Origin of the sequence: Pseudomonas sp. B392_1p (assembly GCF_052245235.1) — a bacterium.
Taxonomy (GTDB): Bacteria; Pseudomonadota; Gammaproteobacteria; order Pseudomonadales; family Pseudomonadaceae; genus Serpens; species Serpens gallinarum.
Genome location: NZ_JBQPXM010000002.1, coordinates 57,432 through 113,233, shown reverse-complemented (window position 1 = coordinate 113,233; position 55,802 = coordinate 57,432). Strand labels below are relative to the sequence as shown.

Below are 55,802 nucleotides of genomic sequence, written 5' to 3'. Positions count from 1 at the left end.
CGACAGCTGAAATCGATAACAGGTTAGGCTGTCACAGCTGTCATGAACGTCCACTGGCTAACGTTTTATAGTCCGAGCCGTTAGCTTTCAACGGAGGCACAACATGAACCAGTTCACCGGGGGCTGCCTGTGCGGCAATGTTCGACTGGTGGCGTCGGGACGCCCTTACCGGGTTGGCCTTTGTCACTGTCTCGACTGCCGCAAGCACCATGGCGCGCTGTTCAACGCGTGCGCGGTATTTCCTCAGGATGCGGTGACGGTCGAGGGCGAAACGCGCGATTACGGCGGACGGTTTTTCTGTCCCCGCTGCGGCTCGTCCGTGTTCGCCCGCACCGCAGACGAAATCGAAGTGCAACTAGGTGCTTTGGATGCCCCTGACCAACTGACGCCCACCTACGAATGCTGGACCCTCCGCCGCGAGTCCTGGTTACCGGCGTTTCCGCTCGCCAGACGTTACGAGCGTGATCGTGATGACGCGAGTAGGTTTGAGGGGTAAGGCGCCGGACGCAGCTTAAAAACGTTGCATGGTGTTGAGCGCAGCGATACCCATTGTCGTAGTTGGCATTGACAGGTATCGGCGCAATGCCACGAGGTAAATCGTCACCCTCTGTGCGCCTCAACCCATCCTACGGCTGAGCGGTGTACCGGTGGGAGATGCGTTGGGCCACGCCGGGGCGGCTGTTCAGTCTTTCCTTCCCAGCGTCTCAAGCATGTGCGCGGCCAGCGCCTCCTGTCCGCGCTCCCGCAGGTTTTCCGCCGCGCCGCGACTATCCCGCTCCTCCCTGTTCTGGCTGATTTTCGATTTGCCGGTGAGGCGGGTGATTTCGATCTCGATTCCGACGATGGCGGCGAGCATCTGGTCGATGTGGTCGCGGCTGGAGTCGGACATTTTCCACGGCCTGAGAGGTTCGGCCTGGGCTTCGTGGGTGCGGGTCAGGCGCCCGACGACGCCGCGGACGAATTTCTCATCGTCGCGAATGCGCAGGCGACCATGGGCATGGACGACACGGTAGTTCCAGGTGGGCACCTGGCGGTGCAGTTCGTGTTTGCTCGGGTACCAGTTGGGCGAGACATAGGCCTGCTCCGCGCGGAAGATGACCAGCACCTCGCTGCCATCGGCGATGTCCTGCCACAGCGGGTTGGCGCGGGCGACGTGGGCGATGAGTGTGCCCTGCGGGCCCTGCGCCGGGGCGAGTTCGAAGGGCAGGTGATTGGCATCCAGGCCCTCGGGACCGAGGACAACCAGCGCGCCGAGGGAGTAGTCCCGAATCAGTTGGTGCAGCGCTTCCGTGCGGTTTTCTGCGAAGTGGGCGGGGACGTACATGACGGCAGGCTCGTGATGGCAGGAATGCCATCGAGTGTGCCACTGGCGGGTGACTTACAGGAACCGGGTGCCGCAAAAAAGAGCGCTTCCACTGGCCTGCCATGGGCAGGCCAGTGGCGCGAATTTTACAGTTTGAAGCGGCGAATCTGCGCTTGCAGCGTGGCGCCCAGACGCGCCAGCTCATGGCTGGCGGCAGCGGTCTGTTCGCTGGCGGTGGCGGTCTGGTCGGAAATGTCGCGCACGCGCACGACGCCGTGGCTGATTTCGTTGGCCACGCTGGCTTGCTGCTCGGCTGCGGTGGCGATCTGCTGGTTCATGGCCTGCATGTTGGACACCATCTGGGCAATGGTAGCCAACGAGGTACCGGTGTTCTGACCCAATTCTACGGTGCGATCAGTCAATTCGCGGCTGCTTTGCATGGTCTGTACGGCCGCCTGGGTACCGGCCTGCAAGCCAGCGATCAGGCTTTCGATTTCCTGGGTGGACTGTTGGGTGCGCTGGGCCAGGCCACGCACTTCGTCCGCAACCACGGCGAAACCGCGTCCGGCTTCGCCGGCGCGGGCGGCCTCGATGGCGGCGTTCAGAGCCAGCAGGTTGGTCTGTTCGGCAACGTTCTTGATCACATCCAGCACGCTGCCAATCTTCTCGCTTTCCTGCTGCAGGTGGTTCATCGCCGCCATGGAGCGACCGACCTGTTCGGCCAAAGTGTGGATTTGCGTCAGGGTTTGCTCAGCAAGCCGGTTGGCTGCAAGTGCCTCGCGGTCGGCGTTGTCGGCGGCATGCGATGCCTGTTCGGCATTGCTGGCCACGTCCTGCACGGTGGCGGTCATTTCCTGCATGCCCTGGCTGGCCTGAGCGGTCTCCGCCATCTGGCGCTTGGCGCCTTCACTGGTTTGCAGGGTAACGGCGGACAGCTCTTCGGCGGCGCTGGCAATCTGATTTGTGCTGTTGCCGATGTTGCCAATCAGCTCACGCAGGCTGTCGCGCATCGCGGCGACGCGCTGTTCCAGCAGGCCGAATTCGTCGCCGCGCCGGCTCACGGGGCGCACGCCGAGGTCGCCGCCGGCAATCCGGTCGGCCGTTGCCAGGGCCTCTTGCAGGGGCTGGACGATCTGGCCGGTGATGATGCGTGCCACCAACAGGCCCAGCAGGATCGCGCCCAGGGCGGTAAACAGAATGGTCAGTTTGGCGAAGCGGGTCTCATCCAGGCGCTGTTCAAGCAATGCTTCGTACAAGGTGCGACCGGTGGCGAACAGGTTGTCTTTCGCGACGCGCAGGTCCTCCATGGCTTTGTCTTCGTGGGTAAAGGCGGCGGCACTGCCCTGGTAGGCAGTCTGGTAGGCGCGCAGCGCGTCACGGGCAGTAACCAGGAGAGGTTCCTGATGGTTGAAGTACGCCGAGCGGTTGTCGAGTCGAGTCAGTACGGTCTGCATCGTGGCCAGACCTTGCCTCTGCAGGTCGTGGTTATCTCGCTGGAGCTCAAAACGCATCAGGGTTTGCCGGCCCAGCAACATGTCGCTGTGCATGCCCATCAGCTCGCGGGTGAGTTCGAGGGTGAGCTCAAGCGGGAAAGGGTTGTTGTCGATGAGGTTGCGGTCCAGTTTGTGGAACACTTCCAGCACCTGGCCGCCGGACCGGCCCTGTTGGGATGTGTGCTGGATGCGGGATTGCAGCGCATCGTCCAATTGTTTGAACGCTGCGCCGTACTGCTCGCTCAGTGCCAACAGGCGGTTGGCCACGGCAACATGCTCAGGGGCATCGAGCTGGTTGCGCATCGCCATCTGTTCAGCCTGCAGGCGTTGCAGTTGTTTTTCCGCAGTCTTGCGATCAGCCTCCCTGATGCCGTGCCGGTAGGTCTGGACGGTAAAAGCCAGCTCCTGGGTGAGTCGCTCGAGAAGCGCGATTTGACCAAATTGATCGGCACTCTTGGAGAGCCGGTCCAGCGACAGCCAGGCCGTAATGGCAATCAGGGTGGTGAGGGCCAACACAAGGGCGAAGCCGATGGTCAGCTTGCCGGTGACCTTGATATGGGTGAAGAACGCAAATGCGCGACCGTCATTCATGTGTGCGGATGCTCGAAGCAGGTGAATAAAAGGTGCAATTCCATTGCGGTGGAGTTGTTGTTGGCTGCCGCAGCATTCCGAATGGAGATCGCTTGATGTGAAGCCAATGATAGCATTTTGATGCCAGTATTTTTTCTTGGCTTCTGAGCAAAAAACAAATAAAAACAGTTATTTAGCACACTATCATGATTATTTAGACGATGTTTCAATCTGGACTTGGTGGTTCACATTGAGTGAGGAGCTCCCGGCTCTGCTTTGGCGAGCTTTGGGGCAGGCGGGGTGCGAAAAACTACCGGAATACATGAGGCCGCCCCGCGATCCTCTCCAAGGAGCGTAGGGCAGCATTCAGACTGCCTCAGCTCCGATGCACGGACTGCCCGGCGGCGAAGGTTTCGCGCACGGCGCGGTCGTCGCCCAGGATCATCAGGGCGAAGAGCTTTTCCCGCAGCTTGGTCGCTTGGCTGAGTCGCTGACGGATCAAGGGGGTGGCCTGGTAATCGAGCACCACGAAGTCGGCGTCCTTGCCCGGTTGCAGATTGCCGATCTTGTCGTCCAGATAGAGCGCACGGGCGCCGCCGAGGGTGGCGAGGTATAGCGCCTTGAACGGATCGAGCTTCTGCCCCTGCAATTGGAGCACCTTGTAGGCCTCGTTGAGGGTCTGCAACTGCGAAAAGCTGGTGCCACCACCGACATCGGTGCCCAGACCGACGCGCACGCCGTGGCGTTCCGCCTGGTCAAGATCGAACAGGCCGCTACCAAGGAACAGGTTTGAGGTGGGACAGAAGGCCACCGCCGAGCCGGTTTCCCCCAGGCGCTGACATTCTTCGTCGCACAAATGAACGCCGTGGGCGAATACCGCGCGCGGGCCGATCAGGCCGTGATAATCGTAGACATCCAGGTAGCCGCTGCGCTCGGGGAACAGCTCCTTAACCCAGGCGATTTCCTGCTGGTTTTCCGAAAGGTGGGTGTGCAGGTACAGGTCCGGGTATTCCTTGAGCAACTGGCCGGCGCGGTTCAATTGCTCGGGCGTGCTGGTCGGTGCGAAACGGGGGGTGACGGCGTAGTGCAGGCGGCCCTTACCGTGCCAGCGCTCGATCAGCGCCTTGCTGTCGGCATAGCCGGACTCGGCGGTGTCGGTCAGGTACTCCGGTGCGTTGCGATCCATCAGCACCTTGCCGGCGATCATGCGCAGGTTGAGCGTTTCGGCCTCTGCGAAGAAGGCATCCACCGATTGCGGGTGCACGGTGCCGAACACCAGCGCGGTGGTGGTGCCGTTGCGCAGCAGTTCCTGGAGAAACAACCGGGCCTGTTCGCGGGCGTGCTGAGGGTCGGCGAACTTCGCCTCGTTGGGAAAGGTGTAGGTTTCCAGCCAGTCGAGCAGTTGCGTGCCGTAGGAGCCGATGACGCCCATTTGCGGGTAGTGGATGTGGGTGTCGATAAAACCCGGAGTGATCAGCGCGTTGGGGAATTCACGCACTTCGACAGTGGCGGCCAGGGTGGGCAGCAGGGTGGCAGCATCGCCCAGCTGGACGATCTTGCCGTCCTCGACCACCAGCAGGCCGTCCTCGAGGTATTCATAGGAGAGCTCTGTGCCTACATCACGGGGGTCGGCAAGGCAGTGAAGAAGGGCGGCGCGAAAGGCGGTGCGTTGGCTCATGGGGTTCTCAGAAGTCTATGGGTTACGTGCGGGGCCCCACGTAGGGTGAACAACCGTTTTGAGTTGTCCACCAAACGGTGCCCGTGGTGGATGTAAAAAACGACATCCACCCTACATCACTCGTAGGGCTTATCCCCGGCGCGACGCCGGTAGCAGCAAGGGCACCGGCTTTTCCTCGTCCTGGTGTTGTTCTCCGAAGCGGGCGTTATAGGTGGCGATCACCTCGCCGGCAACGGACACGGCGATTTCCATCGGCAGTTTACCTTTTACCTCGGCCAAGCCCATGGGGCAGCGCATGCGCTGGAGGGCCTCGGGTGGCACGCCGCGTTCGCTCAAGCGGTGTGCGAAGCGGGCGCGCTTGCTCTTCGAGCCGATCAGCCCGAACCAGGCGAAGTCGTTGCGGGTGAGGATGGCGGCGGCCAGTTGCAGATCCAGCGGGTGATCGTGGGTCATGACGATGAAGTAGCTGCCGGGGGGCATCTCCTCCACTTCGTCGATGACATCCTCGGTGAGCACCTTGTCCACCTCGGCGGGAATCTGCGCGGGAAATTCCTGCTCCCGGGAGTCGATCCAGCGTACCCGGCACGGCAGGCTGGCCAGCAGCGGCACCAGTGCGCGACCGACATGCCCGGCACCGAACACGGCAATGTATGCCTGCGGCTGGCCCATGGGCTCGAACAACAACACAGTGACGCCGCCGCAGCACTGGCCAAGGCTGGCGCCGAGGGTGAAGCGTTCCAGGCGCGGTTCGCGGCTGCGGCTTTCCAGCATCTCGCGGGCGATCTGCAGGGCCTTGTATTCCAGATGGCCGCCGCCGATGGTGTCGTAGTTGCGCTCGGCGGTGACCACCAATTTCGCGCCGGCATTGCGCGGTGTCGAGCCACGCTCCTCGATGAGGGTCACCAACACGCAGGGCGTTCCCTGTTGCTGCAGCTCAGCCAGAGCCTCGATCCAGGCGGTGTTGCTCATGGCTGGGTTCCGAGTCGTACGGATAGCCGCCCCGTGGAAAACCGCGCAGCGTTTTCCTGCGGAGAATTCGTGTTGTAGCCAAGGTGGACAAGCAGAGCGTTGTCCACCCTACTCATGAGCTGCAAGCCGCACGTAACCATCAGGGGGACTCCGTCATGTTGGGCTCCTCGCTTCGCTCTTGAAGCGTGGAGCTTGCCGCTCTCATCTGCTCCACGCCCCACAGCACCCGCTCCGGGGTCGCCGGCGCGTCGATGTGCGGCTGCACGCGGTAGTCGGCAAGACTCGCCACCGCGTCCTTGAGCGCACACCATACTGAAATGGCGAGCATGAACGGCGGCTCGCCGACGGCCTTGGAGTGGAACACGGTGTCTTCCGGATTCTTGCGGTTTTCCACCAGGGTCACGCGCAGGTCCGCCGGCACATCCGTCACCGCCGGGATCTTGTAGCTCGCCGGCCCTGAGGTCAGCAGCTTGCCGGTGTCGCTCCACACCAATTCTTCCGTCGTCAGCCAGCCCATGCCCTGCACGAAACCGCCTTCCACCTGACCCATATCGATGGCCGGGTTCAGCGAGGCGCCGACGTCGTGAAGGATGTCGGCACGCAGCAGTTTGTATTCGCCGGTCAGGGTGTCGACCAGGACTTCGGAGCAGGCTGCGCCAAAGGCGTAGTAGTAGAACGGTCGGCCCTTGGCCTGCGAGCGGTCATAGTAGATCTTCGGTGTGCGGTAGAAGCCGGTGGACGACAGCGACACCTGGCCGAAATAGGCCTGCTGGATCAGTTCCTCAAAGGTCACGAAGCGGTCGCGAATACGCACCTGACCATTCTTGAACTCAACGTCTTCTTCGCTGACCTGCCAGTGACGGGCGGCGAAGTCCACCAGCCGCTGCTTGATGGTCAGCGCGGCGTTTTGCGCGGCCTTGCCGTTCAGATCGGCGCCGCTGCTGGCGGCGGTCGGCGAAGTGTTGGGCACCTTGTCGGTGTTGGTGGCGGTGATCTGGATCTGGCCAATGTCCACCTGGAACACCTCGGCGACCACCTGGGCGACCTTGGTGTTCAGGCCCTGACCCATCTCGGTGCCGCCGTGGTTCAGGTGAATGCTGCCGTCTTTATAAATGTGGATCAGCGCGCCCGCCTGATTGAGAAAGCTGGCGGTGAAACTGATGCCGAACTTCACCGGCGTCAGCGCCAGGCCTTTCTTCAGCACCGGGCTTTTGGCGTTGTAGGCGCCGATCGCGGCGCGGCGCGTGGCGTACTCACTGCTGGCTTCCAGCTTGGCGGTCATCTCGGCCAGCAGGTTGTGCTCGACGGTCTGGTAGTAGTGGGTGACGTTGCGCGACTCCGTGCCGTAGTAGTTGCGCTTGCGCACCGCCAGCGGGTCCTTGCCCAGCGTGCGGGCGATGTGATCCATGATCTCCTCGATGGCGACCATGCCCTGCGGGCCACCGAAGCCGCGAAAGGCGGTGTTGGAGGCCAGGTTGGTCTTGCAGCGATGGCCGTTCACCACGGCGTCGCCCAGGTAGTAGGCGTTGTCGGCATGGAACATGGCGCGGTCGACGATGGAATTGGACAGGTCCGGCGAATAGCCGCAATTGCCGGCGAGGTCGATCTTGATGCCGTGCAGCAGGCCATCGTCGTCGAAGCCGACGTCGTATTCGACGTAGAACGGGTGGCGCTTGCCGGTGATCTGCATGTCTTCCAGGCGCGGCAGGCGCATCTTGGTCGGCCGCCCGGTCAGGTGCGCGATCACCGCGCACAGGCACGCCGGACCGGCGGCCTGGGTTTCCTTGCCGCCAAAGCCGCCACCCATGCGGCGCGTGTCGATGACGATCTTGTTCATCGCCATGCCGAGCACGTCGGCAACCAGCTTTTGCACTTCGGTGGGGTTCTGCGTGGAGCTATGGACGAGCATGCCGCCGTCTTCCGTGGGCATCACCGAGGCTGCCTGGGTTTCCAGGTAGAAGTGTTCCTGCCCGCCGATGTGTAGCGTGCCTTGCAGGCGGTGTGGCGCCGTGGCCAGTGCGGCGTCGGCGTTGCCGCGTTGATGGGTATGGCTGTCCAGCACAAAGTGGTTGTTGCGCAACGCCTCGACCACGTCGAGCACCGGTTCCAGATCCTGGTACTCGACGATGGCCGCCTGCGCCGCCTGGCGGGCGTGTTCCAGGCTGTCGGCGGCCACCGCCAGCACCGGTTGGCCGATATATTCCACCAGGCCGTCGGCCAGCAGCGGATCGCCCGGGGCGATGGCGCCGATGTCCAGCTGGCCAGGTACGTCCTGGGCGGTGATGACGAGGGCCACGCCGGCAATTGCGTAGCAGGGCGTGGTGTCGATGCGCCGGATGCGCGCGTGGGCACGCTCGCTGGTGCGTGCGTAGACGTGCAACTGGTTGGGGAACTCCAGGCGGTCGTCGACGTACAGCGCTTCGCCCGTTGCATGCTTGGCCGCGCTGTCGTGGGGCACGCTGCGGCCGACGCCGGTTTGCAGCTCCTGCTTGAACAGGGCGGCCAGCTGTTCCTGAGTCTTGACGGTCGTGTGATCAGACATAAGCGGCTACCCGGGTTTCAGTTTCCGGCGCGTTCAACTCCAGAACGTATTTGCGCAGCAGGTTCTGCGCGACGAGCAGGCGGTACGCGCTACTGGCGCGAAAGTCGCTCAGCGGCGTGAAATCCGTGGCCAGCGCAGCGCAAGCGCGCTCCTGCGTGGCGAAATTCAACACGGCGCCTTGCAACACCGCTTCGCAGGCGGCGGCGCGCTTGGGAATCGCCGCCATGCCGCCGTAGGCAATGCGCGCCGACTGCACAACGCCGTCCTCGATGCACAGGTTGAAGGCCGCGCAGACGGCGGAAATATCGTCGTCCAGACGTTTAGACACCTTGTAGGCGCGAAATTGCTGGCTGGGCTGCGCGCGGGGGACCAGGATCGTTTCGATGAATTCGCCCGGCTGGCGCGCGGTCACCCTGTAATCGATGAAGTAGTCCTCCAGCGCCAGGATGCGCCGAGAATTGCCCTGACGCAGCACCAGTTGCGCACCGAGGGCGATCAGCAGCGGCGGGGCATCGCCGATGGGCGAGGCGTTGCCGATGTTGCCGCCCAGGGTGCCCTGATTGCGGATCTGCAGCGAGGCAAAGCGTTGCAGCAGGGCGCCGAAGTCCGGGTAGTCCTGGGCGAGCACGGCATGGCAGTCGGTGAGGGAAGCCGCCGCGCCAATGCGGGTGTAGTTGTTGTCCCGCGTAATCCGCTTCATCTCGGCGATATGCCCGACGTAGATCATCAACGGCAGTTCGCGGTGGAACTGTGTGACTTCCAGCGCCAGATCCGTGCCGCCAGCCAGCAGGCGCGCCTCGGGATGGGCCCCATAGACTGTCGCCAGCGCGTCGCTGGTAAGCGGTGATAGGCAGCGTTTATGGCCGTCGTCCAGCACGGGGGTGTCACGCGGGGCGATGGCTTGCAGACGCGCGACGGTTTCGGCTTCGGCAATGTCGAACTGATCCAGCTGCAGATGGCTGCAGGCCTGCTCGGCGGCGGCCAGGATCGGCCGGTAGCCGGTGCAACGGCACAGATTGCCGGCCAGAGCTTCGTGGGTGGCGACCGGGTCGGCGCCAGTGGCTGCGCTGTTCTTCTGCAGGGCGAACAGGCTCATGACGAAACCGGGGGTGCAGTACCCGCACTGCGCACCATGGCAATCAACCATGGCCTGCTGGACGCTGTGCAACTGCCCTTGGTGCTTGAGGTCTTCGACGGTGATCAACTGCTTGCCGTGCAGGGCGGAAATAAAGGTCAGGCAGGCGTTCAGCGTGCGGTAGCGCAGGCGTGTGCCGTCCAGTTCGCCGACCACCACCGTGCAGGCGCCGCAATCGCCCGAGGCGCAGCCTTCCTTGGTGCCGGTCTTGTGCAGGTGTTCGCGCAGGTACTGCAGCACCGTGGTGTTGGGGTCGAGCGTCTGCTCGCTGCGCATCTCGCGGTTGAGAAGAAACTGAATCAAGGCAACGCCTCCGGTGGATTCGGCCGCATGGCTGAACGGCCTGTGGTTGAGGACAAGTCTGGTCCACTTGAGCGGGGCCTGCTCGCGCATCGATAGGCGTAGCCGCGGCGATGCGCTGCGTGATCCCGCCGTATCGACGTCCCGCCCTGGCCAGGCAGCAATGGCTCCAGGCTGGTGCGCAGGTGTGGTTGGTTGCCATGTGCTGGTGCGCATAAAAGACTGGCCACTGCCCCGCGCTGGGCGGCCTGCCATGGCTGTTTATGCTCGACTGTCCAGGTGGGCCACGGCTTGCGCCTGCCCTGCGCAACGCCTCAGCAAAAATGGCATGCAACCTGCACTACTCAGAAAGCCTGTCCATGGCGGCAGGCCGACTACAGAATTATCCAGGCGCCGCGCCAGTCGCGCGGGGCAGGGGATACCGGGCAACGGCGCCCGGAACATGATCCCCACGATTACCAGGCAACGGCGCCTGAAGCTGCTCGGACAGCTTCAGGCGTTTTTTTTTGATTTTTTTGCCGGCTACGCACCGGCAGCGACGTTGAGCGAGGTAAGAGATGAACGCCATTGTCACCCCAGCCACGCGTGAAAAGCGGATCATCATCGGCAACGGAATGGTCGGCCATCACTGCATTGAACAGCTGATCGCCCTTGGCGCGCTGGCCCACACGGAACTCCATGTGTTCGGCGAAGAGCGCCAGCGCGCCTATGATCGCGTTCACCTGTCCGAATATTTCGGCGGTCGCGATGCTGAATCGCTCGCCATGGGGGAGGCGGGCTTCTACGCGCAGAACGGCGTACACATGCACCTCGGCACCCCGGTGCTGGAGATCGACCGCGAGCGTAAGGAAGTCGTCACGCCTGACGGTCGCTACGCCTACGACCAGTTGATCCTGGCCACCGGCTCGTACCCTTTTGTGCCGCCGATCACGGGCGCAGAGGGCAACGCCCGGCTGGTCTATCGAACCCTGGATGACCTCGACGCCATTCGTGCTGCGGCCGGCAATGCCCGCCGTGGTGTGGTGGTGGGCGGTGGCCTGCTCGGTCTGGAAGCCGCCAATGCACTCAAGTCCCTGGGCCTGGAGGCCCATGTTGTGGAGTTCGCCCCGCGTCTGATGCCGGTGCAACTGGATGCCGAGGGTGGCGCCGCGCTGCGTGCCCGCATCGAAGCGCTGGGCGTGGGCGTGCACCTGTCACGCGCCACTCGGAAGATCGTCGCCGGCGAGGACTACGCCTACCGGATGGCGTTCGAGGATGGTGAGTACCTGGAAACCGACCTGATCGTCTTCTCGGCCGGCATCCGCCCGCAGGACGCTCTGGCTCGCAGTGCCGGACTGGAGATCGCCGCGCGCGGTGGTGTGGTGGTCGATAACGACTGTCGCACATCGGATCCGGCCATTTTCGCTATCGGCGAATGCGCCAGCTGGAACGGCAGCGTGTTCGGCCTGGTGGCGCCGGGCTACAGCATGGCGCGCACCGTCGCCGCGCAATGGGCCGGGGTCGCCCACGAGGCCTTCACCGGCGCGGACATGTCCACCAAGCTCAAGCTACTCGGGGTGGATGTCGGCTCCATCGGCGACGCCCATGGCGCCACGCCAGGCACAAAGAGCTATCGCTTCATCGACGAGGCCTCCGCCAGCTACCGGCGTCTGGTGGTGTCCGCCGACGGCAAGCATGTGCTCGGCGCGGTGTTGGTGGGTGACAACAGCTACTACGACACCTTGCTGCAGTACGCGCAGAATGGCATCGCCTTGCCACAAAACCCGTCCAGCCTGATCCTGCCGCTGTCTGATGGCGCGCCGGCGCTGGGGGTCGATGCGCTGCCGGACGCCGCAACCATCTGCTCCTGCCATAACGTCAGCAAGGGCGCGGTCTGTTGCCAGGTGGATGCCGGCCTGACCGAGTTGGGCGATCTCAAGGCCGCCACCAAAGCCGGCACCGGGTGCGGCGGTTGCAGCGCGCTGCTCAAGCAGGTCTTCGAGCATGAACTGAGCGCCCGTGGCGTCGCGGTGGATAAGAGCCTGTGCGAACACTTCGCCCACACCCGCCAGGAGCTCTACGCGATCGTGCGGGTCGAGGGCATCCTCAGCTTTGAGGAGTTGCTGGCCAAGCATGGCCGCGGCCATACCGGCTGCGACCTGTGCAAGCCGGCTGTGGGCTCGATCCTCGCGTCCTGCTGGAATCAGCCGATCACGGATCCGTCGCTGGTGCCACTGCAGGACACCAACGACACCTTCATGGCCAACATGCAGAAGAACGGCACCTACTCGGTGGTGCCGCGCATCGCCGGTGGGGAAATCACCCCCGACAAGCTGATCGCCCTGGGTGCGGTGGCAAAGAAATACGACCTTTACACCAAGATCACCGGCGGCCAGCGCATCGACCTGTTCGGCGCCCAGCTGCATCAGTTGCCGGACATTTGGGGCGAGCTGATCGCGGCGGGCTTCGAGACCGGGCGTGCCTATGGCAAGTCGCTGCGCACGGTGAAGTCCTGCGTCGGCAGCACCTGGTGCCGTTACGGCGTGCAGGACAGCGTCGGCATGGCCCTGCTCCTGGAGAACCGCTACAAGGGCCTGCGCGCGCCGCACAAGTTCAAGTTCGGCGTTTCCGGCTGCACCCGCGAATGCGCCGAAGCGCAGAGCAAGGACATCGGCGTGATCGCCACCGAGAAGGGCTGGAACCTCTATGTGGCAGGCAACGGTGGCATGCGCCCGCGCCACGCCGAGCTGTTCGCTACTGACCTCGATGACGCCACGCTGATCCGCACCATTGACCGCTTCCTGATGTTCTACATCCGCACGGCGGACAAGCTGCAGCGCACCTCGGTGTGGCGCGAAAGCCTGGACGGCGGCCTGGACTACCTCAAGGACGTGATCATCCACGACAGCCTGGGGCTCGGCGCCGAACTGGATGCGCAGATGCAGTTGGTGATCGATCGCTACGAATGCGAATGGGCCAACGCCCTCAAAGACCCGGAAAAGCTCAAGCGCTTCCGCACCTTCGTCAATGATCGGCGCGCCGATCCGGACATTCACTTTGTCAGAGAACGCGGCCAGCGCAGGCCGGTGCGCGCCTCTGAACTTCACCTGATCCCCGTTGCCCAGGAGGTGCTCTGATGAGCCTCAATGCCATGTGTCTCGACTCGCAAACCGTCAGCCCATCCGCTTCCTGGCGTGCCCTGTGCGGCCGCCGCGATCTGGTTGCCAACTCGGGCGTGGTCGCCTGGCTGGATGGCATCCAGGTGGCGCTCTTCTACCTGCCGGAGAACACGGCGGGCGACAGGCTCTACGCCATTGAAAATCGCGACCCGAAGTCCGGAGCCAATGTGATCGGCCGCGGCATCGTCGGCTGCCTCAAGGGGGATCTGGTCATCGCCTCGCCGCTGTACAAGCAGCATTTTCGCCTGCAAGACGGCACCTGCCTGGAATACCCCGAGCAGCGCCTGCGTGTCTGGCCGGCACGTTTGAATGACGATGCCGTGGAAATCGGCGTCGCGTGAGCCCCGCATTGTTTTAACCCTGTTTTTGACTGCATACGAGAGACCGCCATGTCCTACATAGTCCCTTCGGAGTTCGCCACCAAGATGGTGGACGCCGGCGAATCGAAGATTTTCATGTCTACCCGCGACACCCTGATCCGCGCTTTCATGGCCGGTGCGATCCTCTCCCTGGCCGCGGTATTCGCGGTGACGATCACCGTGCAGACCGGCTCGGCGTTGGCCGGAGCGATGCTGTTTCCCGTCGGCTTCGTGATGCTCTACCTGATGGGGTTCGACCTGCTTACCGGGGTGTTCGTGCTGACGCCCCTGGCGCTGCTCGACCGCCGTCCCGGCGTTACGGTCAACGGCGTGCTGCGTAACTGGGGGTTGGTGTTCCTGGGTAACTTCGCCGGTGCATTGACCGTGGCCTTCATGATGGTCTTTGTGTTCACCTACGGCTTCTCCATCGAGCCCGGCGAGGTGGCGCACCGGCTGTCGCATATCGGCGAATCACGCACCCTGGGGTATGCCGAGCACGGCCTGGCCGGTTGGATGACCATTTTCCTGCGCGGCGTGCTGTGCAACTGGATGGTTTCGATGGGCGTGGTCGGCGCGATGATCTCCACCACCGTGGGCGGCAAGGCCATCGCCATGTGGATGCCGATCATGCTGTTCTTCTACATGGGCTTCGAGCACTCGGTGGTGAACATGTTCCTGTTCCCGGCCGGGCTGATGATTGGCGGTGATTTCTCGGTGATGGATTACCTGCTGTGGAACGAAATCCCCACTGCGCTGGGTAACCTGGTGGGTGGCCTGGCCTTCACCGGCCTGACGCTGTACGCCACCCACGTGCGTACCGCTGCCAAACGTTCTTTCTGATCAGGACGTAACGCACAAGCTCCGGACTGCCGGAGCCTGTGCGTTTGAAGCCAGAACCCCCATGCCTAGCCAACTTGCCATTTCCCTCGGCCAGCACACCGACAAGGGTCGCAAACCCGTCAACCAGGATTTCCACGGTGCCTGCCTGCCCGCCGAGCCGCAGCGCTCCACCAAGGGTATTGCCATCGCCCTGGCCGACGGTATCAGCAGCAGCGCGGTCAGCCAGATCGCCAGTGAAACCAGCGTCAAAGGGTTCCTCGCCGACTATTTCTGCACATCGGAAGCCTGGTCGGTAAAGACCTCGGCGCAGCGTGTGCTGGTGGCGATCAATTCCTGGCTGCATGCCCAGACCCGGCAGAGCCAGTACCGCTACGACCGTGATCGCGGTTACGTGTGTACCTTGAGCGTGCTGCTGCTCAAATCCACCACGGCCCACCTGTTCCATATTGGCGATGCGCGCATTTACCGCCTGCGCGACGGTGCGTTGGAGCAACTGACCCGCGATCACCGCGTCTGGGTCTCCCAGGACACTCACTACCTGGGCCGCGCCATGGGCATCAACTCGCATCTGGAGATCGACTACCAGACGCTCCCCCTGGAAACGGGCGATCTGTACTTTCTTGCCACCGACGGCGTCTATGAGCACGTCTGCGCGCCGTTCGTGGCGCAGGTGATCGATGCGCACGCGGATGATCTGGACACAGCGGCGCGCCTGATCGTCGAGGAGGCTTTCGCGCAAGGCAGCGATGACAACCTGACCGTGCAATTGGTGCGGATCGACGACCTGCCCGATCACGGGGCCGACGAAGTCCAGCAACGGCTTGGCGAGCTGGCATTGCCGCCGCTGCTGGATGCCCAGATGCAATTCGACGGCTATCGAATCGTCCGTGAATTGCATGCCAGCAGTCGCAGCCATGTTCATCTCGCAGTGGACGAAGCCAGTGGCAACCGGGTGGTGTTGAAGACGCCTTCGCTCGACCTGCGGGGCGATGCGGCTTATCTGGAGCGTTTTCTCACCGAGGAATGGATCGCGCGGCGGATCGACAATCCCCATGTCCTCAAGTCGTGTCTGCCGGCGCGCAAGCGCCACTACCTGTACACCGTCAGCGAGTTCATCGACGGCCAGACTCTGGCGCAATGGATGATCGACCACCCGCGTCCCGACCTGGAAACCGTGCGCGGCATCGTCGAGCAGATCGCCCGTGGCCTGCGCGCGTTTCATCGCCTGGAAATGCTGCACCAGGACCTGCGCCCGCAGAATCTGATGATCGACGCCACCGGCACGGTAAAAATCATCGATTTCGGTGCCACCCGCGTAGCGGGCTTGGCCGAATTGGGCGGGGTGCGACAGCGGGACGATGTGCTCGGCACCGCGGCCTATGCCGCGCCGGAATATTTTCTCGGCGAATCTGGCAGTTGCCGCTCGGATCTGTTTTCCCTCGGCGTGATCACCTACCAGATGCTCAGTGGCAGGCTGCCCTACGGCGCCCAGGTGGCCAAAAGCCGAACGCGGGCGGCGCAGCTCAGCCTCAATTATCACTCGGTGCGTGACAGTACGCGGGAATGTCCAGCCTGGATCGACGAAGTGCTGAAGAAAGCCACGCATCCAGACCCCGCCAAACGCTATGGCGAACTGTCGGAGTTCCTGTTCGAGCTGCGCCAGCCCAATCAGGCCTTCCTCAACAAAAGTCGTGCGCCGCTGCTTGAGCGCGATCCGGTGTTTTTCTGGAAGGGTGTGTCGTTGATCCTGGCGCTGACCGTCGTGGTGTTGATGCTTCGCTGAGTCAGTGGCGCACCCTGTGGCGATGGGCGTGTGCCTGATAAGCTGCATCCCCACCTGTGCAATGTGACGTATCGAGCCATGCCCCCACTCGCCATCGCCGACGAGACAGCCGCTCCTCGTGCCGCCCTGGTCCGTCTGATCGCGGATCTCGTCCATGAGGATGGCGTGCACCCGACCGCCATTGACGCGTTGCACCTGATTCGCTGCGCAACACCGGGCGAGCTTGTGCGCGGGCTGCATAAGCCGGCGCTGTGCATCATCGTGCAGGGCCGCAAGGAGGTTTGGCTGGGCGAGGAATGCTACGCCTACGACGCCCTGCATTATTTGGTGGTTTCGGTCACCGTGCCGGTGGCGGGCCAGGTTGTGGAGGCTTCGCCACAAGCACCCTATCTGTGCATTCGTCTGGACATCGATCCGGTGCTGATCGCGCCATTGATTGCCGAGATGGGGCCGCCGGACCCGAAGCGTGAAGGAGTGATGCGGGGGTTGTACCTGGATCGTGTCGACGCAGCGTTGCTGGACGCGACGTTGCGGCTGGTCCGCCTATTGACCAGCCCGCAGGATATTGCGGTGCTCGCGCCACTGGTGCAGCGGGAAATATTCTATCGCTTGTTGTGTGGAGGGCAGGGGCGCCATCTGCATGAGATCACGGTGCGCGACAGCCAAGGCCATCGTGTCACGCGGGCCATCGAATGGCTGAACCGCAACTATGTCGAGCCGCTGCGCATCGAGGAGCTGGCGCAGCGGGTCAACCTGAGCAGTTCGACCCTGCATCACCGCTTCAAGGCGCTGACCGCCATGAGCCCGTTGCGCTACCAGAAGCAGCTGCGCCTGCAGGAGGCGCGCAGGTTGCTGATCGGCGAGGGGCTCGACGTGTCCAGTGCGGCATACCGGGTCGGTTACGAAAGCCCCTCGCAGTTCAGCCGTGAGTACAGCCGACTGTTCGGCGCCTCGCCGATCAAGGACCTGGCCCGGCTGCGCAGCACAGGCTGAGCCTCGCAGCCCCTGCACCGCAAAATGCCCGTCCACCCATGCCGAGAGAAGCCCGGTACGGTTCAGGCTAGGCGGGCAGCTCAGTAAACACTGGCGGTCGGGCGGACGATCAGTTCGCTGACATCCACATCGGCTGGCTGGTCGATAGCGTAGGCAATGGCGCGGGCAATAGCGTCGGCGGGGATGGCGATGCGGCGGTAATCGCGCATGGCCTCACGGGCACCGTCATCGGAAATGCTCTCTGCCAGCTCCGATTCGGTGACCCCGGGGGCGATCAGCGTCACGCGGATGTCGCCACCGACCTCCTGGCGCAGCCCTTCGGAAATAGCGCGCACCGCGTACTTGGTGGCGCAGTAGACCGCTGCGGTAGGGCTCACCGCGTAGGCGCCGATGGAGGCGATGTTGATGAACTGGCCCGAATGCTGGCGCTGCATCAGCGGCAGCCCGGCAGCAATGCCGTGCAATACGCCACGAATATTGACGTCGATCATCCGGTTCCACTCGTCCACCTTCAGCGCGTCGAGCGGTGACAGCGGCATGACCCCGGCGTTATTGACGATGACGTCCACCCTGCCGAACTGCTGCTCAGCGAAATCGATGAAGGCCTGGGCGTCTTCAAGGCGGGTGACATCCAACGAGAGAACGCGCACCTCGCCGCCTTCATCCTCGATACGTCGGGCCAGGGCTTCGAGGCGTTCCAGGCGTCGGGCACCCAGCACGACCTTGGCGCCCTGGCGGGCCAGCAGCAGAGCTGTGGCCTCGCCAATGCCGCTGCTGGCGCCCGTGATGGCGACCACCTTCTGTTCAATGTTCGGCATGTGTGTTCTCCAGTGTTCTGGCACCAATGTGTGCCGTGGAACACATGCTAGGGAGATGGCCTGGCCAGGCGTTAGACCGATCCTGCCATGCGCTTGCCTGATTCTGGCGACGTAACAGACTTGTCAGGCACAGCTGCGTTTTCTAGAGGGAGGGACGGGCGTATGCACAATGTGTGTGCCATGGGGGGAAGGGTGACAGGGCACAGGGGGGCTAGCGTTTGTGAAAGATGTCCGCGGTGTAGGCATCGCCAAAAACACGGTCTACTTTCAAAAGCGGTTGTGAGAGTTACATCACAAGGATTTGATCAAGGAGCGATCAATGAACACCCCGCCACTCGACTACATGTCCCCCGAAAACCTGCTGGAGCTGGAGCGTATTCGCCGCAAAGCGCAGCGCTATATCCAGACGAATCCGCCGCAGGGGCCCGCCATTTTCAACCAGGTGGAGCCGCTTGAGCTGGAAGCGATGAAGCATCTAACTAGCCGCCATTATCCCCGCTTCACAGCGTGCTGAGCTCCAGGCGCGTGTGCGTAGCCCTTCTGACGATGGGTTCTAGTTGTTGCTGGCTTCAAACATCACATAGACCTTCTCGCAGGTTTCCAGCACTTCCCAAGTGCCGTTGAAACCGGCGGGAATCACGAAACGATCGCCTTGGGCAAGCTCCTTGCGGTTGCCATGCTGGTCGGTGATGACCGAGCGCCCAGCGAGAATCTCGCAGTATTCATGTTCGGTGTACTGGACTTTCCATACGCCCGGTTCGCCTTTCCAGGTGCCCGCCTGGAACTGGCTGCATGGACTGGCGTAGACGCTGCGCACGCTTTGTTGCGGGTTGCCGGAGATGATTTTTTCGGCAGCCGGCAGGTAGTGCTCTGCGGCTGGTGGGGCAGTGGCGAAGTCGATGATCTGTTCGATGGTCATAAATGTCTCGGAGAAGGTGAGGTCGGCGATCCGGCGATCCGGCAATCCGCCACGGAAACAAAACCCTAGTAGGGCGTTGGCTGGTGACTTTCTTGGACGTTGAAGGGGAAAGGCGTAACAATCGGCCCCCACAACAATAATCAGCCTGTAAGGACGCGTCCATGACCTCCCCAAACTATGACCTTGTGGTATTTGGCGCCACCAGCTTTGTCGGCCAGATCCTCACCCAGTACCTGGCCGAGCATCTGTCGAGCCAGGACGTGCAGTTACGTTGGGCCATTGCCGGGCGGTCCGAAAACAAACTCAATGAGCTCAAGCGCGCGCTGGGTGCACCGGGACAGTCGCTGCCGATCATTGTGGCCGACGCGGCCAACGAAGCGCAGTTGCAGGCCCTGTGCGCGCAGACGCGGGTGGTGGTGTCTACCGTCGGCCCCTATGCCTTGTATGGCGAACCGCTGGTCAAGGTGTGCGCAGAAAGTGGCACAGACTACTGCGACCTCACTGGGGAAACCCAGTGGATCAAGCGGATGATCGAGAAGTACGAGCCTATTGCCCGGCAGTCCGGGGCGCGAATCGTGCATTGCTGCGGTTTCGACTCGGTGCCTTCGGACCTGGGCGTGCGCTTCCTGCAGGAACAGGCCATGGCGCAATGGGGCCAGCCTGCCAGCCAGGTCAAGATGCGCGTCAAGACGCTCAAGGGCGGTGCCTCCGGCGGCACAGTCGCCAGTGTGGTCAATCTGGTGAAGGAGGCGGCTGCCAACCCCGCGTTGCGCAAGGAATTGGCCAATCCCTATTCCCTGTGTCCCCAGGACCACGGTTTCAGCGTGCGTCAGCACTCAGCCAAATCCGCCAGGTTTGATCAGGACTTTGACGCCTGGACGGCTCCTTTCGTGATGGCCGCGGTCAACGAGCGCGTGGTGCACCGCTCCAATGCCTTGTCGAGCAACGCCTACGGCAGCCAGTTCAGCTACGACGAAGCCGTGCTAACGGGCACCGGCCTCAAAGGCCGCCTGGCCGCCTTGACCATGGTCGCTGGCCTGGGCGCGTTCATGGTGGGCGTCGTCATCAAGCCCGTGCGCGGGCTGATGGAGCGTTTCCTGCTGCCGAAGCCCGGTGAAGGCCCAAGCCCGGAAGCGCAATTGGCGGGTCGCTATGACATGCGCTTTTTTGGCCGTACCGATAACGGCCAGAGCCTGCGGATCAAGGTCACCGGTGATCGTGACCCCGGATACGGCTCCACCGGCAAGATGCTCGGGCAAGCGGCAATCAGCCTCGCGCTGGACCATACCAACGACGGCAGCAAGCCCGGACGTCCAGGAGGCTTCTGGACTCCCGCCAGCTTCTTCGATGAACGCTTTATCGAGCGGCTGACGCGCTACGCAGGGTTGCGCTTTGAGCGGCTGTGAAGAGGTGTGCGAACATGTAAACGCCTCGCGGCTCCACACAACGATGTGAGGCGCTCCACCTTCCGTTTCCGATTGAGTGTTCCATGCCTTCGACCGCGTGTTCTGTCCCGCTATACCTGCCCCCTGCGAGGCCCGACGATGAACGATGTCACCCTTGAGCTGGTGCCCACCGAGCGGGAACAGATGCCGCTGATCCGCAACCTCTATCAGTTCTACCTGTATGAGTCTTCGGATTGGGAGCAGGAAGATGTGGAGGTGGATGGCCGTTTCTACATTCACGACGAGCACCTGGTTCGTTATTGGCAAGAGCCGGGCTGGAGTGCCCAGTTGTTGCTGGTTGACGGCTTTATCGCCGGTTTCCTGTTGATCGAGCGCAGTGAGCTGCCCGGCGTGGATGCCTTGGAGCTGGCGGACCTGTTTATCCTGAAAAAGTACCGCCGCCAGGGTATCGGGCGCGCCTTGGCTACGCAGGTATTGATGAGTGGCGAGGACAACTGGCTGGTGCGTTTTTACGGCCAGGATGAAATTGCCCTGGCGTTCTGGCGCTCGGTACTGGCCGATCTGCCCAGGCCGGTTGAGGCTCTGGAGCTGGATGACGAGCCCGAGTTGTTGAGCTTTCTGATCACGCGGCTGCTGCATTGATCTGAGGCGCGTGCAGATCGTGCAGGCGGCTCCGTGCCAAGCGGCAAAGCCAGCCGCGCCGGATTTGCGTTTAAAATGCGCGGCCTTGCCTCTGTGAACGATCCTCATGAACTCCGACGCCATCGAAACCCTGCGCCAGCACTTGCTCGCTGCCCTGAATCCCGCCCCCGTGGAAACCCGTCGTTTGTTCCACGGGCGTGGCCGTTGCTGGGCGGGCCTGGAGCATGTCACCGCCGACTGGTTGCAGGGCATTGTGCTGGTCTGCCTGTTCCGCGAGCCGGAGGCCGCCGAGCTGGAGGCGTTGAAGCGGATGCTGATGACATTGACTGAGTCACCTGCCTGGCAGCAAAGCCAGGCGCATACGCTGTTGCTGCAGCACCGTTATCTGCCGGAGAGCACCACGGAGTTCCTGCTCGGCGAAGAGCGGGATGAGTGGCAGATCAGCGAGAACGGTCTGCACTTCAAACTGGATATCGGTAAAAAGCAGAACAACGGCCTGTTTCTGGATATGCGTTACGGCCGTCGCTGGGTGCAAGAGCAGGCCGAAGGCAAGCGTGTGCTGAACCTGTTCGCCTATACCTGCGGCTTCTCAGTGGCGGCGATGGCGGGCGGGGCGGAGCAGGTGGTGAACCTGGACATGGCCAAGGCAGCCTTGAGCCGTGGGCGCGACAATCATCGCCTGAACGACCACGACCTGAGCCGGGTGAGTTTCCTTGGCCATGAGCTGTTCAAGTCATGGGGCAAGGTGAAGAAATACGGCCCCTACGACCTGATCATCATCGACCCGCCGTCGTTCCAGAAAGGCAGCTTCGCGCTGAGCAAGGACTACCAGAAGATCCTGCGCCGCCTGCCGGAACTGCTAACCGAGCAGGGCATCGTGCTGGCCTGCGTAAACGACCCGGATACCGGCCCGGATTTCCTGATCGCCGGCATGGCGGCGGAGGCGCCCAGCTTGCGCTTTGTTGAGCGGCTGGAAAACCCGCCCGAGTTTCCCGATATTCATGCGGACAGTGGGTTGAAGGCATTGGTGTTCAGGCAGGAACACATGCGGCTCTCATAAGCGGTCAAGCAAAAGCCATGAACAGAAGCCTCCGGTGGAGGTCTTTGTCGGACACGTAATGCTGCATCGCACGCGTAGCAGATGGCCCTGAGCCCTAGGACCTTGCCCATGAATGACACCGAACTGCTCAAGATCCTGAAGACCCGTTTTGAACAGCACATGCAGCGCCATCCGGACATTATCTGGTCTGAGGTGCAAGCAAGGCTGAAGCCGGCGTCCCTTGAATCACTCCAGGCCATGGAAGACACAGGTGGCGAGCCGGACGTGATTGGTCGGGATGAAGCCGCGAAAGGAGGCTTCCTCTTTTGTGACTGTTCGGCAGAGAGTCCTTCCGGTCGCCGCAGCCTTTGCTACGACCAAGCTGCCCTGGACGCGCGCAAGGAGAACAAACCCCAGTCCAGCGCGCTTGAAAGGGCGGTTTCCATGGGCATCACGCTTTTAACCGAAGAGCAATACCGAGCGCTTCAGCAACTGGGGGAATTCGATACGCGGACCTCCAGCTGGATCGAGACGCCGGATGCGGTGCGTATGCTCGGCGGAGCGATTTTTGGCGACCGCCGTTATGGCCGGGTATTCATTTATCACAACGGTGCCCAATCGTATTACGCGGCCAGAGGGTTTCGCGGTTTGCTGCGCGTTTGAGATACACCGCACCGCAGGTCTGTCCGCTGGAAATGGCAGCGAGATGACGGGGCGGTTTGAATTGCAGAATGACACCTTTACCGATTGGATGGCGCGGCTCGCTATGAGCGCCATTTTCGTGCTCCGCAACCGGTCGTCGATGCGCCCTTCGAGCCGAGTTTAGCGGGCCAGCAGCTCACAGGTACGCTCTTGCGACTTGGGACGCTCGGCCTGCTGGAACTCGGCCTCATCGCCGCAGCGGTGTAATTGCTGTGTCTGGACGAGTCCGCTGCTGTCCCAGGCACAGCCCTCAGGCCGCAATCCGCCGCTGCGCCCAGCTCGCCGAGGCAAACAACCCAAACCCCAGCGCGATGCCCAGCGCATCGGCCAGCAGGTCGGCGTATTCGGCGAAGCGGTAGCCGCTCAGCGCTTGCAGGATTTCGATGCCGATGCCGTAGGCGCACAGGCCTGCGGCCAGCAGCAGCGCCTGTTGTGGAAAGGACCAGCGACCAAGCAGGGTCAGTATGCAGAAGGCCAGCACATGGTTGCCCTTGTCCCAACCGGTGCTGAGGCGCGGATCGGGATCGTTGAGCAGGGAAAGGACCAGGACCGAGATCAGGCAAATCAAGAAGGCCAGGCGCCAGAGCCAGCGGGGAATCAGGGCTAACAACTGCATGCGAATGGTCAATCCTTGAACAAATAGAGGTGAGGGCCGCGTAATGCCGTCCGGTCTTCTTCCGACCTGCGCTAGAAAACTCAGCGACCTTTGACCGTGCGGCCGTCCACGTCGCCCGCCTTGAGCATGATCTGGTATTCCTTGCCGTCGGTTTCCACCTGATGCAGGCGCACCAGCAGGTAGTTCCAGTCCTTGGCGAACCACATGGTGGTCTTGCGGCGGCTCTTGGTGGGGTCGCGCACGCGCTCGACCTTAAGGGCATCGACAATACCGGCGCGGGTGCGCACCGCTTCTTCGCCGAGGACGCGAAAGTCATAGGTCTCGACGTCGTCGCCGTCGAGAACCTGGTAACTCATGCTGGTCTTGCCGTCGGCAACGTCATACTGCAGGGCGAGCTGATAAGTGGATTTGTCCAGCAGGCCCCGATTGAGCGGCACGCGCAGCGGCTTGCCGCGTTCGCTGCCCAGTACTTGTCTGCTGCTCCAGTCGAAGTCGTGCTCGATTTCCTTGCTCTTGCCCAGACCGCTGCGGCGGTACTGGTAGGTCAGGGGCTGGAGGCTGTTATTGGTCACGCGAAAGGTGCTGTCCTCGGTCAGGCTAGCCACCAGCATGGAGGCCTTGAAACGCAGTTTCCAGGTGTCGTCCTGTTGCTGGACGAGGCTGCGCTCAGCCGAGCCGCTGACCGGTACTTGCTTGAAGTCAGCCGTGTAGCTGGCCGAAAAAGGCTGCAGTTCGAAGCCTTGTGCGGGCAGGCAGAACAAGGCACTCACCAGCAAAAGGACTCGATGCATTACCAGTTCTCCTAGGCTCGAATCAGCGTGCCGCACGCCGGCAGGGGCACGCCGTCCAGCATTGCGCTATCGCCATCCAGTTGCAAGCGACCCTCTGCGAACCAGCGCATGGCCAGAGGATAGATGCGGTGTTCGAGCTGATGCACACGCATCGCCAGGCTTTGCGCGGTGTCGCCTGGGGTGACGGCGGTTACGGCCTGTACGACCAATGCCCCGCCATCGAGTTCCTCGGTAACGAAATGCACGCTGCAGCCATGTTCGGCGTCGCCCGCTTCTAGAACGCGCGTGTGAGTGTCCAATCCCTTGTACTTGGGAAGCAGCGAAGGGTGGATGTTCAGCAGGCGGCCTTGGTAATGACGCACGAAGCCGGGCGTGAGAATGCGCATGAAGCCGGCCAATATCACCAGGTTCGGTGCGTAGGCATCAATGGCTTGGATGAGCGCTGAATCGAAGGCTTCTCGATCGGCGAACCCTTTGTGATCCAGCACGGCGGTGGGAATGCCCGCCTGGGCGGCACGGGTCAGGCCGTAGGCATCGGCGCGGTTGGAAATCACCGCGCTGATGCGCGCCGGGGTATCCCCGGCGGCGAGGCTGTCGATCAGCGCCTGCAGGTTGCTGCCGCTGCCGGAAATCAGCACCACGACATTGCAGGGTGCGCCCATCAGTGTTGTTTCAGGTTGTTCAGCACGACACGTTCGGCTGCGCCGGCTGCCGCATTGATCTGGCCGATCACCCAGGGCTGTTCGCCGCTGGCGCGCAGGTGGGCGAGAACGGTCTCGACCTGATCCTGCGCCACGCAGATGACCATGCCGACGCCGCAGTTGAGGACGCGATGCATCTCGTGCTCGTCGACGTTGCCTTGTTGCTGCAGCCAGTCGAACACCGCCGGGCGGGTCCAGCTGGCGGCATCGACCACCGCCTGGGCGCCTTCGGGCAGCACGCGGGGAATGTTGTCCAGCAGGCCGCCGCCGGTGATGTGCGCCATGGCCTTCACCGCGCCGGTGTCCTTGATCAGCGCCAGCAGCGGCTTGACGTAGATGCGCGTCGGCGCCATCAGCAGCTCGCTGAGCGCTGTGCCGTCCAGTTGGATGGTTTCGATGTCGGCGCCGGAGACTTCGAGGATCTTGCGGATCAGCGAGTAGCCATTGGAGTGCGGGCCGGAAGAGGGCAGTGCGATCAGCGCATCGCCAGCAGCGACTTTCGAGCCGTCAATGATTTCGCTTTTTTCCACCACGCCCACGCAGAAGCCGGCCAAGTCGTAGTCTTCACCTTCATACATACCGGGCATTTCGGCGGTTTCGCCGCCTACCAGCGAGCAGCCGGCCAGTTCGCAGCCCATGCCAATGCCGGTCACTACAGTGGCCGCCACATCGACGTTGAGTTTGCCGGTGGCGTAGTAGTCGAGGAAGAACAGCGGCTCGGCACCGCAGACCACCAAGTCGTTGACGCACATGGCCACCAGGTCCTGGCCGATGCTGTCGTGCTTGTTCAGGTTCAGCGCCAGGCGCAGCTTGGTGCCGACGCCGTCAGTGCCCGAAACCAGGACCGGTTGCTTGTAGCCGGCAGGGATTTCACACAGGGCGCCGAAGCCGCCCAGACCGCCCATCACCTCAGGACGTGCAGTGCGTTTGGCTACGCCCTTGATGCGCTCGACCAGCGCTTCGCCCGCGTCGATGTCGACTCCGGCGTCCTTGTAGCTAATGGAGGGTTGCTTGCTCATAAAATCCGGCCTTTTGGGGAGAGTGCGTAGGGGCGAGCGGGCCTGTGGCCTGTTTGGCGGGTTCAGTTAGTCAACTTCGACGAAGTTGAGTTAACCAACCAACCGCACAGGCGACTGGGGGCGCATCGCGAAGGCGCGCGATTTTATCAGGCTTGCCGGTCAGCGGCCATTCCCGCGCGGATGCAGTTGCCGTCTGGTGAGTGGCTGTTTAAGGTATGGCACTTTCATATCGCGGTGGAAGCCGCTTATTTCGGGAATTTTTCATGAGCCTGATAGCCCGCCTGTTGGTCATGTGTTGTATGTCGTTGCTCTCTCTGGCCAGCCTTGCCGCGCCCGTGAACGGCTTGTATCAGGTACGTGAAGCGGTGCTCGGCCAGCAGGCTGTGGAGCGCGAGCAGGTGCTGCGTCAGGCTCTGGATACCTTGGTGATGCGCCTGTCGGGTGATCCCGCTGCGCTGGAAAATCCCGCTGTCATTGCCTTGCGCGAGAAGCCGCAGCGCTTGATCAGCCAATATGCCTATGACGGCAACATGCTGGTGGTGGATTTTGATCCGGCCACCAGCATGCAGGCCTTGCGTGATGCCGGGTTGCCACTATGGGGCGCCGACCGACCCGCCGTGTTGGTGTGGTGGCTGAACGAGTCCGCCAGGGGCAGTCTGTTAGTGGGTGATACCCAGGAAAGTTCGGCGTTGTTGCGCCGCGCTGCTCAGCACCGCGGACTGCCTGTGCGGGTGCCGCTGGCGGATTTGTCCGAACAGTGGGTCGGCACACCGTCAGCCTTGAGTGGCAAGAATCTTTCGGCCTTGCGTGACGCCTCTGCCCGCTACGCCGCGGACGTGCTGTTGACGGTCTATGCCCGTCAAGCCAGAGGATCGCAGTGGCAGGCCCATTGGCGCTTGTGGCATGGCGAGCAGTTGCTACAGGGGCAAGTGGTCGGGGCCAACCCCGCCGTATTGAACGACGCCGTGTTATTGGCAGTGCAGCAGGCGCTGGCGCCGCTTTTCGTGGTTCGTCCCGGCGGTGAAGAAGTGCTTACGCTGGTGGTGAGTAATGTTGATCTGCCGCGCTATGCCGAACTCGAGCGACTCCTGGAGCCTTTTGCTCCGCGTCTGCTGCGCGCCGATGGCAAGGTATTGACCTATCGGCTTAAGGCCAGCGCCGAGCAGTTGCGGGCTCAACTGGCGCTGGCTCGCCTGCAAGAACTGCCTGCGGCGGCGGTGCAGGGCGACGGCGTGATAACGGAAGCACGCGCTTCGGTGCTGCGCTTTCACTAACCAATAATTGATTGCTGCTGTTCCGGTTCTTGCCTGTATTCTGCTGGGCTTGCGCAAGTCTTTGATTTTATTTGAGTAGACTTGCGTTGTATGGCTCTGGGGTGGGGTATACACTTTTTGCACTTCCCACTGGAGCGCCCTCGCGGCTTCAAGGAGCCTTCAGGCCCGGCATGAAACCAGTTCAGCTTCCTCTTGGCGTGCGTCTGCGCGACGACGCCACCTTTGCCAATTACTACCCCGGTGCCAACGCGGCCGCTGTTGGGTATGTCGAACGTCTCTGCGAAGCCGAAGCCGGCTGGGCTGAAAGTCTCATTTATCTATGGGGAAGCGCAGGGGTTGGGCGCAGCCATCTGCTGCAGGCTGCTTGCCTGCGTCTCGAACAGAACGGTGAACCTGCGCTGTATCTGCCGCTTGGGGAAGTCGCGGAGCTAGGCCCAGAGATTCTCGACAATCTGGAAAGCTATGAGCTGATTTGTCTGGATGATCTGGATGCGATCGCCGGGCGTGCGGAGTGGGAAGAAGCTCTTTTCCATCTGTTCAACCGCTTGCGCGATTCCGGTCGACGCCTGTTGCTCTCGGCTTCCGCCTCGCCACGCGAGTTGGCGGTGAAACTGCCGGACTTGCAGTCGCGGCTGTCCCTGTCGCTGGTCTTTCAACTCCAGGAACTCTCCGACGAAGATAAGCTGCGTGCGCTGCAGTTGCGCGCCTCGCGCCGAGGCCTGCATCTGACCGATGAGGTGGGCCGCTTCATTCTCACCCGGGGCGCACGCAGCATGAGTGCCCTATTCGAGCTGCTTGAGCAACTGGACCAGGCCTCCCTGCAGGCCCAGCGCAAGCTGACCATTCCCTTCCTCAAGGAAACCTTGGGCTGGTAAACCTTGGTAACTCGTCGGGTGGACAACCGTTTTTTAGTTGTCCACCAGGCAGCGAGGGGGTGAATGCCATACGACATCCACCCATGGGCACTCTTTCCTTATTCTCCCGCCAGCTTGCGGTCGTACTGGAATCTCCAGCGGGTGTAGTACATGGCGCTGCAAAACAGCAGCAGGCTGAGTAGCGCTTCGACCCAGCCGTACAGGCTGCGGGCCGGGTCAGTGGCCGCCAAGACACCCTGGATGAAGTAGATATTCACCACAAAGCACAACCAGGCGTGGGCGCGGGCGCTGCCCATCAGGATGCCTGGGGCAAGCAATACGAGCGGCAGCAGCACAATGCTCAGCACCACCCAGGGGCGAGCGCCATGCAGATCGGCAAAGAAGCCGTTCCAGATGCCAATCAGCAGCGCCAGGGCCAAAAAGCTGAGCAGGCTGATAGCGCGGGTGACGGCCAGGCGTGGCTTGAGCCATGCAAGGGACGGCAAGGGCTTGGGCGTTTTAGCCACGGGAGTTCTCCAGGCTGCGGGCAGTGTTCGCCAGGCGCTGGCCAAGGGCACGGCACAGGGCAATTTCATGTTCGTCCAGGGCGCGTTTGGCATCCGCGCCGGCATGGTGGCTCGGGCCATAGGGCGTGCCGCCGCCGCGGGTGTCGATCAGGGCGGACTCGCTGTAGGGCAGACCACAGATCAGCATGCCGTGGTGCAGCAGCGGCATCATCATCGATAGCAGGGTGGTTTCCTGGCCGCCATGCAGGCTGGCAGTGGAGGTGAACACGCCCGCCGGCTTGCCGACCAGGCCGCCAGTCAGCCACAGGCTGTTGGTGCCATCGAGGAAGTACTTCAGTGGTGCGGCCATGTTGCCGAAGCGAGTTGGGCTGCCCAGGGCAAGACCGGCACAGTTCTTCAGGTCATCGAGGGTGGCATAGAGAGCGCCCTCCTCGGGAATGCTTGGCGCGATCGCTTCGCATTCAGTGGACACCGCTGGCACGGTACGCAGACGGGCTTCCAGGCCGGCCTGTTCCACGCCGCGGGCGATATGCCGGGCCATGTTGGCAGTGGCGCCGTGGCGGCTGTAATACAGCACCAGAATGTAGGGCGTGCTCATGCCAGGATCTCCAGAACGTTCTCTGGCGGACGACCGACCACCGCCTTGTCGCCAGCCACCAGAATCGGGCGTTCGATCAGCTTTGGATGGGACGCCATGGCCTCGATCAGCTGCGCTTCTGTCAGAGTGGCATCTGCCAGGTTGAGCGTCTTGTATTCATCTTCACCGGTGCGCAGCAACTGCCGGGCATTGAAGCCGAGCTTGGCAAGCAGCGCCTGCAGTTCGGTGGAGCTGGGTGGGGTTTCCAGGTAGCGCACCACGGTCGGGGTGAGGCCGCGGGCTTCGAGCAGTTCCAGAGCGCCACGTGATTTCGAGCAGCGCGGATTGTGGTACAGGATCAATTCGGTCATGGCAGGTCGCTTCCGGCGTAAGGTGGCGGGTATTCTACCCATCTGGACGCGGGGCTGAAGGCTCTGGTGTGCCATTCGGGCTGCAGCGTGGCGCGTAGTTCGGCTTCTGACAAATAATCGCGCGCAGGCGGGTACCCAATTTCAAGGAGACGGCATGCGTCAACGGTTGTTGGATATCGGAGAGTTCTGGAACTTTCTCTGGCAGCGCTTTCTGACCGACCGCGGGCCGAACAGCGCGGCGGCACTGACCTATACCACGCTGTTCGCCGTAGTGCCGATGATGACGGTGACCTTCGCCATGCTCTCGGTTGTACCGGCGTTTCGTGAGGTGGGAGAAAGCCTGCAGGCCTTTGTCTTTCGCAATTTCGTGCCTTCCACCGGCGCTACTCTGTTGGCCTATCTGCAGGGCTTCAGTATCCAGGCCCGCCAGCTTACTTGGCTGGGCGTGGCTTTTTTGATGGTCACCGCGCTGTTGATGATGCTGACCATTGAAAAAGCCTTCAACACCATTTGGCGGGTGCGCCAGCCACGCCGGGGTGTGAGCAGTTTCCTGATCTACTGGGCGATTCTGAGCCTGGGGCCGTTGCTGTTGGGGGCCGGCTTTGCGATCAGTACCTACATCGCCTCGCTCTCGCTGCTCTCCGGACCGGATGCCTTGTTCGGGGTGGGCGGGCTGTTTCGCCTCGCGCCGTTGCTGCTCGGCGTGGCCGCGTTCACCTTGTTGTATGCGGTGGTGCCCAATACCCGCGTGCCGTTGCGCCATGCTTTCTTGGGTGGGGTGTTCTGCGCACTGCTGTTCGAGGCGGCGAAAAAGCTGTTCAGCTTGTATGTCAGCCTGTTCCCTGCGTATCAGCTGATTTATGGCGCCTTCGCCACGGTGCCGCTGTTTCTGCTGTGGATCTATGTGTCCTGGCTGATCGTGCTGTTTGGCGCCGAATTGACCTGCAACCTGTCGTCGACCAAGGCCTGGCGGGCGCGCCCTTTGCCGCGCCTGCTGGCGACGTTGGGTATTTTGCGTGTGCTGCAGGAACGCCAGCGGCAGGGGACCACGCTGCGCTTTTTGGACGTACGCAAGGAGGGCTGGCCGCTGCCGGAAGAGGAATGGCATGAGGTGCTGGCTTTCCTGCACAGTGAAAAGCTCGTCTGCCGCACTGGCGGGAATGCCTGGGTGCTAAGCCGCGACCTGCATCATTACCAGCTGCATACTCTGATCAGCCGCAGTCCCTGGCCATTGCCGGCACTGGAACGACTGCCGGAACACTTGCCCGAGCCCTGGTACCCGGCCCTGCTGGAGGATCTGGGAGCGCTTCAGGCAGAGCGAACGCGAATTTTCAGCGGCAACCTGGCCGATTGGTTACGCGGCTCCACGAACGGAGAAACGGAGAGGAACAAATGAGCGGATTGGCAAGAATCATTCTGGTGATTGTGCTCGGCTTGGGCCTGGTCGGTTGTGCCGACAGCGACCTGGGCTTCGATCAGCATGGCAAGGTCGTGCGTGCGGACAGCCTCAAGGGGCGGTGGCTGGTCGTCAACTACTGGGCGGAATGGTGCGCGCCGTGTCGCAAGGAGATTCCCGAGCTCAATGCCCTCGAGCAGCAATTGAACGGGCAGGGCGTGCGCATTCTGGGCGTCAATTTCGATGCCTTGCAAGGCGACTCGCTGCAGCAGGCCGCTGACAAGATGGGCATTGCCTTTACTGTGCTTGCCGACGACCCCGCAGCGCGCTACGACCTGCCACGCAGCAAGGTACTGCCGGTGACCTACATCATCGACGACCAGGGCCAGGTGCGAGAGCAATTGCTCGGCGAGCAGACTGCGCAGGGACTGACCGCACGGCTCCAGGCATTGCGAGCGCAATAGAGGGAGACCGCTATGCAAATCTGTCGGCACGTGAGGGTAAGCGGCAGGGTCCAGGGCGTGTACTACCGCCAGAGTGCCGCTGATCAGGCAGTGGCTTTGCAGGTGCGCGGCTGGGTGCGCAATCTGGACGATGGGCGCGTCGAGGCGATGCTCGAAGGTGAGGAGCACGCGGTGCTGAAACTGATCGAGTGGATGAAGCAAGGGCCGTCCGCAGCCCATGTGGATGCGGTGGAGGTTTCCGAGTCGGCCATGCAGGGCATGACGGGCTTTCACATTCGGCGCTGAACGCTGAACGTAGCGTAATCGCAAGCGGCGAGAGGTTATGGCGATACCGTGGAAAGGATCACGCCTCTACGTAGCATTTACTTCGCGCCACAAACAACGCGCCCGCGGCTGAAACCAGGCGCGGGCGCGATGAAGGATGGCGGTCGATCAGCGAATCAGGCTGAGGAACTCGCTGCGAGTTGCAGGGTTGCTGCGGAACTGGCCCAGCATCACCGACGTGACCATGGTGGAGTTCTGCTTCTCTACGCCACGCATCATCATGCACATGTGCTGGGCTTCGATGACCACCGCTACGCCGGCGGCATCGGTGATCGACTCGATGGCTTCGGCGATTTCGCGGGTGAGGTTTTCCTGGATCTGCAGGCGGCGCGCAAACATGTCGACGATGCGCGCAACCTTGGACAGCCCCAGTACCTTGCCATTGGGCATGTAGGCGACATGGGCCTTGCCAATGAACGGCAGGATGTGATGCTCGCACAGCGAATACAGCTCGATATTCTTGACCAGCACCATCTCGCTGTTGTCGGAGCTGAACAGCGCGCCGTTGGTGACCTCTTCAAGGGTCTGTTGATAGCCCTTGCAGAGAAACTGCATGGCTTTGGCGGCACGTTTGGGCGTATCGACCAGGCCTTCGCGGGTCACGTCCTCGCCGAGCTGGCCGAGGATCGCGGTGTAGCTTTGTTCCAGGGACATTTAACTACCTGTCAGAATTCATGGGGCGCGAGGGGCGAAGGGTAGGGGGTGTGGCAGCAAGCTGCAAGCCACAGTCCTCACCTTCAAGCGGAAAAGGCCCTGCGCAGGCCGCTCCGCACGTGGACGGGGACGCTATTCATCCCTGCCTTCGAGCATGGTGCGCTTGAGAATCACATACAGCGCACCGCAGCCCCCGTGCCTTGGCAGGCAGGAGGTGAAACCGAGTATCTGCGGATGCTGGCGCAGCCAGGTGTTGACGTGGCTCTTGATCAGCGGGCGCTTGCCATCCAGTCGGGCGGCCTTGCCGTGGGTCACACGCACGCAGCGGATTTCCAGTCGGGTGGCTTCGGCGAGGAAGTCCCAGAGAATTTCGCGGGCCTTTTCCACTGTCATGCCATGCAGGTCCAGACTGCCTTCGAAAGGAATCTGCCCCGCCTTGAGCTTGCGCATCTGGCCTTCCTGCACACCGTCGCGCGCCCAATAAAGCTCATCCTCGGCGCCGACGTCGATGACGAACTGATCGGACAGGCCGTCTACCTTGATGGCATCGGTGCGCTGAGTGGCATTTTCCCGGCGATGGGCGATCTGTTGGCGATCAGTCTTGGGTTTGCCCGTCTCGGCCTGGTCCACCTGAATGCGGCGCACACCCCGCATTTGCGTTTGGAACAGGGAAAAATCGTCGTCTTGCATGTGACCTCCTGAGGGAGGCAAGTGTAACGGAGACGGTGCCAGGTTCAGTCGCGCTTTTTCATCAGATGGGGCGAGAGGCTCAAGCCCTCCTTGAAGCGCAGGCGCTGGCGGCAGCGTCGCCAGATGATGATACCCAAGGCCAGTAGCACCAGTCCGACGATCAGCAAGCCCCAGGCATCGCCGCCGCTGTCGTTGAGCGAGCCCAGTGCAGGAGGTCGGCCCAGCAAGGTGGCGGTGCCAGCCATGGCGAGAAGGATGCCGAAGGCCGCAAACAGGGCGCCGAAGAAGCCGCCGAGACGCCAGCTCCAGAGGCGCTGGCGGCGCGGGCGAACACTGTTGGCCGTGAACCTCTCAGAAAATTTCATCCGGTATCGCTCCTGAAAATCCACCAGGCTGTGGCCCGTATGCTCCCTGGAGGTTCCCGGCGACGGTCTTTTGCGCGGGGCTGCGGCGGTTACATCACCGCTTGGGCATTCGGAACCACCATGGCGAAATTGTCGGCCAGGGCCGCCATTTCCATGCGGTGCAACTGATCCGCGCTCAGCGTGCCACTCTCATTAAGCGGGATGTCGCGAGTAGCGCAGGCTGTGTCCACTAATGTGCAACGATAACCATAGTCCTTGGCCGCTCGCACGGTTGTGCTCACGCTGGAATGGGTCATGAAACCGCAGACGATCAGGTCGAGATGGCCCAGGGCAATCAGCGTGTCATTCAGCTCGGTGCCGGCAAAGGCGTTCGGCAGCCGCTTTTCGACGATCAGCTCGTTAGGCAGTGGGGCGAGTTCGGGAAGAAAGTGGCCGCGGCGGGTTTGCGGATCAAGGAAGCTGCCCGGAGCACCGAGGTGACGAACGAAGACGATGGGCCGGTTCTGGGCGCGGGCTGCGCTCAGCAATCGTGCGATCTCTGCCATTGCCGGCGCCAGCCCCGGCAACGCCAGGACCCCGCTGCGGTATTCTTCCTGGGCATCGATGATCAGCAGTGTGGCGGCGCCCAGCATGGCGGGGGCATAGCCACGGCCGCTGAGTTGAAGCATGGTTTGCAGCTGGGACATGACGGAACTCCTGAAACACGATGTGGCACATTGTCGCCGCTTAGGTCGCAGTTGTGAAATGCGGGTAACGGCGCAGTGTGCCGTGATGTCATTTTGACGTCAAAAAGATCAAGGATAGTGGGGCAGTGGCGTCAGGCTTCGGCTAAACTACCGCGCCCATTTTAATCGGAGAAATTGCCGTGACCGCTCTACCCACTCGCCTGCGCAGTTTGCGCGATTATATCCGCTGGGCGGTCAGTCGTTTCCAGGCCGAGAATCTGTTCTTCGGTCATGGCGCCGACAATGCCTGGGATGAGGCGCGGCAGTTGGTGCTCGGCGCTCTGCATTTACCCTATGAAATAGCCGACAGCTATCTGGACTGCCGGTTGGAAGACGAAGAGGGCCAGCTGCTGCATGCGCTGATCCGGCGCCGAATTACTGAGCGTGTTCCGACGGCTTATCTGCTTGGCGAAGCCTGGTTTTACGGCTTGCCCTTCGTGGTCGATGAGCGGGTGCTGATCCCGCGTTCACCCATTGCTGAACTGATCGCGCAACAGTTCGAGCCCTGGTTGCCGGCTGTTCCGGCGCGCATTCTGGATCTGTGCACCGGTTCCGGCTGCATTGGCATCGCCTGCGCCACGGCCTTTCCGGAGGCCGAGGTGGTGCTCAGCGATGTGTCGTTTGCGGCCCTGGAAGTGGCCAACCTGAACATCGAACGACACGGCCTGGAAGAGCGGGTCTACACCGTGCAGGGGGACGGTTTCGAGGGGCTGCCCAAACAGCGTTTCGACCTGATCGTCTCCAACCCGCCGTACGTGGATGCCGAAGACTTCGCCGACATGCCCGCTGAATATCACCATGAGCCGGCTCTGGGCTTGGCCTGCGGCGATGATGGCCTGGATCTGGTGCGGCGCATGCTTGCCGAGGCGGCAGACCATTTGACCGAACAGGGCATTCTCGTGGTCGAAGTGGGCAACAGCCAGGTGCACGTCGAGGCGCTGTACCCCGAAGTGGACTTCACCTGGATGGAGTTCGAATACGGCGGCCACGGCGTGTTCCTGCTCGCCGCTGCGCAATGCCGCGAGCATCAGGAATTGTTCCGCAGCCGTTTGCGCGGTTGATCTGTACTCGACGGTCAGCCCGTGCGTAGGGTGGACAACCGCTGTTTGTTGTCCACCGAGGGGCGCGTGGGTGGATGTAAACGCGACATCCACCTGCAATAGCTTAAGGCTCAGGCAGGCTTCAGCGCGTCGCGATCCAGATCAGCAGGCCGGCTTGAAACAGGGCGAAGGCCACCAGACAGGTGACGGTAAAGCGCAGACCGCTGTCCTCGCGCTTCAGCCAGGTGATGCGTTCTTCCTGCTTGCGCAGGATGGCGTCCTGATCACGCATCTGTTGGTCGGCTTGCTCCAACATGCTGGCCGCATCGAGGGTATCGATGACCTGCACTTTCTCGGGGTTCCAGTCGGTCAGCAGATTACTCAACCGAGGGGCGTCGAAATGAGCCTTGAGCTGACCCTCATCCGGGTACACCACCTCGAAGCCCTGGCCGCGTAGAGCATGATCGCGACGTAGGCGGGCATCCTCGCTGAGCAAGTTCTTGTTGGGCAGGTCGCCGCCCTGAACCTGGTAATGCGCCCATTTGCCCTGTGCCCAGTCGATGCCCTGGGCCAGCAAAAAGCGGCCCAGGCCACGATTGGGCGGATCCATTTGCAGTCCGGCGTCCGGTGCGAAGCGGACTTCCTTCTGCACATGGTCAACCCAGACATCCAACTGGTTGTGGCCGTTGCGCACGGACTGCCCAGGCAGATCGACGCGCAGGCGCAACAGGCTTTCCTTGGGGCTGTTGCGCTCCAGACGGGAATATTGGGCAAAGCGCAGCGGGCGCACGCCTGTGGCGCGATCGACCGGCTGCGGAAACAGGCGGAGCAGGCGATGGGGTACCGGAGCCAGGTTGGCCCAAGGGTGTACCTGCGGCTGCGCCTCTTGCTCAGGGGCTTCGGATTCGGGAGGTGTTTCGGTCATCGGGGGGTCCACGGACTGTCTGCCAAGGGGTTATCGGCCGCAATTTCGGTCTCTGCAGTCTGTTATTGCGAATAACTGATGAGTCGCCCACGTTTTCGTCACCCCGTGCCGGCGTCCCAGCCCTACCGTAAACGGCGAATCTCGGTCGCCGCTCAGGTATACTGCCGGCCTTTTTCAAGGCTGATCGCGGAGCTTCCTGCATGTCCGGCAATACCTACGGCAAGCTATTCACCGTCACCACCGCCGGCGAAAGCCACGGCCCGGCGCTGGTCGCCATCGTCGATGGCTGCCCACCGGGGCTGGAGCTGAGTCTGGACGACCTGCAGCGCGATCTGGATCGTCGCAAGCCGGGCACCAGCCGGCACACCACCCAGCGCCAGGAAGCCGACGAGGTGGAAATCCTCTCGGGGGTATTCGAGGGCAAGACTACCGGCTGCCCGATTGGCCTGCTGATTCGCAACACCGATCAGAAGTCCAAGGACTACTCGGCGATCAAGGACCTGTTCCGCCCGGCCCATGCGGATTACACCTACCACCACAAGTACGGCGTGCGCGATTACCGGGGTGGCGGACGCAGCTCGGCCCGCGAAACCGCCATGCGCGTGGCAGCGGGGGCAATTGCCAAGAAATACCTGGCCACCCTGGGCATCCAGGTGCGTGGCTACATGAGCCAACTGGGCCCCATCGAAATACCCTTCAAGACCTGGGACAGCGTCGAGCAGAACGCTTTCTTCAGCCCCGACCCGGACAAAGTGGTGGAGCTGGAGGCCTACATGGACCAGTTGCGCCGCGATCAGGATTCGGTCGGCGCGAAGATCACCGTGGTCGCCGAGGGCGTGCCGCCGGGTTTGGGCGAGCCGATCTTCGACCGCCTGGACGCCGAGTTGGCCCATGCGCTGATGAGCATCAACGCCGTCAAGGGCGTGGAAATCGGTGCGGGGTTTGCCAGCGTGGCCCAGCGCGGCACCGAGCACCGTGACGAGCTGACCCCTGCAGGTTTCCTGAGCAACAACGCCGGCGGTATTCTGGGTGGCCTCTCCTCGGGCCAGCCGATCATTGCCCACCTGGCGCTCAAACCTACCTCGAGCATCACCACGCCGGGGCGTTCCATCGATGTCGATGGCAATCCGGTGGACGTGATTACCAAGGGCCGCCACGATCCTTGCGTCGGTATTCGCGCCACGCCCATCGCCGAGGCGATGATGGCCATCGTGCTGATGGATCATCTGTTGCGGCATCGCGCTCAGAATGCCGATGTGCGAGTGAGCACCCCGGTATTGCCGCAGTTGTGAGTTTCCGTACGTAGGCTGGGTTGAGCGCAGCGATACCCAGCGGCCCCGGTCGGCTATCGCTGCGTTCAACCACCTCGACGTGAATCATGCCTGCCTTACCTTACTGGCGCCTTTCCTCGTTCTACTTCTGCTATTTCGCCCTGTTGGGCGGCACGGCGCCGTTTCTGTCGCTGTACTTCGACCATCTGGGCTTTTCCCCGGCGCGCATTGGTGAGCTGATCGCCATACCCATGCTGATGCGCTTCGTGGCGCCCAACCTGTGGGGTTGGCTGGGCGATGTCACCGGCCAACGCCTGCTTATCGTGCGCCTCGGCGCGCTTTGTACGCTGTTGTCCTTCGCGTTGATTTTCGTGGCCCAGAGTTATGCCTGGCTGGCGCTGGTGATGGCGCTGCATGCGTTCTTCTGGCATGCAGTCTTGCCGCAGTTCGAGGTCATTACCCTGGCGCATTTGCGTGAGCGCTCGGCGCGTTATAGCCAGATTCGCCTATGGGGCAGCATTGGCTTCATCCTCACCGTAATGGGTTTGGGCCGGCTGTTCGAGGTGGTCAGCCTGGCGGCATATCCGGTGGCGCTGCTGGTGATCATGGGCGGCATCGTGGTCGCCAGCCTGTGGGTGCCCAACGCCCAGCCCGAGCAATCGGCCGATGCCGCCGGGCAGGGCGGCTTTCTGCGTCAATTGCGCCGGCCGGGCGTACTGGCGTTCTTCTGCTGCGTGGCGTTGATGCAGCTGGCCCACGGTCCTTATTACACCTTTTTGAGCATTCACCTCGAGGCGCTCGGCTATACGCGCGGCACCATCGGTCTGCTCTGGGCCCTGGGTGTGGTTGCGGAGATCCTGCTGTTTCTCGGCATGGCGCGGATTCTCGAGCGTTTCTCCCTGCGCCGCGTGCTGATCGCCAGCTTTCTGCTGGCCGCGCTACGCTGGCTGCTGTTGGGTTATCTGGCCGAGCAGCTGGCGATACTGTTGTTCGCGTAGGTACTGCACGCGGCAACGTTCGGCAGTTTTCATGCGGCCGCGATTCATTTTGTGCAGCGCAGCTTCGGCGCGCGCCAACAAGGACAGAGGCAGGCGCTGTATGCCACCTTGTCCGGGGTCGGCGGCGCCTTCGGTGCACTGTATGCCGGCTACAGCTGGAGCAGCTTGGGCGCGGGAATGACCTTCACCCTGGCCAGTCTGGCCGCATTGCTCGCAGCGGGTATCATGGCGGTCCGCTTGCAGGAAACCGCGCCGCATAGCTGACGCGGCGGCCAGATCATTACCGCGGTCGGTGTTATACCGGCCCGCCGCATTAAAAGAGAGTTCCCATGAGCATTCTGAGCGTTTACGACCAATCCCGCCCCGAGCAGCCCAACAAGGTGCTGACCTATCTTGAGGACATCGTTTCCACTCTCGCCACGGTCGGGGTGCGGGTTGAGCGCTGGGCTGCCAGTGCGCCGCTGCAAGCGGACGCCGGGCAGGACGACGTGATGGCCGCCTACCGCGCTGATCTCGACCGGCTGATTGCGCAAGGCGGCTATGGCAAAGCCGAGATGTTCGCTGTCGATCGGGATACCCCCGAGCAGGACGCCCTGCGTGCCCGCTTGCTGCAAGAGCGCCGCTACGCCGAAGACAAGGCGTTTTTCTTTGTGGCCGGCAGCGGGTTGTTCAACCTGCACATCGGTGACGCGGTATATGCCGTGCTGTGCGAGAAAAACGATCTGCTGGTGGTGCCGGCGGGCACGGCGCACTGGTTCGACATGGGTGAGAATCCCTATTCTATGGCGCTGCGGATGTTCAACACTGCCGAAGACGGTACGCCAACCGGCGACGACATCGCCAGCCGTTTTCCAGGTTTTGAAAACTAGCAGGGCGAGCCATTTACAGGGCCAACGCTGCCTGCCGCATCCCTTGCCAGCCTTCCAGTTTCAGCAATAGCGTCTTGCGTTCCAGGCCACCGGAAAAACCGGTGAGGCTGCCGTTGCTGCCGATCACCCGATGACAGGGCTGGATTACCGCGATGGGGTTGGCGCCGTTGGCAGCGCCCACGGCACGCATCGCCTGGGGACTGCCGATGTGCCGTGCCAGTTGGCCGTAGCTCCAGGTCTGGCCGAAGGGAATCTCCAGCAGCGCTTGCCAGACGCTCCGTTGGAATGCGGTGCCCAGCGGTGCCAGGCGCAGGTCGAAACGCTGGCGACGACCGGCGAAATATTCGTCCAACTGCCGGCAGACGTTATCCAATTGCGTTTCAGCCGGCACCCATTGCTCACCGATCACCCAAGGCTCGGTGGGCACATCCATGAGCAATTGGCGTAGCCCAGCCTCATCGCCCACCAGTAGCAAGCGGCCGATGGGGCTTTCCTGATAGCGATAGAACATGTTCAACCTCCTGCGTAACTGTGCCAGAGATGAATCGCAGCATAGGCTCGCCAAGGACGCCAGGCCTCAGCGCGAATTTTCAGTTCCCGCGCACCAATGCCACCTTGTCCCCAGACCGGCGCCTTGAGCAGGCCAAGATCGGCAGCAGGAAAGGCATCCACCGCGCCGAAACCGCGCAGGGCGATGTATTCGGCGGTCCAGGGCCCAATGCCGGGCAGGGCGCAGAGGCGTTCCACCAGCGCGTCGGCGCCGTCCTCAACATGCAGCTCGAGGCTACCATCGGCCACGGCAGCCGACAGACGTTGCAACGCCAGCACCCGCTTGGCGGGCATGCCGATGGCGGAAAGGTCGGCGCTGGCAATCTGTTCCGGCGTTGGGAATAGATACTGGGGCCCCTGAGCGGGCGCATCCGGCAACGGCTCGCCGAGACGCGCCACCAGCCGGCCGGTGATGGTCACCGCCGCCTTTACCGTGACTTGCTGGCCAACGATGGCGCGCACGGCTTGCTCGAACGGGTCGAACGCCGTGGGCAGGCGCAAGCCCGGATAACCCGCCACCAGTGGCCCGAGCAATGCATCGGCGGCAAAATGCGCGGCAATGGCCTGCGGGTCGGCATCCAGATCGAACATGCGCCGCACCCGCGTCACCAATGCGGAACTGATGGTCTGGGCCGAAGGGCTGATGCGTAACTCCAAAAGGTTTTGCCCGGCCAACGGACTCACCGCCAGCCAGCCCGTCACGCCGCCGATACGTAGGCTGCGGCAATAGCCGTCGTCGGCGAGGGTTTCCACACCGGGCAACAGGCGCAGGGCGAAATGGCGCTGGAACTGTTGCCAGTCCCACGGGGCAAGGTAGGGGAGGTGGAGGGTAGTTGCTGCGCTGTTCATGGCTTGAGCATAGAGCGTGCAGAAGAGCTCGGTCGAGCGCTTGAGGTCCTGAGTTTGCTTAAGCTGCGAACCGCTTCAGCAATGGTGCCAGCGCTTCGCCGTGCGCTTTGGCGAGGCGAATAGCGGGGGGCTGCTTTACCGCTGCGTGCGAGTGCCGGGGAACCTGTGCGGCCATCTTTCGGCCGCCAGCGGTGTCCATCCCGGTGCACGGGCCGCACCTGCGCTATGTCTGGGATGGCACGGCGATTAGCGAAGTATTCAAGATTTCCCGCGTATAGGCCTCAGGCCCACGCTGTCGCCTGCGGCGGTGACAGCGTGGGCCTGAGTCAGCTGAAGCTTCTTTCTGCCGAGGTGCGTGCCGGTGCGTTGCCCGCCACGTAATAAGCCGCATTGCTGCGCGGCAGCGGTTGGCGATCGCGAATTTTGTCGGCAATCTTCTCGGCGATCATGATGGTGGTGGCGTTGAGGTTACCGGTGATGATTAGCGGCATGATCGAGGCATCGATCACGCGCAGCCCTTGCAGCCCATGCACGCGGCCCTGACCATCGACCACCGCCATGCCATCCTCGCCCATCTTGCAGGAGCCGCTGGGGTGGAAGGCGGTTTCGGCGTGATCCCGTACAAAGGCGTCCAGCTCGGCGTCACTCTGGCAATGTGCGCCAGGACTGAGTTCGCGGCCGCGATAGGGATCGAGCGCCGGCTGGTTGATGATCTCGCGGGTGATACGGATGGCATCGCGAAATTCCTGCCAGTCCTGCTCGGTGCTCATGTAGTTGAACAGGATGCTCGGGTGCTGGCGTGGATCTTTCGAGGTGAGCCGTACGCGGCCGCGACTGGGCGAGCGCATGGAGCCGACGTGGGCCTGGAAGCCGTGTTCCTTCACCGCGTTGCTGCCGTTGTAGTTGATCGCCACCGGCAGGAAGTGGAACTGGATGTTCGGCCATTCGAAGTCGGCACGGGTGCGGATGAAACCGCCTGCCTCGAAGTGGTTGCTGGCACCGACGCCGCTGCCGGCGAACAACCATTGGGCGCCAATGGCCGGCTGGTTCCACCACTGTAGGGCCGGGTAGAGAGAGACCGGCTCCTTGCAGGCGTACTGCAGGTACATCTCCAGGTGATCCTGCAGATTTTCACCCACGCCGGGTAGTGCATGCACCACTGGAATGTTCAGGTCGCGTAGCAGGTCGGCCGGGCCGACGCCGGAGCGTTGCAAGAGCTGCGGCGAGGCGATGGCGCCGCCGCACAGCAGCACTTCGCGCCGCGCCCGCGCGCTGGTGGGTTGGCTGGCATTGCCGCGCAAATAACTGACACCGCTGGCACGCGTGCCGTCAAAGAGGATGCGCTCGGTCAGGGCATGGGTGACGATGGTCAGGTTTTTTCGGTCGCGGGCCTGGTCGAGATAGCCGCGCGCGGTGCTGGAGCGCCTGCCGTGGGGTGTCACGGTGCGGTCCATCGGACCGAAGCCTTCCTGCTGGTAGCCGTTGAGGTCCTCGGTGCGCGGGTAACCGGCCTGCACGCCCGCCTCGACCATGGCGTGGAACAGCGGGTTGTTGCCGTTTTTTGGCGTGGTCACGCTGACCGGACCGTCGCCGCCGTGGTAGGCATTGGCGCCAATGTCACGCGTTTCCGCCTTGCGGAAATACGGCAGGCAATCCAGGTAGCTCCAGTCTGCCAGCCCCGGCAACTGGGCCCAGTGGTCGAAATCCAGGGCGTTGCCGCGGATGTAGCACATGCCGTTGATCAGCGACGAGCCCCCCAGGCCCTTGCCGCGCCCGCATTCCATGCGGCGGTTGTTCATATGCGGCTCGGGGTCGGTTTCGTAGGCCCAGTTGTAGCGCTTGCCTTGTAACGGGTAGGCGAGGGCGGCGGGCATTTGCGTGCGAAAGTCCAGGCGATGGTCCGGGCCGCCGGCTTCCAGCAGTAGCACGCTGACGTCGGCATCCTCGGTCAGGCGGGTAGCCAGCACGTTGCCGGCGGACCCTGCGCCGATGATGATGTAGTCGAATTCCATGAAAATCTCCTCCTGCGGAGGGCTGGAAGGCTGGAGGCTGGACGAGCCGAGGCCGCTGCTTCGTCCAGCCTTCAGCCTCCAGCGCTTTTAATCGTCCGTTCAGAAAACCGAGGCAAATTCGCCCAGTTCCACCTGCACCGATTTGATCTGCGTGTAGTGGGCCAAGGTGGCCAGGCCGTTCTCGCGGCCGACGCCGGAGTGCTTGTAGCCGCCCACCGGCATCTCGGCGGGGGATTCGCCCCAGGTGTTGATCCAGCAGATCCCAGCCTGCAGGCGATGGATCAGGCGGTGTGCGCGGGCCAGGTCAGGAGTCACCACGCCAGCGGCCAGGCCGTAGTCGGTGGCGTTGGCGCGGCGAATGGCTTCCTCTTCGTCGTCGTAGGCGAGCAGGCTGAGCACCGGGCCGAAGATTTCCTCGCGCACGATGCGCATGTCGTCGCGGCAGTCGGTAAAGATCGTCGGCGCCACAAAGGCGCCTTGAGCGCCGGCACCCTCGGTGACGCGCTGGCCGCCGGTCAGCAGGCGTGCGCCTTCCTGGATGCCGCTGTCGATGTAGCCGAGCACCCGCTCCATATGGGCGAAGCTGGCCAGTGGGCCGAAATTGGTGGCTTCGTCCTGCGGATTGCCCAGGCGGATGCGTTGCACACGTTCGAGCAGTTTTTGCTCGAATGCGGCCTGCAGCGTGCGCGGCACAAACACCCGCGTGCCATTGGTGCACACCTGGCCGGAGCTGTAGAAATTGGCCATGACGGCGATGTCGGCGGCGCGGTCGAGGTCGGCGTCGGAGCAAATAATCAACGGCGACTTGCCGCCCAGCTCCAGGGTCACCTCCTTGAGGGAGGAACGGGTGGCGCTGGCGATCACCTGCTTGCCGGTGACGGTGCCGCCGGTGAAGGAAATCTTGGCAATGCCGGGATGCTCGGTCAGCCACTGGCCGACCTCGGCGCCAGGGCCGGTGAGCACGTTGAACACGCCGTCCGGCAGGCCGGCCTCGGTGTAGATCTCGGCCAGCTTGAGCGCACTCAGCGGGGTGATTTCGCTGGGCTTGAAGATCATCGCGTTGCCGGCGGCCAGGGCCGGGGCGGATTTCCAAAGGGCGATCTGGATCGGGTAGTTCCAGGCGCCGATGCCGGCAACTACGCCCAGCGGCTCGCGGCGGGTGTAGACGAAGGAGGTGTCGCGTAGCGGAATCTGCTCGCCTTCGATGGCCGGGATCAGGCCAGCGTAATACTCCAGCACGTCGGCGCCGGTGACGATGTCAACGTAGCGGGTCTCCGACAGCGGCTTGCCGGTGTCCAGGGTTTCCAGCAGGGCCAGTTCATCGTTGCGCTCGCGCAGGATATCCACGGCGCGCCGCAGGATGCGCGAACGCTGCATGGCAGTCATCGCTGCCCAGACCTTTTGGCCCTCGTGAGCGGTAGTCACGGCGCGTTCGACATCCTCGCGGCTGGCGCTCTGTACCTGGGCCAGTACTTCGCCGTTGGCGGGATTGATGGTTTCGAAACGCTGGGCAGACGACGCTGCGACATAGCGACCGCCGATATAAAGCTGTTGTTCGCCGAAGCGGGGCATTGGGGTTCCTCGTGTTGGGCGTGAGGGGGCGAGCCTGGGTAGGGCGGAGCCAGTTCACTAAACGGCAGTGTTGCCCGCTTGGTGGACAGAAAAAGCGCTGTCCACCCTACGGATACTCACCGACTGGAAGCGAAACTGAAGCGTTAGTTCAGCCACTCGGCGACGCGTTCGGGGTTCTCGGCAACCCAGGCGCTGGCGGCCTTTTTCGGGGTTTCGCCGTTGTCGATGGCGAGCATCACCGCGCCGATTTCCTTGTCGGTCCAGGCAAAGTTCTTCAGGAAGCCGGCGGCTTCGGCAGCCTTGGTTTCCAGGCCCGGGTTGGCCACGGTGTAGACGGTTTCGGCTTCACCGAACACCTGCTGGGGATCCTCCAGGAAGCGCAGGTCCCACTTGGCGAACATCCAGTGCGGAATCCAGCCGGTGACGACGATGGGTTTCTGCTGCTTCTCGGCGCGGGCCAGGGCGATGGTCATGGCCGGGCCGGAGCTGGCCATCAGGTTGAAGTCCAGGTCGTAGGCCTTGATGGCTTCCTCGGTGCGAATCATGATGCCGGCACCGGCATCGATGCCGGTGATCTGCCCCTGGAAGGCCTTCTTGTGCTGATTGAGGTCGGCGATGCTTTGGACGTCGACGTAGTCCGGCACGATCAGGCCGATCTTCGCCCCGGTGTAGTTGGTACCGATCAGGTTGACCTTGTCCTTGAGCTTGTCGTAGTAATCGCCATGAGTGGCCGGCAGCCAGGCGGAGAGGGCGGCGTCCAGATCGCCCCGGGCCACGCCCTGCCACATGATCGCGGCTTCCACCGGCTTGAGCTTGACCTCATAACCCAGCTGGCTTTGCAGCACTTCGGCAGCCACGTGGGTGGTGGCGACGCTGTCGGCCCAGCCGTTGACATAGCCGAGGGTCAGGGTGGGTTTGTCGGCGGCCATGGCGCTGGACAGGCCGAAGGCCAGGGTTGCAGCTGCAAGGCTTTTGCCGAACAGGTTTTTCAATGTACGCATGGTGTGCTCCTTGATTTTGCAGGGGCGCCTTGATTAGAGGCGTCGTCCCTTGGCCGCATGGATGCGGCGCTTCCGTATTGGATTTATGCCGGGGCCGTAGGGTGGATGTCGTTGTTTACATCTGCCATGTGGGCGGGAGTGGTGGACAACAAACAACGGTTGTCCACCCTACGAATTGGTCCCTACAACCCGAGGTGTTTCTGCACGGCAGCGAGGCCGTCCTGACCGTCGAAGGTGGTCACGCCGTCCAGCCACTGATCGAGAATCGCCGGGTTGGCCTTGATCCAGTTCTTGGCAACGACCACCGGGTTCTGCTTTTGCAGCACCTCATCCATCAGTTGGCTTTCGATCTCGACGCTGAACTGCAGGTTGTTGAGTAGCGTGCCCATATTGGGGCAGCGCGCTTCGTAGTCGGTCGGTACGGCGGTGAACACCTTGGCCGCGCCGTGGTCAGGGCCGAATACTTCATCGCCACCGTCCAGGTAGGTGATGTCGAACTGGGTGTTCATCGGGTGCGGCGCCCAGCCGAGGAAAACCACCGGCTTGTTCTGGCGAACGGCGCGCTGGATCTGCACCAGCATGCCGGCCTCGCTGGACTCCACCAGGCGGAAGTCGCCGAGGCCGTACTGGTCACCCTTGATCATCTGTTCAATCAGCAGGTTGCCGTCATTGCCCGGCTCGATGCCGTAGATACGCCCGTTCAACTGATCCTTGAAGTGGGCAATGTCCTGAAAGCTTTTCAGGCCGGCTTCGGCGGCGTAAGTCGGCACGGCCAGGGTGTACTTGGCACCGTCCAGGTTGGGCGTGGGCAGGATCTTGATGCCGTCGTTCTTCTGGAACGGTTCGACGATGGCGTCCATCGACGGCGACCAGTAACCGAGGAAGGCATCGATCTGGCCTTTTTGCACCCCGGTGAAGGCGATGGGCACGGAGGCCATGACCTTCTTCGGCTGGTAGCCCAGGCCCTCGGTAAGGGCCATGGCCACGCCGGTGGTGGCGGCAATGTCCGCCCAGCCGATTTCGGCAAAACGCACCTGTTGGCAACTGGCCGGTTCCTGAGCCCAGGCGGTGGGCATTAGCAGGCTGCTCAGCAGGGCGGCGCCTGCGAGGGTTTTCAAGCAATTCATTTGGTCGTCCCTGGGGTGGGTGAGGTTTTCGCGCTGCTCAGCAGAGCGCACAGTCGGGCATACAGGCTGTCGCTGCGCGTTTGGCGCGGCGTGCCGAAGCTTTCGGTGATGCGGTCGAGAATGATCGCCAGCAACACCACGGCCATGCCGCTTTCAAAGCCCAGGCCGATGTCCAGGCGCTGGATGCTGGCCAGGACGTCGTTGCCCAGGCCGCCGGCGCCGACCATCGAGGCGATGATCACCATCGACAGGGCCATCATGATGGTCTGGTTGACCCCGGCCATGATCGACGGCATGGCATTGGGCAGCTGCACCTTGAACAGCAACTGGCGGCGGTTGCAGCCGAAAGCCTGGCCGGCTTCCACCAGTTCCTTGTTGACCTGGCGGATGCCCAGGTTGGTCAGGCGCACAGCCGGTGGCATGGCAAAGATCACCGTGGCGAAGATGCCCGGCACCCGGCCGAGGCCGAACAGCATGGCGGCCGGAATCAGGTAGACGAAGGCCGGCATGGTCTGCATGAAGTCGAGGATCGGCCGGGTCACGGTGGAGATGCGCTCGCTGCTGGCGGCCCAGATGCCCAGCGGAATACCCACCAGCAGGCTGATCAGCGTGGCGGAAAGGGTCAGGCCGAGGGTAACCAGGGTCTGCTCCCAGAAACCGGTCAGTACGATCAGCGTGAAGGCTACCGCGGTGAACAGGGCAAAACGTGCGCCGATGCGCCACAGCCCGAGGGCAACGAACAGCGCGATCAGCAGCCAGGCCGGCGGGAACATCAGCAACGCTTCGATGCCTTCGGAAAAACCGCTGACCCACTGCCCGGTTTTGTCGAAGGCATCGCCGTAGTTCTCGAGCAGGTGCTCGACGCCGTCGTTGATCCAGCTGCCCAGATCCAGATACTTGTCGCTCATGCCATGCCTCCCTGCAGACGGCTCAGCAGGCGGCCCTTACTGATCGCACCGCAGTACTGCCCAGCCTTGTCGACCACCGGGATCGGTCCCTCGTTGATCACCAACTGTTCGATCACCTGGTCCAGCGGCAGGTCTTCAGGCACCGGCTCGATCTGTTTGAGCACGTCGCCGTGCAGGCGCAGGTGCTTGTCGTCTTCCACCAGTAGGGCGATTTTTTCCAGGCTGATGGAGCCTTGGAAGGTATTGTCTTCATCGACGATGAAGGCGTAGTGCTTGTCCTGCTCTTGCAGTTCGTCGCGCACCTGGATGGCGTTCGGCGCCTTGCCGTTGTGCACGAACAGCGGAACGCTGTCGGCCTTGAGTTGGCCAGCGGTGAGGTAGCGGTTGGTGTCGATGGTGTCGAAGAAGTTGCGCACATAGTCGTTGGCCGGGTGGTCGATCAACTCCTGGGGCGTGCCAACCTGCACCAGCTTGCCGCCTTCCATGATGCCGATGCGCGTACCGATGCGCAGGGCTTCCTCAATGTCATGGGAGACGAAGATGATGGTGCGGCGCTGGGTTTCCTGCAGCTCCAGCAGCACATCCTGCATTTCGCGACGCTTGAGCGGGTCGAGGGCCGAGAACGCCTCGTCCATGAAGATGACCGAGGGATTCACCGCCAGGGCGCGGGCCAGGCCGACGCGCTGCTGCATGCCGCCGGACAATTCCTCAGGAAGCTTGTCGGCGAAGCCGGCAAGGCCGACTTGTTCGAGTACTTCCATGGCGCGCGCTTCGCGTTCCGCGCGGCCGACCTTGGCGATTTCCAGGCCGAACGCGGCATTGTCCAGCACAGTGCGCGAGGGCATCAGGGCGAAGGATTGAAAGACCATGCTCAGGTCGCGGCGACGCAGGTCGATCAATTGTGCGCGAGGCATCTGCGCGACATTCTGGCCATCGATGTAGACGTTGCCGGCGGTGGGCTCGATCAGTCGATTGATCAGCCGGATCAGGGTGGACTTACCCGAGCCGGACAGACCCATGAGCACGAAGATTTCGCCTTCCTCGACGCTGAACGACACATCGTTCACGCCGACGACCGCGCCGGTTTCGGCGAGGATGCGGTCTTTGCTCCAGCCTTTGCCGAGTTGCTCTATGGCCTGTTGGGGATGGTCGCCGAAGACCTTGGTGAGGTTTTCAACGACGATTTTTCCAGTCCGCATGGAATGGTTTCCTTTCTAGCGGCATTCAGCCGTCATCCACAGCCCGGCGCGTGCCCATGGGCATTCGCCAGGCGAGGGCGACAGGCCTTGCCTATGGAGGGGTGAGACGTAGGGGAATCGGAGAGAGGACCGTTGGACGGTCGTGCGCCGAGGCGGGGTGCCAGCGTGGCGCCGTACATCGCGTTGAGCGAGGACGTAACTGGCGAGTATGCGTATGTGCCGTACCGCACAATGACTCCGAAACCTTTGACAGTGTGTTGAGATTCACTGCGTGGCGGTCAGGCTTCCCGGTACGAGAGGTCGGCGGATTATTCAGGGCTGTAACCCCGGTATATGGGAAACAGCATTGGTTTGATTCCGCACCAGTGCAGTGAATCATTTAACTGCCAGGAGGCGCGGGGCAAAGAATTAATAGAACTTCTTTGCCCGTAAGTTGCCCGAAACATCATAGGGATAATCAGGCGGGGCACCACCCGGCAGGATGAAACCTTTTAAACCATAGCAGACTTCATTCCCCCCGGGTCAAGGCTGAAAGTGGCGCCGGCCGTGGTTTTGCGCCTGGTGAATCGGCGTTGGGCGCCGTATGGCGGGGGCTGTGGCGCAATCGAAAATATGTAAAATATTTCGGCAGGGATGGATATCGGTGGGGTGGTCCCTCCCGGTGTTTTCGGCGGGCAGCCAATGGCTTGCGTGATGGTTTTGGCAGTTTGCGTGCGCCAAGAGAGGAAATAATAAATTAAAGGCAACATGAATCTTTAGTGCCAGCTCATGAAGAAAGATTAATACCTCGGCGGCATGTTAGTTATTGATTCGAATTTAATTAATGCATGTAAAAACAATGCGCTACGGCGGTCTCGAGAGTGAACGATCACAATTCCTGCCTCGATTTCAATTGAGGCACGGCAGTTGGCAGCGCCTGCCCATCCCGACCAAAGTACCCGCATTTGCAGTTGATCTGCCGACTTGGCCTATGGCACTTTGATAGCAGCTAATGGCCTTTTGCGGCACAGCCGGTAGGCTGATACGCAAGCCGCGTCCAATGGATCAAGAATCAGGATGAACGTCATGCAGTACCCCTCCGGCTCGGTGATCACCGGGCTGGTTCTTTCTGGTGGCGGCGCGCGTGCGGCTTATCAGGCCGGGGTGCTGGCCGCGATTGCCGACCTGTTGCCCAATGCAGCGCACAATCCGTTTCCAGTCATCGTCGGCACGTCGGCCGGCGCTATCAATGCGGCGGGTCTGGCCAGTGGCGCCCTGCATTTCGGTGAGGCGACCCGGCGAATCTCTGAGGTTTGGCGCAGCTTCCATTGCGACCATATCTACCGCACGGACTGGCCAGGCTTGTTGCGTCAGGCATCGCGCTTTATCGGCTGTAATCTGCTCGGGCTCGGACCGGACGTGCCAGTGGCCTTGCTCGACAGTTCGCCTCTGCGCGCCTTGCTGGAGCGTGAGCTGGATTGCAGCGGGATTGCCGCCGCCATCCGCCTGCGTCGTCTGCGGGCGGTGGCGGTCACGGCGTTCAGCTATGACTCGGGCCAAGCGGTGACGTTTTATCAGGGACAGGCGGCGATCGATCCCTGGCTGCGCCATCGTCGCATCGGGATACCAACCCGGCTGGGGGTGGAGCATCTGCTGGCCAGCTCGGCGATTCCACTGGTGTTCCCGCCGGTCTGGCTGAACCGCGAATACTATGGCGATGGCGCGGTACGTCAGGCCGCTCCCATCAGTCCTGCGCTGCACCTGGGGGCAACGCGAGCGCTGGTTATCGGTGTCAGCGACCCTGCACATGACGACTTGCCGGCGGTTCGCGGGCGCAACAACCCGCCGAGTCTGGCGCGTATCGGCGCTCATCTGCTTAACAGCACCTTCGTCGATAACCTGGAAACCGACCTCGAACTCCTCGAACGGCTCAACCTCATCAGTAGGTCCCTCCCTGAAACGCGGCAAACACGCCAGCTCGGTCTGCAGCCGGTGGAGGTGCTGGTGATCAACCCCAGCGAGTCGCTGGACCGAATCGCCACGCGCCATCGCCACTCACTGCCGCGCTCGCTGCGGACATTCCTGCGCGGCCCCGGCGCCACCAAGGTCAGTGGCGCCGGCGTATTGAGTTACCTGCTGTTCGAGCCCGAATACTGTAACGAGCTGATCGAGCTGGGCTACAAGGACGCCATGGCGCGCCGCGAGGCACTGGTGGATTTTCTGGGCTTGCGCACGCCGCAGCCAGCCGAGGCGATGGCGTGATGCGGTCACGCAACGGCGTGGGGGGGGACGCGTTTCGTAGGGGCGAATTCCATTCGCCTGGCACCGAGCCTTCAAGCAGTCTCGGAGCTGCACCTAACCAAGCGGCCGACGACCTTGATGTAGGTCACAGCGGATTCATGGCCTGGAAATAATGCGCCAGGCGAATGAATTCGCCCCTACAGGTTTCGTGCAGGGCTGGGCTATTGAGCGATCTCGTCGCTCTAGCGAGGAGCCTTAGGCGCCCAGCAGCGAGTCGTCCACCTTACTGCGTTTTCTCGGCGATCCAGATGGTGTGGCGGGTGCCGCGATTGCCGTGGGCGTAGACCTGTACTTCCTCCGCCTTGAAGCCGGCTTTCTTCAAACGTTCGGCGAAGGGGCGGTCGGCACTGGCCGACCACACGGCAAGGATGCCCTTGGGGCGTAGCGCGCGGGCGCAGGCCTGCAAGCCGGCCAGGGAATACAGCCAGGTATTGGCCCGCTGGGTCAGGCCCTCGGGGCCGTTGTCAACATCCAGCAAGATGGCATCGAAGCCTTGTGGCTCGTCCTGCAGGACTTTGGCGACGTCTTCATTGAGCACGCTGGCGCGAGGGTCGCGCATCGGGTAGCCGGATTTTTCGCCCAGCGCGCCACGGTTCCACTCGATGACCCCGGGCACCAGTTCCGCCACCACCACTTCACCCTTCTTGCCCAGGTGCTTGAGCGCGGAGGCAAGGGTGAAGCCCATGCCCAGACCGCCGATGAGCACCCGTGGCGCCAGGCGTGCGGCGATTTTCTTGCAGGGAATCTCGGCCAAGGCGTCTTCCGAGCCGTGCATGCGCGTGTTCATCAACTGACCGCCACTGCCGCCCTGGATCTTGATGACGAAATCCTCGCCGTACTCGAACAGGCACAGGGCGCCGCCGTTGTTGGGGATCGGGGCGGTGTCGAGCAGGACAAAACGTTTCATGGGGAATCTCGGAGCAGGGCCGGCGAAGGCTGAGGAGTGTACCGGCCTCGGCCCGGAATGCTAATGAACCTCGCATGGCGTGCATGTCTACGCAAACCAAATTGCCGACTCCCTGCCTAAACTTCAGGCAGGCCCCGCCATGGCTGGCACGCCGTGCGCAGCCCAGGAGCTCTCCCATGATCAACGTGCAGGTGTACCGTTACAACGCCGAACGCGACGCAGCGCCTTATATGCAGTCGTTGCAGGTGCCGGACGAGTTTCGCCCGCGCATGGTGCTGGACGTGCTGGAGTACCTGCACGAGCAGGATGTCTCATTGGCTTACCGACGCTCCTGTCGGGAGGGTGTCTGCGGCTCGGATGGCATGAACATCAATGGCAAGAACCGTCTGGCCTGCATCAGTCCGGTGGCGGACGTGCTGGAGGCGGGCGACAGTCTGGTGATTCGGCCGCTGCCGGGGATGCCGGTGATCCGCGATCTGGTAGTCGACCTGAGTCTGTTCTTCAAGCAGTACGAGCGAGTTCACCCCTGGCTGATCAATGACGATCCGGCCCCCGCCATCGAGCGTCTGCAATCGCCTGCCGACCGGGCCAAGCTCGACGGCCTGTACGAGTGCATCCTCTGCGCCTGCTGCACCTCGCAATGCCCGTCCTGGTGGTGGAATCCGGAGGATTACATTGGCCCGGCCGGCTTGCTGCAAGCCTGGCGTTTCATCGTCGACAGCCGTGATCAGGCCACGGCCGAACGGCTGCAACGGCTGGACGACCCGTTCAGCCTGTTCCGCTGTCGCAGCATTGGCAACTGCAGCTGGGTGTGCCCCAAGGGATTGAATCCCATGGGTGCCATCGGTCATATCCGTCGCGAGTTGTTCCGTTCGGGCACCTGACCTGCCTTTACCGCACCTGGAGCAGTTCGCTGTGGCCGACAGGCCGCTGGCGAGGGGCTCGTTTGGCCTTGTGCATTTTTCTCTAAACGTGCAGCGCGCGCCGCCTTCAGGTACGCGCGTTGTGCTGCCATCTGTCGTGTTGGAGCTCGTTCAGTCAAGTGCTTTTGTGCCGCTATCGCCCGAGCGCGGGGGTGCGGCATGCGGTCGCTGTAGGTGAAATGCGCGGAGCGGCTTGATCAAGGTCAAGGAGTGCAGGAGGGCAGGCTCACTACCATGCAGGCGTAAATCTCTCGTACTAGAAGTTTGATAAGCCCATGAGCAGTGTGCATTTTTCGGTAACAGGCAGGTCGTTCTCAAGCGCCTGCTGGCTGATCTTCCTGATGATTCTGAGCCTGGCAATGATGCCGAGCGTGCAGGCCAAGGAATACGGCGGGCTGGAACGACAGCGCATGGAACTGGTGTTTCCCGGGTTGACCGACGTGTCCGAGCCAGCCGGCGACTATCAGGTGCAGACTCTCACTCAAGGCGACGACATTCTGGGTTACGCCTTCCAGAGCATCAACGTTGTCAATATCCCTGCTTACTCCGGCAAGCCGATTAACCTGCAGGTCATCCTCGACCCTCAGGGGGTGATCCGCGATGCCTACATGCTCGAACACCACGAGCCCATCGTTCTGATCGGCATCCCCGAGCAGAAGATTCACGATTTCAACGCCACCTACACCGACATCAATGTCCAGCAGCGGGTCGTTGTCGGTCGCTCCAGTGACAAGAGCGCGGTCACCGTCGATGCCGTGACCGGCGCCACCGTAACGGTGATGGTGATCAACGAAGCGGTGATGCGTTCCGCCCATGCGGTGGCCGTGTCCCTGGGCCTGGTCGAGGACGTGGCCGGCGCGACGCAGAAACCGGCACTCGTGCGCGAGGATGTCTACCAGCCGGCCAACTGGAGCGAGCTCACAGGCAACGGTGCGATTCGCCGCATGCTGCTAACCCGCGGTGATATCGACGAGGCGTTCAAGGGCAGCGAAGCCGAGGGCATCGACGAGGCCACTGCAGAACAGGTAGGCGACACCTTCGTCGACCTCTATGTCACCCATCTGAATCCGCCCACCATCGGTCGCAACCTGCTGGGCGATAACCAGTACCGTTTCCTGATGGAGGATCTCAAGCCTGGCGAGCATGCCATTGCCGTGCTGGGCAACGGTGAGTACTCCTTCAAGGGCTCGGGCTACGTACGTGGCGGGATCTTCGATCGCATCCAGTTGCGTCAATTCGGCGACATCATCAGCTTCCGCGACCTGGATTTCATCCGCCTCTCCGACGTGTATGCCGCTGGCATACCGGACTTCTACGAGATGGCGATCTTCATCATCCGCGACCAGTACCGCTTCGATCCGGGCTCGGCCTGGAACCTGGAGCTGCTGGTGCGCCGTCAGATCGGTCCGGTGGAGAGCATCTTCACCAGCTTCGAGCTGCCCTACCAGATGCCCGAGCAATACATTGAGCGGCCGCAACCGACCGCCGAAGAGTTGGCCGCCATCGAGGAAGCCAACCGGCCGCTGTGGGTCAACATCTGGTACCAGAAAAGCTTCCAGGTCGGCGTGCTGCTGGCCGCGCTGGGCCTGCTGACCATCATTCTGTTCCTGCAGGACAGCCTCACCAAGAAGCCGCAGTTTCTGCACTGGCTGCGCCGTGGCTACCTGCTGTTCACCGTGCTGTTCATCGGCTGGTACTGCCTGGGGCAGCTGTCGGTGGTCAACGTGCTGACTTTCGTCCACGCGTTGTTCCAGGACTTCCGCTGGGAGCTGTTCCTCACCGACCCGATCATTTTCATTCTCTGGGTATTCACCGCCGCCAGCATCCTGCTCTGGGGCCGGGGCGTGTTCTGCGGCTGGCTGTGCCCGTTCGGCGCCCTGCAGGAGTTGCTCAACGAGCTGGCGCGCAAGATCAAGATTCCCCAATACGAACTGCCCTTTGCCTTGCATGAGCGGCTATGGGCGATCAAGTACATCGTGTTGCTGGTGCTGTTCGGCATCTCCCTGGAATCGATGATGCTGGCCGAAAAGGCTGCTGAGGTGGAACCGTTCAAGACGGCGATCACGCTGAAGTTCGACCGCCAGTGGTGGTTCGTGCTCTACGTGGTGGTCTTGCTGGTGGTCAACCTGTTCACCCGCAAAGTCTACTGCCGCTACATCTGCCCGCTGGGCGCGGCGCTATCGATCAGCAGCAAGGTGCGCCTGTTCGACTGGCTCAAGCGCCGCAAGGAATGCGGCAACCCCTGCCAGCTGTGCGCCAAGGAATGCGAGATCCAGGCGATCCACCCGGACGGGCACATCAACCACAACGAGTGCCACTACTGCCTCGATTGCCAGATGACCTACCACAACGACACCAAGTGTCCGCCGCTGATCAACAAGCGCAAGAAGCGCGGCAAGAAAGCGCCGGACAGCCCCGAGTTGATACCTGCTGTGCAAGTCGTTGAACCCTGAGCCTGGCCTGACGGCGCAAGGCGAACAGACAGTAATGTTGTCCCTAAGGAGCAAAACCCATGAGTGACAAGAAAAACGAAACGGAAGTGAAGAACGGCCTCAGCCGTCGCGGCTTCCTCGGCGCCAGCGCGCTGACCGGTGCGGCGGTCGCCGCCACGGCGATGGGCACCAGCGTGATGAGCCGCGAAACCTGGGCCGCTGCGGCCAAGGAAGCGAAGAACAAGGCCCACGTCGGCCCTGGCGAACTGGATGAGTACTACGGCTTTTGGTCGGGCGGTCACCAGGGTGAAGTGCGCGTGCTGGGCATCCCCTCGATGCGCGAGCTGATGCGCATCCCGGTGTTCAACGTCGACTCCGCCACCGGTTGGGGCCTGACCAACGAGAGCAAGCGCGTCCTCGGCGACAGTGCCAAGTTCCAGAACGGCGACTGCCACCACCCGCACATCTCGATGACCGACGGCAAGTACGACGGCAAGTACCTGTTCATCAACGACAAGGCCAACACCCGCGTCGCACGTATCCGTCTGGACGTGATGAAGACGGACAAGATCACCACCATCCCCAACGTCCAGGCCATCCACGGTCTGCGTCTGCAGAAGGTGCCGCACACCAAGTACGTGTTCTGCAACGGTGAGTTTTTCATTCCGCACCCGAACGACGGCTCCAGTTTCGATCTCTCCGCCGACAACAGCTTTACCTGCTTCAGCGCGGTGGACGCCGAAACCATGCAAGTGGCCTGGCAGGTTATTGTCGACGGCAACCTGGACAACCTCGACGCCGACTACACCGGTCGTTTCGCCGCCGCCACCTGCTACAACTCCGAGCGCGCCCTGGACCTGGGCGGCACCATGCGCAACGAGCGTGACTGGGTCGTGGTGTTCGACGTGCATGCCATCGACAAGGCCGTCAAAGAGAAGAAGTT

The 55,802-nt window shown here is 62.4% G+C and carries 52 protein-coding genes and 1 pseudogene (1 of these 53 only partly in view); 24 read left to right on the top strand and 29 right to left on the bottom strand.

Annotated features, from left to right (window positions below):
- The first annotated feature begins 103 nt into the window (after positions 1–103).
- A complete protein-coding gene (locus tag ACTV8E_RS02800) occupies positions 104–496 on the top strand; it encodes a GFA family protein (RefSeq protein WP_443198404.1) in 393 nt (130 codons plus the stop codon).
- Positions 497–682: 186 nt separating this feature from the next.
- Here ACTV8E_RS02800 and ACTV8E_RS02795 read toward each other — a convergent pair whose 3' ends face one another.
- From ACTV8E_RS02795 to xdhA, 6 genes are all read right to left on the bottom strand, one after another.
- Complete coding sequence (locus ACTV8E_RS02795; protein ID WP_443198403.1) at positions 683–1,324, bottom strand: FMN-binding negative transcriptional regulator; 642 nt, start codon at positions 1,322–1,324, stop codon at positions 683–685.
- Between the two features lie 125 nt (positions 1,325–1,449).
- Positions 1,450–3,387, bottom strand: coding sequence for a methyl-accepting chemotaxis protein (locus ACTV8E_RS02790; protein WP_443198402.1), 1,938 nt, complete (start codon positions 3,385–3,387; stop codon positions 1,450–1,452).
- A gap of 355 nt (positions 3,388–3,742) precedes the next feature.
- Positions 3,743–5,044 carry a guanine deaminase gene (guaD, locus tag ACTV8E_RS02785; protein WP_443198401.1) on the bottom strand — a complete coding sequence of 434 codons (1,302 nt, stop codon included), beginning with the start codon at positions 5,042–5,044 and terminating at the stop codon, positions 3,743–3,745.
- Positions 5,045–5,173: 129 nt separating this feature from the next.
- Positions 5,174–6,013, bottom strand: coding sequence for a xanthine dehydrogenase accessory protein XdhC (xdhC, locus tag ACTV8E_RS02780; protein ID WP_443198400.1), 840 nt, complete (start codon positions 6,011–6,013; stop codon positions 5,174–5,176).
- A gap of 139 nt (positions 6,014–6,152) precedes the next feature.
- Positions 6,153–8,555 (bottom strand): xanthine dehydrogenase molybdopterin binding subunit, encoded by a 2,403-nt coding sequence (xdhB, locus tag ACTV8E_RS02775; RefSeq protein ID WP_443198399.1) that lies wholly within the window; start codon positions 8,553–8,555, stop codon positions 6,153–6,155.
- Positions 8,548–9,993, bottom strand: a complete 1,446-nt coding sequence (gene xdhA / locus ACTV8E_RS02770; protein WP_443198398.1) for a xanthine dehydrogenase small subunit — start codon at positions 9,991–9,993, stop codon at positions 8,548–8,550. The genes xdhB and xdhA overlap by 8 nt, the downstream gene beginning before the upstream one ends.
- A gap of 554 nt (positions 9,994–10,547) precedes the next feature.
- On the opposite strand from xdhA, the gene nirB reads away from it, so the two are divergent.
- From nirB to ACTV8E_RS02745, 5 genes are all read left to right on the top strand, one after another.
- Positions 10,548–13,106, top strand: coding sequence for a nitrite reductase large subunit NirB (gene nirB, locus ACTV8E_RS02765; RefSeq protein WP_443198397.1), 2,559 nt, complete (start codon positions 10,548–10,550; stop codon positions 13,104–13,106).
- Positions 13,106–13,489 (top strand): nitrite reductase small subunit NirD, encoded by a 384-nt coding sequence (nirD, locus tag ACTV8E_RS02760; protein ID WP_251837213.1) that lies wholly within the window; start codon positions 13,106–13,108, stop codon positions 13,487–13,489. The genes nirB and nirD overlap by 1 nt, the downstream gene beginning before the upstream one ends.
- A gap of 48 nt (positions 13,490–13,537) precedes the next feature.
- Positions 13,538–14,347: a formate/nitrite transporter family protein gene (locus tag ACTV8E_RS02755; protein WP_251837214.1), complete on the top strand. Its 810-nt coding sequence runs from the start codon at positions 13,538–13,540 to the stop codon at positions 14,345–14,347.
- A 61-nt stretch (positions 14,348–14,408) separates the two neighbouring features.
- Positions 14,409–16,130, top strand: a complete 1,722-nt coding sequence (locus ACTV8E_RS02750; RefSeq protein ID WP_443198396.1) for a protein kinase domain-containing protein — start codon at positions 14,409–14,411, stop codon at positions 16,128–16,130.
- 78 nt (positions 16,131–16,208) lie between these two features.
- Positions 16,209–17,123 (top strand): AraC family transcriptional regulator N-terminal domain-containing protein, encoded by a 915-nt coding sequence (locus ACTV8E_RS02745; RefSeq protein ID WP_443198395.1) that lies wholly within the window; start codon positions 16,209–16,211, stop codon positions 17,121–17,123.
- Between the two features lie 80 nt (positions 17,124–17,203).
- Here the strand turns inward: ACTV8E_RS02745 and ACTV8E_RS02740 are convergent, their stop codons facing one another.
- Complete coding sequence (locus ACTV8E_RS02740) at positions 17,204–17,941, bottom strand: SDR family oxidoreductase (protein ID WP_443198394.1); 738 nt, start codon at positions 17,939–17,941, stop codon at positions 17,204–17,206.
- A 319-nt stretch (positions 17,942–18,260) separates the two neighbouring features.
- Between ACTV8E_RS02740 and ACTV8E_RS02735 the strand changes: the two genes are divergently transcribed.
- Positions 18,261–18,455, top strand: coding sequence for a hypothetical protein (locus ACTV8E_RS02735; protein WP_443198393.1), 195 nt, complete (start codon positions 18,261–18,263; stop codon positions 18,453–18,455).
- Between the two features lie 39 nt (positions 18,456–18,494).
- On the opposite strand, the gene ACTV8E_RS02730 is transcribed toward ACTV8E_RS02735, so the two are convergent.
- Complete coding sequence (locus tag ACTV8E_RS02730) at positions 18,495–18,860, bottom strand: cupin domain-containing protein (RefSeq protein WP_443198392.1); 366 nt, start codon at positions 18,858–18,860, stop codon at positions 18,495–18,497.
- Between the two features lie 161 nt (positions 18,861–19,021).
- On the opposite strand from ACTV8E_RS02730, the gene ACTV8E_RS02725 reads away from it, so the two are divergent.
- The 4 genes from ACTV8E_RS02725 (at position 19,022) to ACTV8E_RS02710 (ending at position 22,610) form a co-directional block, all read left to right on the top strand.
- Positions 19,022–20,266 carry a saccharopine dehydrogenase family protein gene (locus tag ACTV8E_RS02725; RefSeq protein ID WP_443198391.1) on the top strand — a complete coding sequence of 415 codons (1,245 nt, stop codon included), beginning with the start codon at positions 19,022–19,024 and terminating at the stop codon, positions 20,264–20,266.
- A gap of 138 nt (positions 20,267–20,404) precedes the next feature.
- Positions 20,405–20,908 (top strand): GNAT family N-acetyltransferase, encoded by a 504-nt coding sequence (locus ACTV8E_RS02720; protein WP_443198390.1) that lies wholly within the window; start codon positions 20,405–20,407, stop codon positions 20,906–20,908.
- A gap of 106 nt (positions 20,909–21,014) precedes the next feature.
- The gene (locus ACTV8E_RS02715; RefSeq protein WP_443198389.1) at positions 21,015–21,968 is read left to right on the top strand and encodes a class I SAM-dependent methyltransferase; all 954 of its coding nucleotides are present in this window, start codon (positions 21,015–21,017) and stop codon (positions 21,966–21,968) included.
- Positions 21,969–22,076: 108 nt separating this feature from the next.
- Positions 22,077–22,610 carry a DUF4256 domain-containing protein gene (locus ACTV8E_RS02710; protein ID WP_443198388.1) on the top strand — a complete coding sequence of 178 codons (534 nt, stop codon included), beginning with the start codon at positions 22,077–22,079 and terminating at the stop codon, positions 22,608–22,610.
- A 289-nt stretch (positions 22,611–22,899) separates the two neighbouring features.
- On the opposite strand, the gene ACTV8E_RS02705 is transcribed toward ACTV8E_RS02710, so the two are convergent.
- The 4 genes from ACTV8E_RS02705 to purM all read right to left on the bottom strand — a co-directional run bounded on the left by ACTV8E_RS02705 (position 22,900) and on the right by purM (position 25,776).
- Positions 22,900–23,265, bottom strand: a complete 366-nt coding sequence (locus ACTV8E_RS02705; RefSeq protein WP_443198387.1) for a VanZ family protein — start codon at positions 23,263–23,265, stop codon at positions 22,900–22,902.
- Between the two features lie 80 nt (positions 23,266–23,345).
- Positions 23,346–24,056 (bottom strand): DUF3108 domain-containing protein, encoded by a 711-nt coding sequence (locus tag ACTV8E_RS02700; protein ID WP_443198386.1) that lies wholly within the window; start codon positions 24,054–24,056, stop codon positions 23,346–23,348.
- A gap of 11 nt (positions 24,057–24,067) precedes the next feature.
- Positions 24,068–24,718: a phosphoribosylglycinamide formyltransferase gene (gene purN, locus ACTV8E_RS02695; protein WP_443198385.1), complete on the bottom strand. Its 651-nt coding sequence runs from the start codon at positions 24,716–24,718 to the stop codon at positions 24,068–24,070.
- On the bottom strand, positions 24,718–25,776 hold the full coding sequence (purM, locus tag ACTV8E_RS02690; protein WP_443198384.1) for a phosphoribosylformylglycinamidine cyclo-ligase: 1,059 nt from the start codon (positions 25,774–25,776) through the stop codon (positions 24,718–24,720). Before purM ends, purN begins: the two co-directional genes overlap by 1 nt.
- Positions 25,777–26,039: 263 nt before the next feature.
- On the opposite strand from purM, the gene ACTV8E_RS02685 reads away from it, so the two are divergent.
- Positions 26,040–27,050, top strand: coding sequence for a DUF2066 domain-containing protein (locus tag ACTV8E_RS02685; protein WP_443198383.1), 1,011 nt, complete (start codon positions 26,040–26,042; stop codon positions 27,048–27,050).
- Positions 27,051–27,220: 170 nt separating this feature from the next.
- Positions 27,221–27,925 carry a DnaA regulatory inactivator Hda gene (gene hda, locus ACTV8E_RS02680; protein WP_251837229.1) on the top strand — a complete coding sequence of 235 codons (705 nt, stop codon included), beginning with the start codon at positions 27,221–27,223 and terminating at the stop codon, positions 27,923–27,925.
- A gap of 98 nt (positions 27,926–28,023) precedes the next feature.
- On the opposite strand, the gene ACTV8E_RS02675 is transcribed toward hda, so the two are convergent.
- The 3 genes from ACTV8E_RS02675 to arsC are packed head-to-tail and all read right to left on the bottom strand — an operon-like array spanning position 28,024 to position 29,379.
- A complete protein-coding gene (locus ACTV8E_RS02675) occupies positions 28,024–28,431 on the bottom strand; it encodes a DUF2069 domain-containing protein (protein ID WP_251837230.1) in 408 nt (135 codons plus the stop codon).
- Entirely contained in the window at positions 28,424–29,029 is a 606-nt protein-coding gene (wrbA, locus tag ACTV8E_RS02670) for an NAD(P)H:quinone oxidoreductase (protein ID WP_251837231.1), read from the bottom strand. The genes ACTV8E_RS02675 and wrbA overlap by 8 nt, the downstream gene beginning before the upstream one ends.
- Positions 29,026–29,379 (bottom strand): arsenate reductase (glutaredoxin), encoded by a 354-nt coding sequence (gene arsC / locus ACTV8E_RS02665; RefSeq protein WP_443198382.1) that lies wholly within the window; start codon positions 29,377–29,379, stop codon positions 29,026–29,028. Before arsC ends, wrbA begins: the two co-directional genes overlap by 4 nt.
- Positions 29,380–29,533: 154 nt before the next feature.
- On the opposite strand from arsC, the gene ACTV8E_RS02660 reads away from it, so the two are divergent.
- Genes ACTV8E_RS02660 through ACTV8E_RS02650 form a run of 3 tightly spaced genes read left to right on the top strand, consistent with a single transcriptional unit; the run spans position 29,534 to position 31,524 of the window.
- Positions 29,534–30,775 carry a virulence factor BrkB family protein gene (locus ACTV8E_RS02660; protein ID WP_273535032.1) on the top strand — a complete coding sequence of 414 codons (1,242 nt, stop codon included), beginning with the start codon at positions 29,534–29,536 and terminating at the stop codon, positions 30,773–30,775.
- Positions 30,772–31,239: a TlpA disulfide reductase family protein gene (locus ACTV8E_RS02655; protein ID WP_443198381.1), complete on the top strand. Its 468-nt coding sequence runs from the start codon at positions 30,772–30,774 to the stop codon at positions 31,237–31,239. Before ACTV8E_RS02660 ends, ACTV8E_RS02655 begins: the two co-directional genes overlap by 4 nt.
- Before the next feature lie 12 nt (positions 31,240–31,251).
- Positions 31,252–31,524 carry an acylphosphatase gene (locus tag ACTV8E_RS02650; protein WP_251837235.1) on the top strand — a complete coding sequence of 91 codons (273 nt, stop codon included), beginning with the start codon at positions 31,252–31,254 and terminating at the stop codon, positions 31,522–31,524.
- Between the two features lie 147 nt (positions 31,525–31,671).
- Here the strand turns inward: ACTV8E_RS02650 and folE are convergent, their stop codons facing one another.
- From folE to ACTV8E_RS02630, 4 genes are all read right to left on the bottom strand, one after another.
- Positions 31,672–32,217, bottom strand: coding sequence for a GTP cyclohydrolase I FolE (gene folE, locus ACTV8E_RS02645; RefSeq protein ID WP_251837236.1), 546 nt, complete (start codon positions 32,215–32,217; stop codon positions 31,672–31,674).
- A gap of 132 nt (positions 32,218–32,349) precedes the next feature.
- Positions 32,350–32,907 carry a Smr/MutS family protein gene (locus ACTV8E_RS02640; protein ID WP_251837237.1) on the bottom strand — a complete coding sequence of 186 codons (558 nt, stop codon included), beginning with the start codon at positions 32,905–32,907 and terminating at the stop codon, positions 32,350–32,352.
- Between the two features lie 44 nt (positions 32,908–32,951).
- The gene (locus ACTV8E_RS02635; protein ID WP_443198380.1) at positions 32,952–33,272 is read right to left on the bottom strand and encodes a hypothetical protein; all 321 of its coding nucleotides are present in this window, start codon (positions 33,270–33,272) and stop codon (positions 32,952–32,954) included.
- Between the two features lie 89 nt (positions 33,273–33,361).
- On the bottom strand, positions 33,362–33,958 hold the full coding sequence (locus ACTV8E_RS02630) for a cysteine hydrolase family protein (protein WP_443198379.1): 597 nt from the start codon (positions 33,956–33,958) through the stop codon (positions 33,362–33,364).
- A 179-nt stretch (positions 33,959–34,137) separates the two neighbouring features.
- Here ACTV8E_RS02630 and prmB point away from each other — a divergent pair, with 179 nt between their 5' ends.
- Entirely contained in the window at positions 34,138–35,058 is a 921-nt protein-coding gene (prmB, locus tag ACTV8E_RS02625; protein WP_443198378.1) for a 50S ribosomal protein L3 N(5)-glutamine methyltransferase, read from the top strand.
- A 121-nt stretch (positions 35,059–35,179) separates the two neighbouring features.
- Here prmB and ACTV8E_RS02620 read toward each other — a convergent pair whose 3' ends face one another.
- A complete protein-coding gene (locus tag ACTV8E_RS02620) occupies positions 35,180–35,962 on the bottom strand; it encodes a hypothetical protein (protein ID WP_443198377.1) in 783 nt (260 codons plus the stop codon).
- A gap of 200 nt (positions 35,963–36,162) precedes the next feature.
- Between ACTV8E_RS02620 and aroC the strand changes: the two genes are divergently transcribed.
- From aroC to ACTV8E_RS02605, 3 genes and pseudogenes are all read left to right on the top strand, one after another.
- A complete protein-coding gene (gene aroC / locus ACTV8E_RS02615; RefSeq protein ID WP_443198376.1) occupies positions 36,163–37,254 on the top strand; it encodes a chorismate synthase in 1,092 nt (363 codons plus the stop codon).
- Positions 37,255–37,337: 83 nt separating this feature from the next.
- A pseudogene (locus ACTV8E_RS02610) lies at positions 37,338–38,495 on the top strand (MFS transporter).
- Between the two features lie 65 nt (positions 38,496–38,560).
- On the top strand, positions 38,561–39,100 hold the full coding sequence (locus tag ACTV8E_RS02605; RefSeq protein WP_443198375.1) for a 1,2-dihydroxy-3-keto-5-methylthiopentene dioxygenase: 540 nt from the start codon (positions 38,561–38,563) through the stop codon (positions 39,098–39,100).
- Positions 39,101–39,113: 13 nt separating this feature from the next.
- On the opposite strand, the gene ACTV8E_RS02600 is transcribed toward ACTV8E_RS02605, so the two are convergent.
- From ACTV8E_RS02600 to ACTV8E_RS02565, 8 genes are all read right to left on the bottom strand, one after another.
- The gene (locus tag ACTV8E_RS02600; RefSeq protein WP_251837244.1) at positions 39,114–39,611 is read right to left on the bottom strand and encodes a methylated-DNA--[protein]-cysteine S-methyltransferase; all 498 of its coding nucleotides are present in this window, start codon (positions 39,609–39,611) and stop codon (positions 39,114–39,116) included.
- 2 nt (positions 39,612–39,613) lie between these two features.
- Positions 39,614–40,498, bottom strand: a complete 885-nt coding sequence (locus ACTV8E_RS02595; RefSeq protein WP_443198374.1) for a DNA-3-methyladenine glycosylase family protein — start codon at positions 40,496–40,498, stop codon at positions 39,614–39,616.
- A 326-nt stretch (positions 40,499–40,824) separates the two neighbouring features.
- Complete coding sequence (gene betA / locus ACTV8E_RS02590) at positions 40,825–42,516, bottom strand: choline dehydrogenase (RefSeq protein ID WP_443198657.1); 1,692 nt, start codon at positions 42,514–42,516, stop codon at positions 40,825–40,827.
- Between the two features lie 93 nt (positions 42,517–42,609).
- Positions 42,610–44,082 (bottom strand): betaine-aldehyde dehydrogenase, encoded by a 1,473-nt coding sequence (gene betB, locus ACTV8E_RS02585; RefSeq protein ID WP_443198373.1) that lies wholly within the window; start codon positions 44,080–44,082, stop codon positions 42,610–42,612.
- A gap of 143 nt (positions 44,083–44,225) precedes the next feature.
- Complete coding sequence (locus ACTV8E_RS02580) at positions 44,226–45,083, bottom strand: glycine betaine ABC transporter substrate-binding protein (RefSeq protein WP_443198372.1); 858 nt, start codon at positions 45,081–45,083, stop codon at positions 44,226–44,228.
- A gap of 182 nt (positions 45,084–45,265) precedes the next feature.
- Entirely contained in the window at positions 45,266–46,210 is a 945-nt protein-coding gene (gene choX, locus ACTV8E_RS02575) for a choline ABC transporter substrate-binding protein (RefSeq protein WP_443198371.1), read from the bottom strand.
- Positions 46,207–47,118, bottom strand: a complete 912-nt coding sequence (locus tag ACTV8E_RS02570) for an ABC transporter permease (RefSeq protein WP_251837249.1) — start codon at positions 47,116–47,118, stop codon at positions 46,207–46,209. Before ACTV8E_RS02570 ends, choX begins: the two co-directional genes overlap by 4 nt.
- On the bottom strand, positions 47,115–48,317 hold the full coding sequence (locus ACTV8E_RS02565; protein WP_251837250.1) for a quaternary amine ABC transporter ATP-binding protein: 1,203 nt from the start codon (positions 48,315–48,317) through the stop codon (positions 47,115–47,117). The genes ACTV8E_RS02570 and ACTV8E_RS02565 overlap by 4 nt, the downstream gene beginning before the upstream one ends.
- Positions 48,318–49,373: 1,056 nt before the next feature.
- On the opposite strand from ACTV8E_RS02565, the gene ACTV8E_RS02560 reads away from it, so the two are divergent.
- The gene (locus ACTV8E_RS02560; RefSeq protein ID WP_443198370.1) at positions 49,374–50,558 is read left to right on the top strand and encodes a patatin-like phospholipase family protein; all 1,185 of its coding nucleotides are present in this window, start codon (positions 49,374–49,376) and stop codon (positions 50,556–50,558) included.
- A gap of 262 nt (positions 50,559–50,820) precedes the next feature.
- Here ACTV8E_RS02560 and ACTV8E_RS02555 read toward each other — a convergent pair whose 3' ends face one another.
- The gene (locus ACTV8E_RS02555) at positions 50,821–51,504 is read right to left on the bottom strand and encodes a spermidine synthase (protein ID WP_443198369.1); all 684 of its coding nucleotides are present in this window, start codon (positions 51,502–51,504) and stop codon (positions 50,821–50,823) included.
- Positions 51,505–51,680: 176 nt separating this feature from the next.
- Between ACTV8E_RS02555 and ACTV8E_RS02550 the strand changes: the two genes are divergently transcribed.
- From ACTV8E_RS02550 to nosZ, 3 genes are all read left to right on the top strand, one after another.
- Positions 51,681–52,388 (top strand): succinate dehydrogenase iron-sulfur subunit, encoded by a 708-nt coding sequence (locus ACTV8E_RS02550; RefSeq protein WP_443198368.1) that lies wholly within the window; start codon positions 51,681–51,683, stop codon positions 52,386–52,388.
- Between the two features lie 314 nt (positions 52,389–52,702).
- A complete protein-coding gene (gene nosR, locus ACTV8E_RS02545) occupies positions 52,703–54,880 on the top strand; it encodes a transcriptional regulator NosR (RefSeq protein ID WP_443198367.1) in 2,178 nt (725 codons plus the stop codon).
- Positions 54,881–54,939: 59 nt separating this feature from the next.
- A protein-coding gene (gene nosZ, locus ACTV8E_RS02540; protein WP_443198366.1) for a TAT-dependent nitrous-oxide reductase crosses the window boundary here: on the top strand, positions 54,940–55,802 show its 5' portion. It continues 1,036 nt past the right edge of the window; only the first 863 of its 1,899 coding nucleotides appear in the window; its start codon is at positions 54,940–54,942; its stop codon lies beyond the right edge, outside the window.

Bases quoted from the DNA above. Each gene is read 5' to 3' on its own strand.
- ACTV8E_RS02800 (WP_443198404.1), top strand. From the start codon at position 104: ATGAACCAGTTCACCGGGGGCTGCCTGTGCGGCAATGTTCGACTGGTG.
- ACTV8E_RS02795 (WP_443198403.1), bottom strand. From the start codon at position 1,324: ATGTACGTCCCCGCCCACTTCGCAGAAAACCGCACGGAAGCGCTGCAC.
- ACTV8E_RS02790 (WP_443198402.1), bottom strand. From the start codon at position 3,387: ATGAATGACGGTCGCGCATTTGCGTTCTTCACCCATATCAAGGTCACC.
- guaD (WP_443198401.1), bottom strand. From the start codon at position 5,044: ATGAGCCAACGCACCGCCTTTCGCGCCGCCCTTCTTCACTGCCTTGCC.
- xdhC (WP_443198400.1), bottom strand. From the start codon at position 6,013: ATGAGCAACACCGCCTGGATCGAGGCTCTGGCTGAGCTGCAGCAACAG.
- xdhB (WP_443198399.1), bottom strand. From the start codon at position 8,555: ATGTCTGATCACACGACCGTCAAGACTCAGGAACAGCTGGCCGCCCTG.
- nirB (WP_443198397.1), top strand. From the start codon at position 10,548: ATGAACGCCATTGTCACCCCAGCCACGCGTGAAAAGCGGATCATCATC.
- nirD (WP_251837213.1), top strand. From the start codon at position 13,106: ATGAGCCTCAATGCCATGTGTCTCGACTCGCAAACCGTCAGCCCATCC.
- ACTV8E_RS02755 (WP_251837214.1), top strand. From the start codon at position 13,538: ATGTCCTACATAGTCCCTTCGGAGTTCGCCACCAAGATGGTGGACGCC.
- ACTV8E_RS02750 (WP_443198396.1), top strand. From the start codon at position 14,409: ATGCCTAGCCAACTTGCCATTTCCCTCGGCCAGCACACCGACAAGGGT.
- ACTV8E_RS02745 (WP_443198395.1), top strand. From the start codon at position 16,209: ATGCCCCCACTCGCCATCGCCGACGAGACAGCCGCTCCTCGTGCCGCC.
- ACTV8E_RS02740 (WP_443198394.1), bottom strand. From the start codon at position 17,941: ATGCCGAACATTGAACAGAAGGTGGTCGCCATCACGGGCGCCAGCAGC.
- ACTV8E_RS02735 (WP_443198393.1), top strand. From the start codon at position 18,261: ATGAACACCCCGCCACTCGACTACATGTCCCCCGAAAACCTGCTGGAG.
- ACTV8E_RS02730 (WP_443198392.1), bottom strand. From the start codon at position 18,860: ATGACCATCGAACAGATCATCGACTTCGCCACTGCCCCACCAGCCGCA.
- ACTV8E_RS02725 (WP_443198391.1), top strand. From the start codon at position 19,022: ATGACCTCCCCAAACTATGACCTTGTGGTATTTGGCGCCACCAGCTTT.
- ACTV8E_RS02720 (WP_443198390.1), top strand. From the start codon at position 20,405: ATGAACGATGTCACCCTTGAGCTGGTGCCCACCGAGCGGGAACAGATG.
- ACTV8E_RS02715 (WP_443198389.1), top strand. From the start codon at position 21,015: ATGAACTCCGACGCCATCGAAACCCTGCGCCAGCACTTGCTCGCTGCC.
- ACTV8E_RS02710 (WP_443198388.1), top strand. From the start codon at position 22,077: ATGAATGACACCGAACTGCTCAAGATCCTGAAGACCCGTTTTGAACAG.
- ACTV8E_RS02705 (WP_443198387.1), bottom strand. From the start codon at position 23,265: ATGCAGTTGTTAGCCCTGATTCCCCGCTGGCTCTGGCGCCTGGCCTTC.
- ACTV8E_RS02700 (WP_443198386.1), bottom strand. From the start codon at position 24,056: ATGCATCGAGTCCTTTTGCTGGTGAGTGCCTTGTTCTGCCTGCCCGCA.
- purN (WP_443198385.1), bottom strand. From the start codon at position 24,718: ATGGGCGCACCCTGCAATGTCGTGGTGCTGATTTCCGGCAGCGGCAGC.
- purM (WP_443198384.1), bottom strand. From the start codon at position 25,776: ATGAGCAAGCAACCCTCCATTAGCTACAAGGACGCCGGAGTCGACATC.
- ACTV8E_RS02685 (WP_443198383.1), top strand. From the start codon at position 26,040: ATGAGCCTGATAGCCCGCCTGTTGGTCATGTGTTGTATGTCGTTGCTC.
- hda (WP_251837229.1), top strand. From the start codon at position 27,221: ATGAAACCAGTTCAGCTTCCTCTTGGCGTGCGTCTGCGCGACGACGCC.
- wrbA (WP_251837231.1), bottom strand. From the start codon at position 29,029: ATGAGCACGCCCTACATTCTGGTGCTGTATTACAGCCGCCACGGCGCC.
- arsC (WP_443198382.1), bottom strand. From the start codon at position 29,379: ATGACCGAATTGATCCTGTACCACAATCCGCGCTGCTCGAAATCACGT.
- ACTV8E_RS02660 (WP_273535032.1), top strand. From the start codon at position 29,534: ATGCGTCAACGGTTGTTGGATATCGGAGAGTTCTGGAACTTTCTCTGG.
- ACTV8E_RS02655 (WP_443198381.1), top strand. From the start codon at position 30,772: ATGAGCGGATTGGCAAGAATCATTCTGGTGATTGTGCTCGGCTTGGGC.
- ACTV8E_RS02650 (WP_251837235.1), top strand. From the start codon at position 31,252: ATGCAAATCTGTCGGCACGTGAGGGTAAGCGGCAGGGTCCAGGGCGTG.
- folE (WP_251837236.1), bottom strand. From the start codon at position 32,217: ATGTCCCTGGAACAAAGCTACACCGCGATCCTCGGCCAGCTCGGCGAG.
- ACTV8E_RS02640 (WP_251837237.1), bottom strand. From the start codon at position 32,907: ATGCAAGACGACGATTTTTCCCTGTTCCAAACGCAAATGCGGGGTGTG.
- ACTV8E_RS02635 (WP_443198380.1), bottom strand. From the start codon at position 33,272: ATGAAATTTTCTGAGAGGTTCACGGCCAACAGTGTTCGCCCGCGCCGC.
- ACTV8E_RS02630 (WP_443198379.1), bottom strand. From the start codon at position 33,958: ATGTCCCAGCTGCAAACCATGCTTCAACTCAGCGGCCGTGGCTATGCC.
- ACTV8E_RS02620 (WP_443198377.1), bottom strand. From the start codon at position 35,962: ATGACCGAAACACCTCCCGAATCCGAAGCCCCTGAGCAAGAGGCGCAG.
- aroC (WP_443198376.1), top strand. From the start codon at position 36,163: ATGTCCGGCAATACCTACGGCAAGCTATTCACCGTCACCACCGCCGGC.
- ACTV8E_RS02605 (WP_443198375.1), top strand. From the start codon at position 38,561: ATGAGCATTCTGAGCGTTTACGACCAATCCCGCCCCGAGCAGCCCAAC.
- ACTV8E_RS02600 (WP_251837244.1), bottom strand. From the start codon at position 39,611: ATGTTCTATCGCTATCAGGAAAGCCCCATCGGCCGCTTGCTACTGGTG.
- ACTV8E_RS02595 (WP_443198374.1), bottom strand. From the start codon at position 40,498: ATGAACAGCGCAGCAACTACCCTCCACCTCCCCTACCTTGCCCCGTGG.
- betB (WP_443198373.1), bottom strand. From the start codon at position 44,082: ATGCCCCGCTTCGGCGAACAACAGCTTTATATCGGCGGTCGCTATGTC.
- ACTV8E_RS02580 (WP_443198372.1), bottom strand. From the start codon at position 45,083: ATGCGTACATTGAAAAACCTGTTCGGCAAAAGCCTTGCAGCTGCAACC.
- choX (WP_443198371.1), bottom strand. From the start codon at position 46,210: ATGAATTGCTTGAAAACCCTCGCAGGCGCCGCCCTGCTGAGCAGCCTG.
- ACTV8E_RS02570 (WP_251837249.1), bottom strand. From the start codon at position 47,118: ATGAGCGACAAGTATCTGGATCTGGGCAGCTGGATCAACGACGGCGTC.
- ACTV8E_RS02565 (WP_251837250.1), bottom strand. From the start codon at position 48,317: ATGCGGACTGGAAAAATCGTCGTTGAAAACCTCACCAAGGTCTTCGGC.
- ACTV8E_RS02560 (WP_443198370.1), top strand. From the start codon at position 49,374: ATGAACGTCATGCAGTACCCCTCCGGCTCGGTGATCACCGGGCTGGTT.
- ACTV8E_RS02555 (WP_443198369.1), bottom strand. From the start codon at position 51,504: ATGAAACGTTTTGTCCTGCTCGACACCGCCCCGATCCCCAACAACGGC.
- ACTV8E_RS02550 (WP_443198368.1), top strand. From the start codon at position 51,681: ATGATCAACGTGCAGGTGTACCGTTACAACGCCGAACGCGACGCAGCG.
- nosR (WP_443198367.1), top strand. From the start codon at position 52,703: ATGAGCAGTGTGCATTTTTCGGTAACAGGCAGGTCGTTCTCAAGCGCC.